The sequence below is a fragment of the Bradyrhizobium arachidis genome (genome assembly GCF_015291705.1).
Classification (GTDB): Bacteria; Pseudomonadota; Alphaproteobacteria; order Rhizobiales; family Xanthobacteraceae; genus Bradyrhizobium; species Bradyrhizobium arachidis.
The window spans coordinates 5218358-5276028 of sequence record NZ_CP030050.1 but is presented as its reverse complement, the minus strand read 5'-3'; the positions used below and the strand labels follow the sequence as shown (position 1 = coordinate 5276028).

The 57671-nt window shown below is 64.7% G+C and carries 47 protein-coding genes, 2 tRNA genes and 1 pseudogene (2 of these 50 running past the window's edge); 11 read left to right on the top strand and 39 right to left on the bottom strand.

Going from position 1 to position 57671, the window contains the following annotated elements; genetic code table 11:
• The 6 genes in view from WN72_RS24645 to WN72_RS24620 are tightly spaced (at most 19 nt apart) and all read left to right on the top strand, a layout consistent with a single transcriptional unit that may run on beyond the window.
• Window positions 1–628 carry the 3' portion of a c-type cytochrome gene (locus tag WN72_RS24645; protein ID WP_092217245.1) on the top strand. 80 nt of this gene lie to the left of the window's left edge, so 628 of the gene's 708 nt are visible here — the last part of the coding sequence; its start codon lies beyond the left edge, outside the window; its stop codon occupies window positions 626–628.
• Window positions 629–639: 11 nt separating this feature from the next.
• Window positions 640–1878, top strand: coding sequence for a cytochrome c (locus WN72_RS24640; protein WP_084334183.1), 1239 nt, complete (start codon window positions 640–642; stop codon window positions 1876–1878).
• A gap of 19 nt (window positions 1879–1897) precedes the next feature.
• The gene (locus WN72_RS24635) at window positions 1898–2074 is read left to right on the top strand and encodes a hypothetical protein (RefSeq protein WP_018641890.1); all 177 of its coding nucleotides are present in this window, start codon (window positions 1898–1900) and stop codon (window positions 2072–2074) included.
• Complete coding sequence (locus WN72_RS24630) at window positions 2071–2646, top strand: cupredoxin domain-containing protein (RefSeq protein ID WP_027558035.1); 576 nt, start codon at window positions 2071–2073, stop codon at window positions 2644–2646. The genes WN72_RS24635 and WN72_RS24630 overlap by 4 nt, the downstream gene beginning before the upstream one ends.
• On the top strand, window positions 2633–4255 hold the full coding sequence (locus WN72_RS24625; RefSeq protein ID WP_092217244.1) for a b(o/a)3-type cytochrome-c oxidase subunit 1: 1623 nt from the start codon (window positions 2633–2635) through the stop codon (window positions 4253–4255). Before WN72_RS24630 ends, WN72_RS24625 begins: the two co-directional genes overlap by 14 nt.
• Window positions 4255–5070 (top strand): c-type cytochrome, encoded by an 816-nt coding sequence (locus WN72_RS24620; protein WP_167380923.1) that lies wholly within the window; start codon window positions 4255–4257, stop codon window positions 5068–5070. Before WN72_RS24625 ends, WN72_RS24620 begins: the two co-directional genes overlap by 1 nt.
• Here the strand turns inward: WN72_RS24620 and WN72_RS24615 are convergent, their stop codons facing one another.
• Both WN72_RS24615 and lipA read right to left on the bottom strand, forming a co-directional pair.
• On the bottom strand, window positions 5071–5553 hold the full coding sequence (locus WN72_RS24615) for a type II toxin-antitoxin system RatA family toxin (RefSeq protein ID WP_027558032.1): 483 nt from the start codon (window positions 5551–5553) through the stop codon (window positions 5071–5073).
• A 6-nt stretch (window positions 5554–5559) separates the two neighbouring features.
• On the bottom strand, window positions 5560–6516 hold the full coding sequence (gene lipA / locus WN72_RS24610) for a lipoyl synthase (RefSeq protein WP_027558031.1): 957 nt from the start codon (window positions 6514–6516) through the stop codon (window positions 5560–5562).
• 130 nt (window positions 6517–6646) lie between these two features.
• Between lipA and WN72_RS24605 the strand changes: the two genes are divergently transcribed.
• The gene (locus WN72_RS24605) at window positions 6647–7249 is read left to right on the top strand and encodes a DNA-3-methyladenine glycosylase (protein ID WP_092217242.1); all 603 of its coding nucleotides are present in this window, start codon (window positions 6647–6649) and stop codon (window positions 7247–7249) included.
• A 57-nt stretch (window positions 7250–7306) separates the two neighbouring features.
• On the opposite strand, the gene WN72_RS24600 is transcribed toward WN72_RS24605, so the two are convergent.
• The 19 genes and pseudogenes from WN72_RS24600 to WN72_RS24510 all read right to left on the bottom strand — a co-directional run bounded on the left by WN72_RS24600 (window position 7307) and on the right by WN72_RS24510 (window position 32037).
• Window positions 7307–10183 carry a valine--tRNA ligase gene (locus WN72_RS24600; protein WP_092217241.1) on the bottom strand — a complete coding sequence of 959 codons (2877 nt, stop codon included), beginning with the start codon at window positions 10181–10183 and terminating at the stop codon, window positions 7307–7309.
• Window positions 10184–10355: 172 nt separating this feature from the next.
• Window positions 10356–11126 carry a PopZ family protein gene (locus WN72_RS24595; protein WP_167380922.1) on the bottom strand — a complete coding sequence of 257 codons (771 nt, stop codon included), beginning with the start codon at window positions 11124–11126 and terminating at the stop codon, window positions 10356–10358.
• Between the two features lie 303 nt (window positions 11127–11429).
• A complete protein-coding gene (locus WN72_RS24590; RefSeq protein WP_027558027.1) occupies window positions 11430–12821 on the bottom strand; it encodes a TolC family outer membrane protein in 1392 nt (463 codons plus the stop codon).
• Window positions 12822–13026: 205 nt separating this feature from the next.
• Window positions 13027–13683: a protein-L-isoaspartate O-methyltransferase family protein gene (locus tag WN72_RS24585; protein WP_027558026.1), complete on the bottom strand. Its 657-nt coding sequence runs from the start codon at window positions 13681–13683 to the stop codon at window positions 13027–13029.
• A 138-nt stretch (window positions 13684–13821) separates the two neighbouring features.
• A complete protein-coding gene (locus WN72_RS24580) occupies window positions 13822–14001 on the bottom strand; it encodes a hypothetical protein (RefSeq protein WP_027558025.1) in 180 nt (59 codons plus the stop codon).
• Window positions 14002–14210: 209 nt separating this feature from the next.
• Window positions 14211–14285, bottom strand: a tRNA-Asn gene (locus tag WN72_RS24575).
• 133 nt (window positions 14286–14418) lie between these two features.
• Window positions 14419–14787, bottom strand: coding sequence for a hypothetical protein (locus WN72_RS24570; RefSeq protein WP_027558024.1), 369 nt, complete (start codon window positions 14785–14787; stop codon window positions 14419–14421).
• A gap of 207 nt (window positions 14788–14994) precedes the next feature.
• Window positions 14995–16695 (bottom strand): flotillin family protein, encoded by a 1701-nt coding sequence (locus tag WN72_RS24565; RefSeq protein ID WP_027558023.1) that lies wholly within the window; start codon window positions 16693–16695, stop codon window positions 14995–14997.
• A gap of 30 nt (window positions 16696–16725) precedes the next feature.
• On the bottom strand, window positions 16726–17391 hold the full coding sequence (locus WN72_RS24560; RefSeq protein ID WP_092217238.1) for an OB-fold-containig protein: 666 nt from the start codon (window positions 17389–17391) through the stop codon (window positions 16726–16728).
• Window positions 17392–17401: 10 nt separating this feature from the next.
• Complete coding sequence (locus WN72_RS24555; protein ID WP_092217237.1) at window positions 17402–18565, bottom strand: PspA/IM30 family protein; 1164 nt, start codon at window positions 18563–18565, stop codon at window positions 17402–17404.
• Window positions 18566–18904: 339 nt separating this feature from the next.
• A complete protein-coding gene (locus tag WN72_RS24550) occupies window positions 18905–20560 on the bottom strand; it encodes an OFA family MFS transporter (RefSeq protein WP_027558020.1) in 1656 nt (551 codons plus the stop codon).
• Window positions 20561–21164: 604 nt separating this feature from the next.
• Complete coding sequence (locus WN72_RS24545; protein ID WP_244553797.1) at window positions 21165–22766, bottom strand: ABC transporter substrate-binding protein; 1602 nt, start codon at window positions 22764–22766, stop codon at window positions 21165–21167.
• A gap of 29 nt (window positions 22767–22795) precedes the next feature.
• Window positions 22796–23083 carry a hypothetical protein gene (locus tag WN72_RS24540; RefSeq protein WP_143130646.1) on the bottom strand — a complete coding sequence of 96 codons (288 nt, stop codon included), beginning with the start codon at window positions 23081–23083 and terminating at the stop codon, window positions 22796–22798.
• 1577 nt (window positions 23084–24660) lie between these two features.
• On the bottom strand, window positions 24661–25044 hold the full coding sequence (locus WN72_RS24535; protein ID WP_092217235.1) for a RidA family protein: 384 nt from the start codon (window positions 25042–25044) through the stop codon (window positions 24661–24663).
• 14 nt (window positions 25045–25058) lie between these two features.
• A complete protein-coding gene (locus WN72_RS24530; protein WP_167380932.1) occupies window positions 25059–27389 on the bottom strand; it encodes an acetamidase/formamidase family protein in 2331 nt (776 codons plus the stop codon).
• A 134-nt stretch (window positions 27390–27523) separates the two neighbouring features.
• Window positions 27524–28765 (bottom strand): acetamidase/formamidase family protein, encoded by a 1242-nt coding sequence (locus WN72_RS24525; protein WP_092217233.1) that lies wholly within the window; start codon window positions 28763–28765, stop codon window positions 27524–27526.
• A gap of 43 nt (window positions 28766–28808) precedes the next feature.
• Window positions 28809–30431 (bottom strand): amino acid ABC transporter permease/ATP-binding protein, encoded by a 1623-nt coding sequence (locus tag WN72_RS24520; protein WP_092217232.1) that lies wholly within the window; start codon window positions 30429–30431, stop codon window positions 28809–28811.
• Window positions 30431–31347 (bottom strand): annotated as a pseudogene (locus tag WN72_RS24515) (ABC transporter substrate-binding protein). The gene WN72_RS24520 and the pseudogene WN72_RS24515 overlap by 1 nt, the downstream one beginning before the upstream one ends.
• A gap of 429 nt (window positions 31348–31776) precedes the next feature.
• Window positions 31777–32037, bottom strand: a complete 261-nt coding sequence (locus WN72_RS24510) for a hypothetical protein (RefSeq protein WP_027558013.1) — start codon at window positions 32035–32037, stop codon at window positions 31777–31779.
• 252 nt (window positions 32038–32289) lie between these two features.
• On the opposite strand from WN72_RS24510, the gene WN72_RS24505 reads away from it, so the two are divergent.
• On the top strand, window positions 32290–32484 hold the full coding sequence (locus tag WN72_RS24505) for a hypothetical protein (RefSeq protein ID WP_027558012.1): 195 nt from the start codon (window positions 32290–32292) through the stop codon (window positions 32482–32484).
• An 84-nt stretch (window positions 32485–32568) separates the two neighbouring features.
• Here the strand turns inward: WN72_RS24505 and WN72_RS24500 are convergent, their stop codons facing one another.
• From WN72_RS24500 to WN72_RS24460, 10 genes are all read right to left on the bottom strand, one after another.
• Window positions 32569–32715, bottom strand: a complete 147-nt coding sequence (locus WN72_RS24500) for a hypothetical protein (protein WP_167336504.1) — start codon at window positions 32713–32715, stop codon at window positions 32569–32571.
• A gap of 278 nt (window positions 32716–32993) precedes the next feature.
• The gene (locus WN72_RS47985; RefSeq protein WP_488226272.1) at window positions 32994–33236 is read right to left on the bottom strand and encodes a BstA C-terminal domain-containing protein; all 243 of its coding nucleotides are present in this window, start codon (window positions 33234–33236) and stop codon (window positions 32994–32996) included.
• Between the two features lie 790 nt (window positions 33237–34026).
• A tRNA-Cys gene (locus WN72_RS24495) sits at window positions 34027–34100 on the bottom strand.
• A 56-nt stretch (window positions 34101–34156) separates the two neighbouring features.
• The gene (locus WN72_RS24490) at window positions 34157–34909 is read right to left on the bottom strand and encodes an ABC transporter ATP-binding protein (protein WP_092217231.1); all 753 of its coding nucleotides are present in this window, start codon (window positions 34907–34909) and stop codon (window positions 34157–34159) included.
• A 7-nt stretch (window positions 34910–34916) separates the two neighbouring features.
• Complete coding sequence (locus WN72_RS24485) at window positions 34917–35633, bottom strand: ABC transporter permease (protein WP_092217230.1); 717 nt, start codon at window positions 35631–35633, stop codon at window positions 34917–34919.
• Between the two features lie 200 nt (window positions 35634–35833).
• Entirely contained in the window at window positions 35834–36568 is a 735-nt protein-coding gene (locus WN72_RS24480) for a tRNA-uridine aminocarboxypropyltransferase (RefSeq protein ID WP_092217229.1), read from the bottom strand.
• A gap of 37 nt (window positions 36569–36605) precedes the next feature.
• Complete coding sequence (locus WN72_RS24475; protein WP_092217228.1) at window positions 36606–39710, bottom strand: efflux RND transporter permease subunit; 3105 nt, start codon at window positions 39708–39710, stop codon at window positions 36606–36608.
• Window positions 39710–42859: an efflux RND transporter permease subunit gene (locus WN72_RS24470; RefSeq protein ID WP_092217227.1), complete on the bottom strand. Its 3150-nt coding sequence runs from the start codon at window positions 42857–42859 to the stop codon at window positions 39710–39712. The genes WN72_RS24475 and WN72_RS24470 overlap by 1 nt, the downstream gene beginning before the upstream one ends.
• A gap of 37 nt (window positions 42860–42896) precedes the next feature.
• On the bottom strand, window positions 42897–44312 hold the full coding sequence (locus WN72_RS24465) for an efflux RND transporter periplasmic adaptor subunit (protein WP_092217226.1): 1416 nt from the start codon (window positions 44310–44312) through the stop codon (window positions 42897–42899).
• Window positions 44302–45786, bottom strand: coding sequence for an efflux transporter outer membrane subunit (locus WN72_RS24460; RefSeq protein ID WP_027558005.1), 1485 nt, complete (start codon window positions 45784–45786; stop codon window positions 44302–44304). The genes WN72_RS24465 and WN72_RS24460 overlap by 11 nt, the downstream gene beginning before the upstream one ends.
• A gap of 650 nt (window positions 45787–46436) precedes the next feature.
• Between WN72_RS24460 and WN72_RS24455 the strand changes: the two genes are divergently transcribed.
• Window positions 46437–47471, top strand: coding sequence for a cysteine synthase A (locus tag WN72_RS24455; protein ID WP_092217225.1), 1035 nt, complete (start codon window positions 46437–46439; stop codon window positions 47469–47471).
• Window positions 47472–47496: 25 nt separating this feature from the next.
• On the opposite strand, the gene WN72_RS24450 is transcribed toward WN72_RS24455, so the two are convergent.
• The 5 genes from WN72_RS24450 to WN72_RS24430 form a co-directional block, all read right to left on the bottom strand.
• On the bottom strand, window positions 47497–47925 hold the full coding sequence (locus WN72_RS24450) for a DUF805 domain-containing protein (RefSeq protein ID WP_051377898.1): 429 nt from the start codon (window positions 47923–47925) through the stop codon (window positions 47497–47499).
• A 169-nt stretch (window positions 47926–48094) separates the two neighbouring features.
• A complete protein-coding gene (locus WN72_RS24445; protein ID WP_027558003.1) occupies window positions 48095–48832 on the bottom strand; it encodes an amino acid ABC transporter ATP-binding protein in 738 nt (245 codons plus the stop codon).
• 11 nt (window positions 48833–48843) lie between these two features.
• Window positions 48844–50364, bottom strand: a complete 1521-nt coding sequence (locus WN72_RS24440; protein WP_092217303.1) for an amino acid ABC transporter permease — start codon at window positions 50362–50364, stop codon at window positions 48844–48846.
• The gene (locus WN72_RS24435) at window positions 50361–51566 is read right to left on the bottom strand and encodes an amino acid ABC transporter permease (protein ID WP_092217224.1); all 1206 of its coding nucleotides are present in this window, start codon (window positions 51564–51566) and stop codon (window positions 50361–50363) included. Before WN72_RS24435 ends, WN72_RS24440 begins: the two co-directional genes overlap by 4 nt.
• A 19-nt stretch (window positions 51567–51585) precedes the next feature.
• On the bottom strand, window positions 51586–52602 hold the full coding sequence (locus WN72_RS24430) for an amino acid ABC transporter substrate-binding protein (protein ID WP_092217223.1): 1017 nt from the start codon (window positions 52600–52602) through the stop codon (window positions 51586–51588).
• Window positions 52603–52991: 389 nt separating this feature from the next.
• Between WN72_RS24430 and metC the strand changes: the two genes are divergently transcribed.
• Window positions 52992–54176 carry a cystathionine beta-lyase gene (gene metC / locus WN72_RS24425; protein WP_092217222.1) on the top strand — a complete coding sequence of 395 codons (1185 nt, stop codon included), beginning with the start codon at window positions 52992–52994 and terminating at the stop codon, window positions 54174–54176.
• A gap of 158 nt (window positions 54177–54334) precedes the next feature.
• Window positions 54335–56026 (top strand): Na/Pi cotransporter family protein, encoded by a 1692-nt coding sequence (locus WN72_RS24420; RefSeq protein ID WP_092217221.1) that lies wholly within the window; start codon window positions 54335–54337, stop codon window positions 56024–56026.
• A gap of 22 nt (window positions 56027–56048) precedes the next feature.
• Here WN72_RS24420 and WN72_RS24415 read toward each other — a convergent pair whose 3' ends face one another.
• From WN72_RS24415 to WN72_RS24405, 3 genes are all read right to left on the bottom strand, one after another.
• Window positions 56049–56387, bottom strand: coding sequence for a lipid-A-disaccharide synthase N-terminal domain-containing protein (locus WN72_RS24415; RefSeq protein ID WP_092217220.1), 339 nt, complete (start codon window positions 56385–56387; stop codon window positions 56049–56051).
• Window positions 56384–57118 carry a glycosyltransferase family 2 protein gene (locus WN72_RS24410; protein WP_027557996.1) on the bottom strand — a complete coding sequence of 245 codons (735 nt, stop codon included), beginning with the start codon at window positions 57116–57118 and terminating at the stop codon, window positions 56384–56386. The genes WN72_RS24415 and WN72_RS24410 overlap by 4 nt, the downstream gene beginning before the upstream one ends.
• 64 nt (window positions 57119–57182) lie before the next feature.
• A protein-coding gene (locus WN72_RS24405) for a phosphatase PAP2 family protein (RefSeq protein WP_092217219.1) crosses the window boundary here: on the bottom strand, window positions 57183–57671 show its 3' portion. The gene runs 357 nt beyond the window's last position; only the last 489 of its 846 coding nucleotides appear in the window; its start codon lies off the right edge, out of view; its stop codon occupies window positions 57183–57185.

Here is a 57671-nt window from a genome sequence, read left to right as displayed (position 1 = left end):
CCAGCCGCCGGATACAATGGCGGCGCGGGTGGAGGCTTGCACGCCCTGTCACGGCAACAAGGGCGAAGGCACCAGCGACGTCTATTTTCCGCGCCTTGCCGGCAAGCCGGCCGGTTATCTCTACAACCAGCTGCTCGCCTTCCGCAGCGGCCGGCGCAAATACCCGCCGATGAACTATCTCTTGGAATTCCTGCCCGATCCGTATCTGGAAGCGATGGCGGAATATTTTGCCAGCGAGCATCCGCCGCTGCCGCCGCCTGCGCCGAGCGAAGTCAGCAAGGACGTCTTGGCGCAGGGCGAGCTGCTGGCTACCAGCGGCGATGCCGGTCGTAACATACCGGCGTGCGTGAGCTGTCATGGCCCGGGCCTCACCGGCATGCAGCCTGGCATCCCCGGCTTGCTCGGCTTGCGCGCCGCCTATATCAGCGCGCAGCTCGGCGCCTGGCGCTACGGCACGCGCACGGCGAAGTCGCCCGACTGCATGCAGCTCGTCGCCGGACACCTGACGGAAGCAGATGTTACCGCCGTCGCAGCCTGGCTCGCGACGCGTTCCGCGCCCGCCAACCCGGCTCCCGTGCCGAAAGGCACCTACGCGCTGCCGTTCGGCTGCGGCAGCCAGCCCAACTGACGAGGCGGATGATGGGCTCGAAACTGTCGATCGCATTCCTCGCCCTCGCTGCGCTCACGACTGTCGCGCAGGCGCAGGACAAGAGCAGCGACATCATCGCGCGCGGCGAATATCTCGCCCGTGCCGGCGACTGCACCGCCTGCCACACTGCGCCTGAAGGACGCCTGTTCGCCGGCGGCCGCGCCATGCCGACGCCGTTCGGCACACTCTACACCTCCAACATCACGCCGGACCCCGATACCGGGATCGGCAAATGGAGCGCCGACGATTTCTACAAGACCATGCACAGTGGCCGCTTCCCGGACGGCGGGCTGATCTACCCGGCAATGCCGTTTCCCTCCTACACAAAGGTCACGCGCGCCGACAGCGACGCGATCTTCGCCTACCTGAAGTCGGTCCCGCCGGTGAACCAGAAGAACAAGCCGCACGATTTGCGTTTTCCCTACGACAACCGCCAACTCATCCTCGGCTGGCGCACGCTGTTCTTCCGTGAGGGCGAATTCAAGCCCGACCCGACCAAATCGGCGGAATGGAATCGCGGCGCGTACCTCGTCGAAGGCCTCGGCCATTGCGGTATGTGCCATTCGCCGATCAACGCGCTCGGCGGCACCTCGCAATCGGACGCCTTCAAGGGCGGCCTGATCCCGATGCAGAACTGGTACGCGCCCTCGCTCACCTCCAACCGAGAGGCCGGCCTCGGCGACTGGAGCATCAAGGACATCACCGACCTGCTCCAGACCGGCGTCTCCGCGCGCGGCGTGGTCTACGGGCCGATGGCCGAGGTCGTGCACAACAGCCTGCAGTATCTTGACGACGCCGACACCCGGGCGATGGCGGTCTACCTCAAGGGCATCGCGGAAGGCTCCTCGTCGCCGCCGGCAAGCTCGGCGCTGCCGACGACCGAGAGCAGCCTGCTGATCAGCCTCGGCAAGACCGTCTACGACAAGAATTGCGCGAGCTGTCACGGCACGCAGGGCGAAGGCAAGCCGCCGCACTGGCCGCCACTCGCCAACAACCAATCGATCGAGATGCAGTCCGCGGTCAATCCGATCCGCATGGTGCTCAATGGCGGCTATCCGCCGGGCACCAAGGGCAACCCGATGCCCTACGGCATGCCGCCCTTCGCGGGCCTCCTCTCCGACAACGAGGTCGCCGCCGTCGTCTCCTACATCCGCACCGCCTGGGGCAATCGCGGCACGCCGGTCTCGGCACGCGAGGCCAACGAGCTGCGCTCCGCACCGCTGAACTGAGAGGCGCCAGAGATCCGTCATGATCAACTCCGATCCGCCGACCAGCCCAGCCGCCGCCGACCAGGCCGTCGAGGAGGTCGTTGCCCAGGGCCCATCAGGTGCGATCGTGCTCGCCGGCATTGCCACGGCCTGCGTGGTCGCGATGTGGCTCGCCTTCTATCTGTTCGTGTTCCTGCCGCGCGGGCCACTGCAATGAGTGCCGAGGAAACCCACGGTAACGGTAGCGCCAGCGCCGAGGTTGCGGCCCGCGTCGAGCGGCGCTGGGCCACCATTGCGGTGATCATCATCGTGGCGATGGCGCTGCTCGCGGCCTTCGCCGGCATCCATCGCGCGACCATGCCACAGCCGCGCGTCGAGACCACCGATCCCTCACGGATCCATCTGTCCGGAGAATTCGTCGAGAGCAATCTCGGCAGCGTGCTGGAAGCCAATGGCAATGTCACCGTGCGCGCGATCGGCCAGCAATATTCCTTCACGCCGGCCTGCATCGTGGTGCCCGTGGACACGCCGATCACCCTGCGCGCCACCAGCGCCGACGTCGTCCACGGCATCCTGGTCCAGGGCACCAACATCAACACCATGCTGGTGCCGGGCTACGTCTCCGAGCAGCTGATGCGTTTTACGAGGACCGGCGACTATCTGATGCCCTGCCAGGAGTTTTGCTCCTTCGGTCACGAGGGCATGTGGGGCAAGGTCAGGGTAATCGACAAGACCGAATTCGCTGATCGTGCGAAGGGTGGCGGGAGGCTGAGCTGTGTTGGCCAATAGGAAGCTCATTCTCGCCCATTTCTGGCTGGCCTTCGGCGTGTTCGGCATAGCGCTCACGCTCGGCGCCTGGCAGATGTTCATCCGCAGCCCGATCGGCACCTGGCTGTCCAATCCCGAGCTCTATTACCGCTCGCTGACCGCGCATGGCACGGTGATGGGCTATGTGTTCCCCACGCTGGTCGCGATGGGCTTTGGCTATGCCATCAGCGAATCCGCGCTGGAGCAGCGCCTTGTCGGCGTGCGCTGGGCCTGGACCGGCTTCTGGCTGATCGTCATCGGCAGCATCATGGCGGTGATCCCGATCGCAATGGGGCGCGCCTCGGTGCTCTACACGTTTTATCCACCGCTGATCGGCAACGTCTTCTACTATTTCGGCGTCGTACTGGTCGTGGTCGGCTCCTGGATCTGGGTCGCGCTGATGTCGATCAACTTGCGCGTCTGGCGCAAGGCCCATCCCGGTGCGCCGGTGCCGCTGGCGATGTTCGCAAACGTCGCAGGCTCCTATTTGTGGGCCTGGACCGCGGTCGGCGCCGCGCTCGAGCTGCTGCTCCAGATCATTCCGGTCGCGGCGGGGCTGAAGAACACCATCGATGCAGGCCTTGCCCGCGTCTTCTTCTCCTGGACGCTGCACGCCATCGTCTATTTCTGGCTGGTGCCGACCTACATCGCCTATTACACCCTCGTGCCGCGCGCGATCGGCGGCCGGATCTATTCCGACACCATGGCGCGGATCTCGTTCATCCTGTTCCTGGTGGTGGCAATGCCGATCGGCATGCACCACACCTTCGCCGATCCGCAAGTCGGCGCCGGCTTCAAGTTCATCCATTCGGCCTTCACCGCGCTGGTCGCGCTGCCGACGCTGCTGACGGTGTTCACGATCTGCGCCTCGGTCGAGATCGCAGCACGCCTGCGCGGCGGCCGCGGGATGTTCGGCTGGATCAGGGCCCTGCCCTGGGACAATCCAATGCTGCTGGCACTGGCCTTCTCCTTCGTCATGCTCGGCTTCGGCGGCGCCGGCGGGCTCATCAACATGAGCTATCAGCTCGATGCCTCCATCCACAACACGCAGTGGATCACCGGCCATTTCCACCTGATCTTCGGCGGCGCCATCGTGATCATGTATTTCGCGATCGCCTATGATCTGTGGCCGCATCTGACCGGGCGCGAGCTGTTCGATGTCCGCCTGATCCGCACCCAGCTCTGGCTGTGGTTCATCGGCATGATCGTCACCACCTTCCCGTGGCACTGGGTCGGCATTTTGGGCATGCCGCGGCGCATGGCCTATTTCGACTTCGGCGATCCCGCGATTGCGCCGCAGGCGCTCTCGGTGACGTTCTCCGCGATCGGCGGCTTCATCCTGCTCACGTCAGGAATCCTGTTCCTGGTGGTCCTGGCGCGCGGCATGCGCGCACCGCAGGCCGATGCGGGTCCCTATCGCTTCGCCATTGCCGTGCACCAGCCGGCGACCGTGCCGATCGCGCTCAACACGCATGCGCTCTGGGTGGCGCTGATGATCGGCCTCACGCTCACCAATTACGGCTATCCGATCCTGACGCTGGCGCTGACCGAGGGCACGTCAGTGCCGGCCGTCTATGTGGGAGCGCAGTGATGAGCGCGCGCGACCTCTTCACCTTCAGCAACTGGCATTTCACAAGAAGCGTCGGCATCACCGCCGCAATTCTCGTCGTGACGGTGATTGTGGGCTTCATCGTGCTGCCTTTCGCGCAACCCTGGGTCCAGTTCGCCAATGTCTGGGACGCGATCTGCAGCGCCGCCGGCGTGCCGCAACGCGCGGCGAACGTCGCAGCGCCCGAGCAGACAAAGCGCCTGTCGGAGGTCGTGCTCACCTCGCACACGCTGGCGCGTCCGAGCCAGGAGGCGATCGGTCGCGGCGCGACGCTGGCGCAGCGCTGCGCGATCTGCCATGGCCCGACCGGCATCAGCCGCGCGGACTCCCCGAACCTCGCCGGCCAGTATGCCGCCGTGATCTACAAGGAGTTGCATGATTTCCGCTCGGGCGCGCGCACCAATGCAGTGATGTCGCCGTTCGCCGTCAACCTGACGGACCAGGAGATCGCCGATCTCTCCAACTATTACGCCTATCTGCCGCGGCTGCCGGCCTATCACCCGACGCCGCAACTGCCAAAGCCGAACATCGTTATCTATGGCGCGCCGATGCGCGGCATCGCGCCCTGCGGCTCGTGTCATGGCAGCCTCGACAACAAGACCGGCAGCCCGTGGCTCGAGGGCCAGTCCGAGGCCTACATGAAGGCGCAGCTGCAGGCCTTCGCCTCCGGCGAGCGCCGCAACGACATCAGCCAGCAGATGCGCAACATCGCCCGCGCGATGACGCCGCAGGAGATCGAGCAGGCCGCGGCGTATTACGCCTCGCAGCCGCCGGATGTGGTGAAGGCGGTGGATTGATCAGGACGGAGCCAGCTTCGGCCGGCCGTAGATCGCATCGGCGCGCTTTTCGAACGCCATCGAGAACCGTGCAAACGCCGCGTCGAACATCGAGCCCATCAGCATCGCCAGCATGCGACTCCTGAACTCGTAGGACAGGAAGAAGCCGACGTCGCAGACGTCTTTGCCGTCCTGCTGGCCCTTCGGCTCGAACGTCCAGCGGTTTTCAAGGTTGCTGAACGGCCCTTGCAGATATTCGACCAGGATTTTCAAGTTCGCGCGGTCGAGCGTGACGCGGCTGGTGAAGGACTCCTTCACCAGCTTGAACGACACCGTCATGTCCGCAATCAGCACCTCGGTGCCATCGGGCTTGGCCATGCGCTGGCGCACCTTCAGCGCGCTGCACAGCGGCACGAATTCCGGGTAGCGCTCGACGTCGGCGACCAGATCGAACATCTCGGACGCGCTGTGATTGACACGGCGCTTGCTCGAAAATTTAGGCATGGCGGTTCAGCGGGCGCTAGCTGCCCGTGCGGCCTTCAGTTTCGCAAAGTCCTCGCCGGCATGATGGGACGAGCGGGTGAGCGGGCTCGCCGACACCATCAGGAAGCCTTTGGTGTAGGCGACCTTCTCGTAGGACGCGAACTCATCCGGCGGCACGTAGCGCATCACGGCATGGTGCTTGCGGGTCGGCTGAAGATATTGCCCGATGGTCAGGAAGTCGACGTCGGCGGAACGCAGATCGTCCATCACCTGCTGCACCTCGTGGCGCTCCTCGCCGAGGCCGACCATGATGCCTGATTTGGTGAAGATGGTGGGATCGAGCTCCTTGACCCGCTGCAGCAGCCGGATCGAGTGGAAATAGCGCGCGCCCGGGCGCACCGTGAGATAGCGCGACGGCACGGTCTCGAGATTGTGGTTGAACACGTCGGGCTTCGCCGCGACGACCACCTCCAGCGCGCCCTCCTTGCGCAGGAAATCCGGCGTCAGGATCTCGATCGTGGTCGAGGGGCACGCGGCGCGAATCGCGCCGATGGTCTGGGCGAAGTGCTCGGCGCCGCCGTCCGCGAGATCATCGCGGTCGACCGAGGTGATGACGACGTGGGCGAGGCCCAGCTTGGCGACGGCCTCGGCAACGTTCTGCGGCTCGGCCGCATCCAGCGCGTTGGGCAGGCCGGTCTTGACGTTGCAGAAGGCGCAGGCCCGGGTGCAGGTGTCACCCATGATCATGAAGGTCGCGTGCTTCTTGTCCCAGCACTCGCCGATGTTCGGGCAGCCCGCCTCCTCGCACACCGTGTGCAGGCCGTTCGCCCGCACGATGTTGCGGGTGTCGGCATAGCCGCGGGTGTTGGGCGCGCGCACGCGGATCCAGTCCGGCTTCGGCGGCGAAGCAGAATCAGGGCGATTCACCTTTTCGGGGTGACGTGGGCGCAACGGGTTCGAGATAGTGTCGACAATAACGACCATGGGCTGTCCGGTCTGTTCAGGTCCTACCTAGTCGGTCTGGCTGCCTGCCGCAACCCGGCTCGCCCTGCTTCAGGGAACATGGCAGATATGGGCAATATCCTGCTCTGTTCTCTGGCGATTCTCACCTCGAATGGCTCCAGTCTCGAAGACCTCTACCCCACGGCTCGGCAAAGCCCTGAAGCGGACCTTTTTCGACCGCGACGTGCGCGAGGTCGCGCCCGACCTGATCGGCGCGACCATGCTGGTCGACGGCGTCGGCGGCATCATCGTCGAGGTCGAGGCCTATCATCATACCGAGCCGGCGGCGCATTCCTACAACGGCCCAACGCCGCGGAACCAAATCATGTTCGGCCCGCCCGGCTTTGCCTATGTCTACCGCTCCTACGGCATCCATTGGTGCGTCAATTTCGTCTGCGAGAAGGAAGGCTCGGCCAGCGCCGTGCTGATCCGCGCGCTGGAGCCGACCCATGGCCTCGCCGCGATGCGCCGCCGCCGCCATCTCCAGGACGTCCACGCGCTGTGCTCGGGCCCCGGCAAGCTGACCGAGGCGCTCGGCATCACCATCGCGCACAACACCCTGCCGCTGGACCGCCCGCCGATCGCGCTGCATGCGCGGACGGAGGACGTGGAGGTCGCCGCCGGCATCCGGATCGGCATCACCAAGGCGGTCGAGCTGCCCTGGCGCTATGGCATCAGGGGCTCGAAGTTCTTGAGCAAGCCGTTTCCGAAGTGAAGGTCATTCTGGGATTCCGGGTTCGGCTCTTCGAGCCGCCCCGGAATGACGTACGTCTCACGTCGCCTGCTTCAGCCGCTCCAGCGCCTCGAGCAGCTTGGCCTTGCGGGCCAGCGCCGCCTCGCGCTTTTCGCGCTCCTCCTCGACGACCTCCTCGGCCGCGTTGGCGACGAACTTCTCGTTCGCCAGCTTCGACTCGGCGCGCTTGATGTCGGCGTCGGCCTTGCCGATCTCCTTGTCGAGGCGCGTGCGCTCGGCGGCGACATCGATGACGCCCTTCAGAGGCAGGGCGGCCACTTCGCCGCGGACGAGGAGCTGAACCGCGCCATCAGGCGCGCGGTCGGCGAAGGAGATGTCCGACAGGCGTGCCATGCGCTTGATGACGTCGGTCCAGCGCGGCGCGCGTTCCCTGGTCTCGGCCGAGGCGCCCGCGAGCACGAGCGCAGTCAGCGTTGCCGGCGGGATGTTCATCTCGGCACGCACCGAGCGGATCTGCGTGACGAGATCGATCACCCAGCCGATCTCCGCTTCCGCCTTGGGATCGGTGAAGTCGGCATGGTCGAAGATCGGCATGACCAGGGCCGGCGAGATCAGTGGATCGGTAGGACCTGCCGCAGCCGCAAGCATCGCGAGCTGCTCAGGCGTCGGTCCGGTCGGCTGCAGTGGCCATGCCGCCAGCGCCAGCAGGCTCTCGCGCTTGGCCGTCACCTCCCACAGCTCTTCGGTAATGAAGGGCATGAAGGGATGCAGCAGCTTCAGGATCTCGTCGCGCGCCCAGGCGACCATGGCGCGGGTCTCGTCCTTGGCGGGGCTGTCGGGGCCGAGCAACACGGGCTTGGCGAGCTCGACATACCAGTCGCAATAGACGTTCCAGACGAAGCGATAGATGCTGCCTGCGGCATCGTTGAAGCGGTAGGCTTCGATCGCCTCGGTCACCTCGCGCGTGGTGTGCGCGCTCTCATGCGCGATCCAGCGGTTCAGCGTCTCCTTGGCCTTGGCTGGCTCGAAACCTTCGGGCACGGCGCAATGGTTCATCTCCGCGAAGCGGGATGCATTCCAGAGCTTGGTCGCGAAATTTCGGTAGCCCTCGACACGGCTGGTGGCGAGCTTGATGTCGCGTCCCTGTGCCGCCATCGCGGCCAGCGTGAAGCGCAGCGCGTCGGCGCCGTATTCGTCGATCAGGTTGAGCGGATCGATGACGTTGCCCTTCGACTTCGACATCTTGGCGCCCTTCTCGTCGCGGACGAGGGCGTGGATGTAGATCGTCGAGAACGGCACCTCCTTCATGAAGTGCAGGCCCATCATCATCATGCGGGCGACCCAGAAGAAGATGATGTCGAAGCCGGTGACGAGCGCATTGGTCGGGTAGTAGCGCTTCACCTCCGGCGCATCGTCGGGCCAGCCGAGCGTCGAGAACGGCCACAGCGCCGAGGAGAACCAGGTGTCGAGCACGTCCTCGTCGCGCGTGATGAATCCCTCGCGCTTGTTGCGATCGAGCGCCATCTCGCGGCCCTGCTCGGCCGTGATGACCTCCTGCTCGACGTAATAGCCGAGCGCGTGGCTGACTGCCTCCTCCTCGGTCTCGGCGACGAACACCTTGCCGTCGGGACCGTACCAGGCCGGGATCTGATGGCCCCACCAGAGCTGGCGCGAGATGCACCAGGGCTGGATGTTCTCCATCCACTCGAAATAGGTCTTTTCCCAGTTCTTCGGCACGAAGGTCGTCTCGCCCGAGCGGACAGCCGCCATCGCGGGCTTCGCCAACGTCTTGGCGTCGACGTACCACTGGTCGGTCAGATACGGCTCGATCACGCTGTTCGAGCGGTCGCCATGTGGCACCATGTGGGTGTGCGGCTCGATTCGCTCGACGAAGCCGAACGATTCCAGTCGCTCGACGATGCGCTTGCGCGCGGCAAAACGGTCGACCTTGTTGAACTCCTCGGCGAATTGCGTGGCGCCTTCCGGCAGGCCCTTCAGATAATCCTCGTTGTCGAGGAGATCGAGGCAGCCTTCCTTGTCGAGCACGCTGATGCGGCGCAGGCCGTGGCGATTGCCGACCTCGAAGTCGTTGAAGTCGTGCGCCGGTGTCACCTTCACCGCGCCCGAGCCCTTTTCCGGATCGGAATACTCGTCGGCGACGATCTTGATCTTGCGCCCGACCAGCGGCAGGACGACGTTCTTGCCGACCAGCTTCTGGTAGCGCTCATCCTCGGGATGCACGGCCACGCCGGTGTCGCCGAGCATGGTCTCGGGCCGCGTGGTGGCGACGACGATGAAGCTCGAGGGATCCTCCGGGCTGAACGTCTTGCCCTCGATCGGATAGCGCAGATACCAGAGGTGGCCCTTCACCTCGGTCTGCTGCACTTCGAGATCGGAGATCGCGGTCAGCAGCTTGGTGTCCCAGTTCACCAGCCGCTTGTCCTTGTAGATCAGGCCCTCGCGGTGCAGCTCGACGAACACCTTGATGACGGCCTTCGACAGGCCCTCGTCCATGGTGAAGCGCTCGCGCGACCAGTCGCAGGAGGCACCGAGCCGCTTGAGCTGGTTGATGATGGTATCGCCGCTCTCGGCCTTCCATTGCCAGACCCGCTCCAGGAACTTCTCGCGGCCCATCTCCCGGCGGCCGGGCTGCTGACGCTCCATCAGCTGCCGCTCGACCACCATCTGGGTGGCGATGCCGGCATGGTCGGTGCCGGGCTGCCACAGCACGTCGCGGCCACGCATGCGCTCGAACCGGCACAGGATGTCCTGGAGCGTGTTGTTGAGGGCGTGGCCCATATGCAGCGAGCCCGTCACGTTCGGTGGCGGGATCACGATGGTAAAGGGCACGGCGTCGCGGCGGTCGGGCCGGCCGGCCTTGAAGGCACGGCTGTCCTCCCACACCACGGACATGCGGGCTTCGATATCGGCGGGCTGGTAATTTTTCTCGATCATGGGGCTGCTAGAAAGCCGCGCGCGGGGGCCAAGTCAACGAAAACAAGGCCAACGAAAACAAGGTCAACGAAAACAAGTCCAGGGAAGGCCGGGCGGCAACGGGGCTTCCCGCCCCCTCGGCAGGCCGAACATGGCGCACAAGCGGGGCTTTATGAGGGCTGCGGGCCGGCTGCTAGCGGCCGCCGCGCGAGACCCGCTCGATTTCGGCCTTCACGATGCGTTCCACCAGGCCCGGCAAATTGTCATCGAGCCAGGATTTCAGCATCGGACGCAGCATCTCCTTGACCAGATCCTCCAGCGTCCGCGCATTGCTGCTCAGCACCGTGTGGGCCAGGGAGTTGAAGGCGGATTCGACCGCTGAGACCGTCGATTGCGCCAGGATCGGCTGCTGCGGCGGCAACGGCGGCGCGTCGAAGCCCACCGCCGCATAGGACGGCGCCGGCGTCGGGCGCGGCGGCGGCGATTCGGCGAATTCGAGATCGTCGCGTGGCTCGACCTTGCGGAAGCTCGGCGGCGGTGGAGGCGGCGTCGGCTCAACCGCCATCTCGTCGGTCAATTCGAGCACGTCGGGCTCAGGCTCGGGCTCCGGAGCACGAACCTCGGGCGCAGGCGTTGCCGCATCGAGCCCCGCGAGCAGCGCGTCGATATCGTCCTGGCTGTTCGGTCCGGCATCCGCAGCGGGTGGCGGCGGCACCGGAGCCGGAGCCGGCTTCGCAACCGGCGGCGGCGCGGGTTTCTCGGCGGCAGGTTTTGCAGGTGCGACCTTCGATGGCGGAATGTCGTTCATCGCCTGCGGCTTCGGCGGCGCGGCGGGCGCTGCGGCCTTCTCGGGCTTTGCAGCTTCTGCGGGCGGCGGCTTCGCCTCATCGTCGGCAATGATGCGCCGGATCGAGGCCAGAATCTCCTCCATCGAGGGTTCTGTGACCTTTGCAGGCTGCGTCATCTCCGACTCCACATCATCAACGCCCTCGCATGCGTTGTTTTACACCAAGCACGACAGGATTGGCCGGTTCCGGACGGACGCCCCGACATTTTCGTCGCGAGAGCCCGACTTGTCCCCAGTTCACGGCTCAACGTGCGACGGTGCGCCCCTGCCCTCGGCACTCAAGCTTTACGCACACGACATCGGTGCGGGGCGAATCGACCCGCATCTTCTTGGCAAGGCTATGTCAGGGATTTTGATGATTGCAAGCAAAGCGCCGGTCGGCCTCAACTGTTTGCGAGGCCGATCGGATGCTTACGGGACTTAGCGTCCGTCAGGCGTGCGCACACCGGCCCAGCTGTCGCGGACCTGCTGGTAGTGAACGCTCGCATCATAGACCGTGGTCGAAAGGCCGAGAACCTGCGGCGCCAGACGGCCGACGGAATTGAGCACCGAATAGGACGCCACGACGCGGTCGTGCTGAGCCGTGACGAGCGCAACGCGCGCGTTCACCAGCGCTTGTTGCGCGTTCAGCACGTCGAGCGTGGTGCGCTGTCCCGCCTTTGCTTCTTCGCGCACACCGTTCAGCGCGATCTCGGAGGCCGTGACCTGCGCCTGCGCGGACTTCACCTGCGCCTTGCCGGCTTCCAGCTGGCCCCAGGCCTGCACGACGTTGGCGCGGGTCTGATCGCGGGTGGTCTCGAGATTCAGGCGCTGCTGCGCCAGATTTTCTTTCGACTGGCGGATCAGCGAATATTCCGCGCCGCCCTGGTAGATCGGCACGGAGGCGGTCGCGATGGCGGAAGCCGTATTGGTCCGGAAGACGGTCAGGCTCTGCTGGTAGGCCGTGCTGACGGCGGCCTGGAGCGTGACCGTGGGCAGCAGCGCGCCTTCGTTGATCTTGACCTGGAGATAGTTGACGTCGATGCCGTACATCGCGGCCGTGACGTTGGGGTTCTCCACCAGGCTGAGATTGACCGCCGAGGCGATCGTCGACGGCAGGAAACGATCGACCGGGGAGCCCGGGGCAAGGTTCGTCGGTTCGTTTCCGATGATGCGGCGGAAGTTCGCGCGCGTCGTCGTGAGATTCGATTCGGCGGTCAGGGCCTGGGTCCTGCCGGCTGCCAGCTGCGCTTCGGATTGCGCGACGTCGGTGCGCGTGACCTCGCCGACGTTGAAGCGATCGCGCGTTTGCTTGAGCGTCTGTTCGAGCACGCGCACGTTGCTGCGCTGAACCTCGAGCGTTGCCGCATCACGCAGATAGTCCATGTAGGTCGTGGCGGCCTGCAGCAGGACCGACTGCTCGAGCACGCGCAATGCCTCGCGCGATCCCGAGACCTGGCTCTCCGCCGCGCGCGTCCTGTTGGCGGTCTGATTGCCGTTGTAGAGCGTCTGGTTGACGGTCAGGCTGGCGCTGTTCGGTTGAAGGGGCGGATCGCTGTGGATCCCCGGGCCCCTCTGCACTTGTTGGATATCCTGATACTGATAACCGGTGCTGAGGCTGACCCCGACCCTGGGGCGATAACCCGACAAGGCCTGCGGCACGTTTTCGTCGGTCGAGCGCACCTGGGCGCGTTGTGCGTTGAGCTGCGGATTGTTCTGATAGGCGCGCACCAAGGCGGCCTCGATCGTGTCCGCCAAGGCAGGCGCCGGCCCTGCAAGCGCCAGCAGCAGGACCGAAACCGCAGCTCCGGTGAAGAGCTTCACCCCATGCATCCCAAAAATTCCGTTCATCTTAACGCCCGACTCGTGCCCGCGAGCTGGGTGACGTCTACCGAGTGGAGTCGTTGCCCCGTCGCAACATAGGACGCGGATTTGCGCAACGGAACTACCTGAAGGCAGTTCCCGGTGGAAACTCTTCACGTGCAGCATCCCGGCCACACTTCTGATTCAGAATGGTATTTTAATGGGCTTTGGGCGGTCAGAAGACGAAGCTGGCGGCCCGTTCCAGCCCGGGAAGCACCGGGGCTGCGGCATCGAACAGCGCCCGATGGCCGAATTCGCCGTGGGTATGGGTCACGATCATGGCCCGCGGCGGCCTGGACTGGGCCGAAACGCCGAGTAGACGCCCGCCCTCCTTCAGCTGCCCGAGCAGCCCTTCCGGGATCACTTCGGTGGCGCCATTGAGGATGATGACGTCATAGGGAGCGGCAGACGCATCACCTTCGGTGCAGGCCGCAGCCTTGCAGGTGACATTGGCCATGCCGGCCAGGGCGTCCTTGGCCTTCGCGGCCAGGGCCGAATCGCATTCCGTCGCAGTGACCTGGCGGGCAAGCTTTGCGGCCAGCGCGGCGAGGTATCCCGTGGCGCAGCCGACGACCAGCACGTTGTCGTCCTCGCCGATCTCGGCGGCCTGGAGCAGCTTGCCGGTCAGCGCCGGCTTGATCAGGAAGCGCTTGGCGCCACCCTCGCTCACGTCGAGATCGAGGTCGAGATAGGCCAACGCCTGCCGCACCGCCGGCACGAACGCCTCGCGCGGAACCGTGAGCATGGCGTCGAGGACGCGGCGATCGGTGACGTCATTGGTGCGCACCTGGCCATCGACCATTTTGAGGCGCGCGGTCGAGAAACCGGACATTTGCGGACCCTGCAATGCGGACGATGCCGCGGACGGAAGTTGGCGGCATCTTTGGAACAGGCTCCGCGAAAACGCAACACGTCCGTGGGCCCGGGCAAAGCCGGAGCTGCGCCAGTCACGGCATGAGCAGACGCTGGACTACTCGATCGTGACCGCGAGCCGGCCGATCAGCGCTGCGACCTCGTCGAGCCGGGTCGAATCGGGCGTCTCGACCGCTCGCGCCAGGCGGGCGAGGCATTCATCGTCGCTGAGCTCTGGAAGGTCGGCCGGCAGAATCGAGGGAGCCATGTGGGCACGGTCGATCTGGATGTCGGGCATGGGAATCAGCTCCGTATGAGTCCGGCCCTAGGAAATTCAATTTGAATTAAGTCGATTTGGCGCCGCCCCCGTGGCGCGACGGCGAGCGCCCACACAAAAGCTTGAGCGATTCTACGCTGGATCGAGGCGATCGCTGCTGGACAGCACTTGAGCAATGTTGCTCACCGCATCAGGATGCGGATGTAAATCATTGCAAATGCGATGAAATTTGGCTCCCCGGGCTGGATTCGAACCAGCGACCATCCGATTAACAGTCGGATGCTCTACCGCTGAGCTACCGAGGAAAAGGGCGAACCAGTCGTTCGCGCGGGGTGCGTATAACAAAGCCGCTTGCGCTTGCAAAGGACGAATTCGTCATCATCCGCAACGCGCCTGAGGAAGGGCCGCCGGGCGGCCCCTCCTCCGCGGCATGTCAGATTACTCGGCGACGAACGAGGTCGTCTTGGTGCCGGGGTCGTAGCGCAGCCGCAGCGCGGTGAACTTGCAGAGGTTGACGTTCTTCCACAGCACCGACTCGTCATAATTCTGCCAGTCGACGCGGATGTTCCAGACACATCCCTCGTCATCGTCGTCGAACTCGACATAGGTGCTCGCCTGGTTCTGCAAAACCTTGTCGAGCTCGTTGTCCCATTCGTCGAGGCCATCGTCCGGCGCATTGAAGCCCAGGAATTTGATGGCATAGCCGGTCTCGTTGACGACAGTGACGTTGCGGGCGTCGGCCGCGAAGGCCGTCGTGGTGGCAAGCATAAGGCCGGCGGCGATCAGTCCAGACAGAAAATACTTCATATGAAATCCCCCGATCGAAAAAGGCTCCAGTGCCTACGTCGATCGGCGCAGGCGCCGCGGCAACCAACGGCGTTGCCTCAAGAAATCGTCCGGAGTGCGATCGAAAGGTTCAACACGCGATCGATCAGCACTCCGGCACGTTGCGCGACGCGAGACGCGCGGGGGAGTTCATATCTTTTCGAATTCTCCGCAGCAATGAATGGGCATTCATAGATCGGCGTTGTTTGTTTGCTCCGGTGCGGGCGCCGGCACCGCGGCGCCGTTGCTCTTTCCGGTGACCGCGCCGACCAGCGCTTTCACGGGATCATCGCCCGGCGCAAAGCCGCTCTGGCGCAGGATCTCGTCGATCATCGGACGCAGCGCGTGCACCTTGAGCAGCTCGCCGGCAAGCCCTTCGCCGAAGCCGACGCTGCCGCCGCCTACGCCGCTACCATTGCCGCCGAAGGCGCCGCCGGTATGCAGGATGCGGACGTCCTTGAGGTTGGCGATCGGCTTCACCATCTCGGCCAGCGCCGACGGCATGGTCTCGATCCGCTTCTTGGCGATCTCGAAATCGATGACATTGCTGCCGAGCTTGTTCTGCGCCTCGTTCTTCATGGTGATGACGGCGGCCTCGGCCTCGCCGATGTTGCGAACACCGACCGCCTTGATCTTGTTGGACTCGGCTTCCGCCGTCGCCAGCGTCTTGACGGCCTCGGCGCGGTCGAGCGAGGCCTTCTTCTCGGCTTCAGCCGCGACGATCAGTTCGGTCGACTTGCGCTCGGCCTCGGTGCGGGCGGCCAGCACCTGCGTCAGACGGGCGCGATCGGCGACCTCGACGGCGCGCGCGGTCACGACTTTTTCCTCAGCCGAGACGGCCAACGCTTCGGCCGCCTTGGCTTCGGCCACGGCCTCCGAGGTCTGCTTGCTCTTGGACGCGATCTGGATCTCGTTCTCCTGCGTTGCGATCTGGATCTCGCGCTGGGCATCGGTCTTGCGCTTGTTGATGGCGAGATCGGACTCGATCACGGCGGTTTCCTTGACCTGCTTGGCGCCCGCCTCCTTCTCGGCAACCGCCCTGTCGGTATCGATGCGGGCATTCTCCTCGGTCAGGCGCGCGGTCTGAGTTGCGGTCGCGACCTCGGCGCGGGTGCTCGCGGTCTTGTTGGCGATGTCGCGCTCCTGGGATAGCTCGGCCTCCTTCTTGGTCCGCTCTATCCCCAGCGTCTGCTGGCGCGCTTCGAGATCCTTCTGCGCGATCGCCACCTCGTTGTCGCGGACGATGGCGTTACGGTCGCGGCGGCGGGTCTCGGTGATGGTCTTGAGTTGGGTCAGGCCTTCGGCGTCGAAGAAGTTTTCCGGGTTGAAGAACTTGACGTCGGTCTGGTCGAGCTTGGTCAGTGAGACCGACTCCAGCTCGAGGCCGTTCGATTTCACGTCGGACTCCACGGTCGCCTGCACGTGCTTGACGAAATCCGAGCGCTTTTCCTGGAGCTCAAGGATGGTCATGGTCGCTGCCACCGACCTCAGACCGTCGACGAATTTTGCCTCGACCTGGTTGCGCAGCGCCTCGGCGTCGTTGGTCAGTGCGCCCAACGTCTGGCTCGCGAGCGCAATGCTCTCGTCGTCGGGACGGACGCGGACGTAGAATTCGGCAACGATGTCGACGCGCAGGCGGTCCTTGGTGATCAGGGACTCCCGCTCCTTGCGTTCGACGGTGAGCCGCAGCGTCTTGAGATTGACGCTGGCATAGGAGTGGAAGATCGGCAGGATCATGGCGCCGCCGTCGAGCACGACCTTCTTGCCCCCGAGGCCGGTGCGCACGAACGCCTCGTCGCGGGTGGCGCGCTTGTAGAGGATGGTGAAGACGATCCCGAGGACGACGATCAGCGCGACGCCGATCATGGCCGGGACTGCGATGTCGAACATGACTTGCTCCAATAATGACTTGCTGGGTGCTTAGAGATGGCTTGTTAGAGTCGGCTTGGACGGCTTGAGTTCATCGTCGGCCTTCACCGCCACGAAGCGGGTGCCGTCGCGATCAACCAGCAGGACCATGGTTCCCTGCGGCAATGGTCCCGATGCGGGCGCCGCAACCGCCCAGACGAAGTGCCTGTTGCCGTGGATGTCGGCGACGCTGACGCGGCCGGGCGGTCCCTGGTCGAGCGGACCGATGACGACCTCGCCGACGCGGCCGACGAGATCGCCGAGGCCGACGGCATAGCTTTCATCCTTGGGAATGAGGCGCGCGATGGCACCGCTGGCGGCGCGGACCAGCGGCACCGACACCACAACGGCCCCGGCTGACGCGACCGTCGCCGGCAAGGGACCGGCGACCATCCGCGCGATGTCCTGGATCAGGAATCCAGTGATGGAGAAGGCGCCGAGGGCCAGCAGCAGGAAGATCAGCAGCGGCACGCCACCGACATTGACCCAGGAGATGGCGTTGATGACGCCATTATCGCTGGGGTGACTGAAATCGATGCTGGTGCCGAGCATCTCGCTCAGCGAGGCTCCGACCAGCATCGAGACCACTTCGATCGAGCCGACGATGAGGATCATGGCCGCCGCAACCGCGAACGGCCTGACCTCCGGCGCCATGACGTGTTCGAGCAGTGCGCTCATGACACGGCACTCAGGAGCGCGACTTCAGCCGCGCCAGCCTCGCTGCAATCTCCTTGTCGCGATGGAGCGCACTGAGCTCGTCGATGTCGCTCGAATAGGGGATGCTGGCGGGCACGCCGGTGGCCCGCGCCACCGCCCTGCCCGCGCGCAGCGCCTTCGCCGCCGCGGAGCTGCCGCCCTGTTTCCGGGGTGACGTGGCAGCCTGATGGCTCGCGTGAGCCTCGCTCTTTTCCAGATCGGCGCGGCGCTGCTCGGCATCCTGGAGCGCCGAGAGCACGGCGCGCAGCGAGGTCACGCATTGCTCGATCTTCTCGTTGTTCTCGTCGATGGCGCGGGAGAGCACCTCGAACTGCGCCTCCAGATCCATCTGCCGCGCGATGCCGGCACGGGCGAGATCGTCGCGATTATCGGCGATCGCGCCCTCGATCTTGGCGGCGAGATCGGTCATCTCGCGCTCGATCTCGGTGCGGCGCGCGTTGAGGCGATATTCCTCGGCGCGTGCGGAGGCGAGCGCATCGCGCGCCTCGCTCTCGGCGCGCTCGATTTCGCGGATGGCCTGTCCGACCACCTTGATCTTGTTCTTGCCTTCCGCCTGCTCGATCGCGTCGTAAGCGATCCCGGCGATCAAGCGCCCGACCCGGGACAGGAAGTTGTCGGGGGCGGCAGCGATGGTATCCATAGCGTTCTCCTCCTCTGGCAGACTGTTCGGCGTGACGCCGTAGTGAACTTCGAAACCGTCGTCGGTGCGGATCAGGTGCGCGGGCACGCTCTGCCCCCAACCCTCGGCATAGCCGGCATAGTCGAAGGGCACGCTGAAGCGTCCCTGCACGGTCGCAATCGAGATGGTCGCCGGGCCCTTGATCTTGGCGAGCTTGTCGTCGAGCGGCAGGCGGCGGCCGGCCGCGGCGCGATAATCGGCGCGGTCGCGCAGGCCGAGCGTCACCAGCCGCGAGGGCAGCGCGGTCTCTTTGCGGATCGGCTCATAGGCATGGGCGTGCAGCAGGACGACGTTGGAGCCGACATTATGGGTCCGGGCGACCTCGTCCAGGATCTCCATCATGCGGTCGTAGGCCTGGAATGTCGCCTCCATGGCGGCCCTGGCGGCCGGGTCAGGGGCAAGCCTGTAACGAAGCGCAGACGGCGCGTTTCGGGGCGACGGGCTCATGGAAAGCACTAAAGCACCATTTTGGTGCTTTAGGAAGAGGAAGGTCAATCACGTTCCGCTGATCCTGATGCACTCTACCGTTAGTCGCGGTGGCTAGGGCCGACGTTCAAGGCCGCTCTCTGTTTGCAAAGGTCCCGTGTCCCGGCTTAGCGCGGCAACGCTTGTTGCGTTGCTGCGCTAAGCCGGGACCCACGCCGCGGCCACCGCTCTGAGACGTGTGGACTCCGGTAAGTCTGTCGATCGGGGTGGGCTTGGGGCACCTGGCAAGCGAGTTACCCTCGGTGGTGGTGGCCGGAAAAGGCCGTGCGGCTTTCCAATGAGTATGGCCGCACGGCCTGGAAGCGGTGATCAGAAGATCTTAGCCGCGCTCTGTAGCGTGACCCAGACGCCCCAGACTAGCGGGATGCCGACAAAAGCCCAGAACAGGACCGCCTTCAGGTCTAGTCCGCCAAGCCCGATTCCAAACGAGCCGGAAGGTCCCGATGCGCTCGCGCTTGCTGCGGCCGCCTGCACGTTTGCGACGCCCGTCTCGCGCATGTGCCACTTTGGGTTGACCGGCCTGATCAGGTAATTGCAGATCAAACCTGCGAACAGCATCGCACACAGAATATACATCGTGGTGTTGTAGAGCTGGTCGGACTTGACGCCAGCCGCCAGCTGGAATTCGCGGATATAGTTCACCACGACCGGGCCGATAATTCCCGCCGTCGACCATGCAGTCAGCAGACGGCCGTGGATTGCACCGACGTATTGGGTACCAAACATGTCGGCAAGATAGGCCGGAACGGTCGCAAATCCACCGCCATACATCGACAGGATGATGCCGAAGCCGAGGACGAACAGCAGCTTCGAACCCATCGCCGCGAACGTCGGCGCCAGCGCATAGAGAACGATACCGAGGATGAAGAACGTGTAATAGGTGTTCTTGCGGCCGATCTTGTCGGACAGGGACGCCCAGAAGAAGCGACCGCCGATGTTGAAGAGCGACAGCAGACCAGTGAAGCCGGCCGCGATACCCGCGATCGTCGCTTTCTGGGCGACGGTCAGTTGATTGAAGCCGACATCCGGCAATCCAATCAGCTTGCCCGCGAAGATTTCCTGGAGCATCGGCGAAGCCATCCCGATCACGCCAATACCCGCCGAAACGTTCAGGCAGAGCACCCACCAGATCAGCCAGAACTGGGGAGTCTTGTGCGCGTCCTTGAGGTGTACGTTATACTTCGAGATCATCGTGTTGGTCTCGGCCGGCGGCGCCCACCCCTCCGGACGCCAACCCGCCGGCGGCAAACGATAGCGAAAGGCGCCGATCAACATGAACACGAAATAGATGACGCCCATCGCAACGAAGGTCTCCCACACGCCGACCGAGGTCGGCGACCTGAAATAGTTCATCAGAAGGCTTGCCAGCGGCGCGCCGATCATGGCGCCACCACCGAAGCCCATGATCGCCATGCCGGTCGCCATGCCGCGTCGATCGGGAAACCATTTCACCAGCGTCGACACCGGCGAGATATAGCCGATGCCGAGACCAATGCCGCCGATGACACCCGAGCCCAGCCACAACAGCCAAAGCTGGTGCGTGTAGACGCCGATCGCCCCAAGGAAGAGGCCGCCGCACCAGCACAAGGCGGAGACGAGCCCGGCCTTGCGCGGCCCAACCCGCTCCAACCAGCCACCCCACACCGCTGCGGCGATGCCGAGAAGCACGAAGAACAGCGTGTACATCCAGCCGAGGCTCGCAACCCTCCAGTCACAGGTCGTTGTGAACAATTCCTGGACGAGCGTCATGTCGGGACAGGCCTTCGGTGCCGTCAGTCCAAGCGCGCGCGACAGCGGCAGCCAGAACACGCTGAAGCCGTAAGCCATGCCGATGCAAAGGTGAACACACAGCGCGGCTGGCGGGACCAGCCACCGATTGAAGCCCGCTCTCGCAATCGTGCGCTCCCTGTCGAGAATGCCGCCTCCGGAGCGAGGCATGGCTCCAGCGCTACTGATCGTCGTCATCGAGATTATTCCCCTGTAATTTCCAAATACCGGGCGGGTCTGCCGCCCACGATCCCCGCATTCAACTCGCAGTGCGAGCTTGATTGCAGCCGGCACACCATCGAGACGCGCAGGATCGTTAAGCGCATTCGACAGACCGCAACGGATATGCCCGGATGTGCAGGCTGCGGGTGCTTGGTCCTTCGAGTTCGCAGCGGGCGCCGCGAGGCACGACAGAACTCCGCAATTGCTTGCGGAGAAACCGATCGGCACTGGAATTCAATGTGTGTCGATACGATGGCGAATTTCGTTGGGGGCGGACAGGATCGAGGAGGAAATGAGACTCCCCTTCTGGTGTCATCGCCCCCGCGCGGCGCAAACCGGAGGAATCAGTCTGCTTTGTCCCGAGTCGCTCAAGTTGCGATCGGACACCGGTGCGAGGGTCGATGAGAAATCAATGCCACCGGCGAACGCAAGCGAGGTTGGTCTGATCGACGATCATGACTGGTGAGTGCTCGCCGTCGAACTGATCTCGTGGTTGAAGAGGGAATATGCCGAAGCCGTCGATTTGTCTCTGTGAGGCGGAGCATCGGACGGGTTGCAGCTGCATCCGGTGCTCCGATACTCACTCAAGCTCGAGGGACTTGTAGCGGCCGTTTTCGTCAATCGCCGTTCCCCAGATCTTGTGCGACGCCTGGTGTTCGGCACGGCTGAAATTGAGAGAAGTGCCGAGGCCCAGATCGAGATTGTGCGTATTCTCAAGAACGTCGATCAGTCTTTCAGTATCGAGCTGCGCGCCTGTCCGTTTGAGTGCCTGGATCAAGACGTTGGCGGCGATATAACCTTCAAGCGACACGTAGTCCGGCGCCTCTCCCGGAAAATATTTGGCGAGCGCATTTTTGTATTCGAGGACAGCGCTGGAATAGCCGCCAACCGCAGGCACCACCTGTGTCACGATGACGCCATTGGCGAAGCGCGGCCCAAGCAGCATCAATTCATCGGCAAGTGCGGTGCTGCCCACGAACGAGACGTTGGTGTAAATCATTGCAGGAAAAGCATCGCGCGTCTTCTCGATGAACTTGGCGGCGGCCCGGTAGGTTGCAACCATGACCACGGCTTTGATCGTGCCCTTTTGCGCCTTCAACTGATTGACCGCGTCGTCGACGTCCACCGTATTCCGCTTGTAGTTGAGCCGGAGAATGGAGCTGTCGTTCAGGCCGAGCGAACGAAACGCCTTTGAGACGCCCGTAAATCCGGCATCACCATAGGAATCTTGCTGGGCGAATACGGCGATTTGTCGGGGCTGCAGCCGGCGCAGCTTTATCAAGTAGCGGACGGCGGCGTCGGTCTCCTCCGCGTAGCCCGCGCGATAGTTAAACACATACCGATCGGGAGGGTCGTTGCGCAGAACATTCGCCCCCGTGAACGCGCCGAAGAACAATGCCCGCCGCTCGAGCGCGTAGGGTACTGCGACGGCAGCGGTTGGCGTTCCCACATTTCCTATGAAGCCGAAGATCTGATCCTTTTCGTAGAGTTGCTTCATGGCATCCACAGTCCGCGTCGGCTCGTAGCCATCATCCGCCGAGACCAGCCGGAGCGACCGGCCCTCCACGCCGCCGGCATCGTTGGCCTGATTGAAAGCGGTATCGATCCCGAGTTTCATCTGCCGCCCGAGTTCCTTCGCCGGACCGGAGAACGGTGCCACCATCCCGAACCGGATTTCGTTCGCGGTCACTCCGCGCGCGGTGGAGGCGAGAGCCGTTCGCGGCAACGACGCCGTGGGCGCCGTCGCGGCAGTGACTGGCGCCGTCCCGATCGCGTCGATCAGTGATGCCGACTTCCCGGCAAGCGACTGTTCGAGATCGGCAAGCTGACGTTCCGCCGTTCTGCAATTGGTCCGGCCTGCGGTCAGAGCATTGCGGCCATCCGCGACATTGCGATCGAACAGCTGCGAGAGACCGTCGCGGTCGGTCTCGTTGGACGCGTTTGCCTTGATCACCGCCTGGAATTTGTCGACGATGAACTGGATCCGAGGGCGCGCGACGTCCGGGCACGCCAGCGCCGAACCAACGATCGGCCCCACGCGGCCCGCCAAGTCGCGCACGACATTCAAATTGTCGCCAGGCGCGGCGCCCGCGGCGGTCGTGAACAAAGCGCCAAGTGCAACCGCTATCCAGCGCAATCGCGAGTTCTGCACGATCGTCAAGCCATATCCGATATCGCGCATCGTCGCTGTCTCCGTATATGCCATTTCAATCATTGCGACGTCTCGGCGGAACCGGTCTTTTGGCGCCATTCCATGAATTGCTGAAGTAGCTGTTCGGACTGCTCGGGCGTAACGGTTTGGCCGGCGCTTTGCTGTGGCCGCGCGGTTTTCATCGACTGCACGGCCGCGGCGAAGGACGCGGCGATGGCGGACTCCTGTTGAGCCTCAACCTTCAGGGCAAAGAACAGCGCCGCGACCGCCGAGACGCCAACGGCCGCCACCACGAACAACGTCTTGCGCCCATTCCGAACGCGCCGCGGCGTCGAAGGCTTCTCCATGACCTCAGGCTCGAGTGGCCGACGCAACGATTGGTAGACTGCATTCTCGAGCGCCTCGACTGAAGCGCGCCGCTCAGCGGGGGCCTCGTCTGGTTCGAAGTGCAGGTCGTCAAGAGCGGATAGTGGCGACCGTGACATCTCGCGAATTCGGCGGGGCGCATAGTAAAGTGGATCATGGGGGGTAGTTCGGTCTTGCTCACTCAAGGGACTCATACGCTAATCCTGTGATGCTCTGTTGTTGTGAATTGGCGCTTTTGCTGCCCTCGGAAAAGCTGAAAGCAAAGAGGGCGGCACACAGAAAATCTCTGTCGTCCCGGTCGAACCGCAACCATCGATTGGCAGAGAACTCAAGATGTCGGATGCCGATCCAACATCGCGGGATGCGATACGCATCTGACCGCGAGAATAACCCCGAACCTTCACCGCCCCGCCGGTCTCCGTTGCCTCACTTTCGACATCTATCCGCTTGCCGGCGCAAATGGTGTGGAACCTCACTCCGACGTGATGCAGCTAGCGCGCGATTAAGTTCGAAACGAGGCCGCAAGTTGGCTGCAATGGTCCTTGGAACTTTTGACGGACGCATCGGCATCTCCGAAATCCTGGTTTCCGCTCCCCACTCGTGATTCAATCGAAGTGACCCAGATCGGTCCCATATGATCGCCAGAGAGGTCTGGAGCTGTCGAGCGCACCACTCGTGGATGCGCCGCGTCCGGGGCACGAGACGGAGGTCGTGAGGCTCCCTCTACATCATCATTGCGACGAAGCTCTTGCGACGAAGCAATCCAGAGTCATTCCGCGGAAAGATTCTGGATTGCTTCGCTTCGCTCGCAATGACGGCTGGACGCCTCACCTCTCGCCCTAACTTGCATCTCAACACGCAGACATAGATCCGCACCCTCGCGGCTTGGTTCGCCCGAGCGTTGCTTCATCTCGACACCCTCTTCTGTCAGAGGGCGCAGGGAAGACCGGGTGCCGGCTGGCACCCACGGTCCACTGTGCGAAGGATGCGCTACGAAATTTGCACAGCGGCATACAGGTGACGCCGGAAACAACCCGGCCTTCCCTGCGCAGTGGCTTTACGGCTTATGCCGAGCTCTCCCCGGGGAGCGATGCACTATTGCCCCCGTCGCCTTGCAGATGGCTGATGTGCCCACCCGGTCGGGCAGCACACATCACGGCAAGACTTGGCGCACAGACCCCGGGCGCCAGGACGACACGGTTTTACCGTACGCTGACCGCACCGGTCGTATGCGCGAGATCGTCGCTCACGGTTTCCCGCCCTGCGATCCTCATCGCGCCGACGCGGCCTGCGTCCACCGCCATTCATCCCGCGTTTCGTGACGATCGCGATACGCCCCTCTGACAGGGATGAGGTGAAACAGGACTACGACAAAGCCGAATTTCGGTAAAGTAGAATCTTTTTGGGTGAACTGATTGACCCGCAAATTGGGTGTTTTGCCCATCGGGTGCCGCAAGGGCTTGTAGTCTTGTAGCCCGGATGAGCGAAGCGACATCCGGGATTCGTGCGAGCGGCGGTCCCGGGGATCGCTTCGCTCACTGGGCTACGAAAGCCGAGCTCACGGCCGACGGCACACCAGGTCGATCTCGATCAGCGCGTCATAGGCAAGTCCGGTGACGCCGACGCAGGTGCGGGCCGGCAGCCGATCTGACGGAAAGAACGTGAGGTAGGTCTCGTTCATCGCGGCGTAGTCCTCCTTGAAGCGCGTCAGATAGATGCGCGTCATCACGACGTGCTCGAGGCCGAGATCGAGGCCGGCGAGAACCACCTTCAGGTTCTCCATCACCGCACGGGTCTGGGCGACGATGCCGTCGGGCAGCATGCCCGGCGTCTGCGGCGTGTCCGGCATCTGGCCGGTGACGAAGACAAAGCCATCGGCCTCCACCGCGTGGCTGAACGGCGCGACCGGCTTCGGTCCGCCGCTGATCATGTGGAATTTCACCTGAGATGTCCTTGTTAAGTCGCCTCCTGAAACAGGCGCTTGCTGAGGATGGCGTGCACGCCCCAATTACCGTCGACGACTTGCGTGACGCCGAAATCGACGGCCGCCGACATCAGCGCGATCGCCTCGTCCTCGCTGAGGCCTTTGACGTTCATCAGGAAGCGCCGCATCTTGCGGAAGGCATCCTTCATGGCGAGGTCGAGAGAGGATTTTGCGTAAACCTCGCTCTGGCCCTGCGCGCCGAACTCGGCGAGGTAGTTGGGGTGGCTGAAGCCGGTCAGCACCCAGTCGGTCGCGGTCTCGATCAGGGGATAAGAGAGATCGGCATAGGGCTGACCGGCGAGATCGGCCTTCTTGTGCAGGATCACCTCGAATGTGCCGGTCATCGAGCATTCGATCGCGGTGCCGCTGAGTTCGCCGTCGCCTTGAGCTGCGTGGGGATCGCCGACGGACAGCAGCGCGCCGGGCACGGAGACCGGAAGATAGACGGTCGCCCCCTTCCCCAGCCGCCAATTGTCGAGATTGCCGCCGAAATAGGACGGCGGCACTGAATCGACGAAATCGACCTCGCGCGGCGCCACCGCGATGACGCCAAAATGCGGCCGCAGCGGAATGCGGATGCCGTCGAGCACGGCATGTCGGCGCTTGATCGTGCCCGATACGACGGGGACGCCGGGATAGTCGTAGGTGGTGTGGACGACGCCGAACGGATCGGTCTGCGGCTCCCAGCGGTAAGAATAGAGCGCGCGAGCGTGCGGAGCTTTCTCGTCGTCGAAAATCTCGTAGATCGTGACGGCCTCGCGCGGCTTGGGGCCCCCGAGAAACTCGTTGTAGTGATAGCCCCACCATGCCGCGACGGAGGAGCCGAACACACGGCCGGCGTAGTCGGGATTGCGGCTCGCGCGCGGTACGATGTCCAGGATACGGACCTCCAGCACATCGCCGGGCTGGGCATCCTTCACCGCAACGGGCCCGGTGCAGATGTGCACGCCAAACCCCTCGCCGGCACCGCGGCCGAACACGCTGGCATCCATTGGCCCGGCGCCGCGGCGATCGACGTTCTTCCTGTCGCGCGTCCAGCCGAACACGCTTTCGGCGCCGGCATCGCCCGCGATCATCATGTCGGGAGCATCAGAGGCGTGCTGCGTCAGCGTCTCGATGGTGATGGTATCGCCGGAAGCAATCTCGATCTGCGGCGGCAGCGAGCGGCTGAAATAGCCCCAATGAACGCGGCTGGCCTCGACCGGGAGGTGGTGGTGCCTGCGCTCGGCCGTCGTCCGTTCTTCGGCGCCGGGACGCGCAATGCTGCTTCGGGCCTCCACGCTCTGATGCGCGCGCAATTGTGCCAGCGCCTCCTGCGGCCAGCCGCGCTGTCCCGCTGCGCCATGCTGTGAGGTCGCCCGCTCCGCCTCCTGCTGGCGGAACTCGCGCGGCGGAAGGCCGAAGCGATGGCGAAAGGCGCGGCTGAAATGCGCGGAATCGCCAAAGCCGTATGCGTAGGCGATCTCCGAGATCGAGCGATGTGCCTCAGTCGGATTGGACAGGTCAGCCCAGGCCCGCTGAAGCCTGCGCTCGCGGACATAGTGGGTAAAGTTATCGCCGACCGTCTCGAACAGTTTCTGCAAGTACCGCTCGGAAATGCCCTCGGCCTGCGCCACGCGCGCCGGCACCAGATCTGGATCGTCGAGCCGGCGCTCGATGGTCTGGCAGATCCGGTGCAGCAGCGCAGCCTGGGTCGCGCTCGATCCGGGGTCCGAGGTCGAGGCCGCAAGTTGATGCGCGAGTGTCAGCAGGAGGTCGACGAGAGACTGCGCGACCCAATTCCATTCGGCATCGCTCAATGTGTCGAGCGTGCGCGCGGTGGCGTCCAACAGGCGTGAGAACACATCGGCAAAGCCGCTGGGCGGGACGACGCGGGGCTCGCCGAGCCGCGGCTTGCCCGAGAGCCGTCCGTGCAGTGCTTTTGAGGTCACCGACAGCACGACTGCGCGCATGTCACGCTGGAACACGATACTCCAGTCGCCGTTGCGCGGCAGCAGCAGGAGATGGCCGACGGGAACGATGCGATGGCCGCCAGCGCTCTTCAGCACCATGCCGTCCTCGACCGGCATCAGCGCGATCGGAAGGTCTTCATGCGTTTGCGCGAGCGGCGCGATGCTCTGCGCGCCGGCGGCCATGCGCGTCAGCGCAACACCCGCGGCGTGGCGATGCGATGCCGTCGCGTGCCCGTCGAAGAAGCTGTGGGCGCCCGCGGGTTGCAGGCCGACCGCGGCCAGCACGTCCCGCCAGGCTTCGGGGCGGTCGTCTTGCGCGTAGGACTCGCTCGTGAACGGACGGAAGCTCATCGGATCGACCCAGATTGCGGTCGATCGAAGCAACCTCCGTGCCAGCCGCACGCGATCATCCGTCGCCGCGACGGGCCACAGGCGGGGCTTGTCCTTCACGCGTTCATCCCAAAAACGGAATGTCTGTCAATGCATTAGTCGCATCGGAAAATGCTCTTGCGGATCGTGCCGTGGACGCCCCAATTGGCGTCGACGACCTGGGTGACGCCGAAATCGGCGCCGACCGACAGCAGCGAGATCGCCTCGTCCTCGCTCAGGCGATGCACCGTCATCAGGAATCTCCGGAGTTTGCGGAACGCATCGCGCATCGCACGGTCGAGGCTCGAATGATTGGCAATCTCGGTTTGCGCATCGGCGCCGAGCGCGGCGAGATAGTTCGGATAGGTGAAGCCGTAGAACGACCAGGCATGGTCGGTCTCGAGCATGGGATGGTCGAGGCCTTCGAGATGGGTGCCGGCCAGATCAGCTTTCTTGTGCAGGATGAACTCGAAATCGCCGGTGAGTGAGGTCTCGATCGCGGTGCCGCCGAGCTCGCTGTCACCTTGGGCCGCATGGGGATCGCCGACCGAGAAATAGGCGCCGGGGACTGCGACCGGATAGAACATCCGCGCGCCCTTGCCGATGCGCCAGTCATCGATGTTGCCGCCGGTGTAGCTCGGCGGGATCGAGCTGACGAAATCGGCTTCCGACGGCGCGAGGCCCATGGTGCCGAAATGCAGTCGCGCAGGCACCTTCACGCTGGAGAGGATGTTCTCGCGCTTTTTGATGGTGCCGTGGTCAACGCGCACGCCGGGATAGTCGATGGTCGGATGCACGATGCCGTCGGGGTCCGTCTGCGGCGTCCAGACGTAGTTGTAGACGGCCTTTGCGTGGGGCTCGCCCGCGGTGTCGAGCTCGAAGATGGTCACGACCTCGCGCGGCTTCGGCTCTTCGATCAGGTCGTGATAGTGAAAGCCCCAGTTCGCCGCGACATTGGAGCCGAAGCAGCGGCCGGCGTGGCAGGCGCTGCAGCTCGGCCGCGGCCGGACATCGAGGATCCGCACCTCCAGAATGTCGCCGGGCTCGGCCCCTTCGATCGCGACCGGGCCGGTGAGCAGATGCACGCCGATCCCCTCGCCCGCGCCGCGGATGAACGGGCCCTCGACCGGGCCCGAGCCGCGGCGCGCGACTGCCTTGTGCTCACGCGTCCAGTGGAACACGCTCTCGGCGCCGGGATCGCCCTGGATCATGCGTTCATAATCGTCGTTGGCATGATGCGTCAGCGTCTCGATAGTGGCGCGGTCTCCCGAGCGTAGCGTCAGAGCCGGCGCGACCTTCTTGGAGAAATAGCCCCAGTGAACGGTCTTGGGCGAAACCGGCAGCGTCACATGCTTCATGAGGTGGCCTCTTCGGGGGTCTTGAACGTGATGGAGAGAGCGCTCATCGCACCGCCTCTGGAGTCTTGTCGGTTTCCATCACGCTGAGGAAACGCGCGGTCAGCGGATTGCGGGGATTGGAGAGCACCTCGTGCGCCGGTCCCTCCTCGATGATCGCGCCGCCGCTCAAGAACGCGACACGGTCGGCGACCTCGTCGGCAAAGCGGATCTGGTGTGTCGAGATGATCATGGTGAGGCCGTCATCGATGGCCAGGCGGCGGATCACCTCCAGCACCTCGTTGACGAGTTCGGGATCGAGCGCCGAGGTCGGCTCGTCCAGCAGCAGCACGCTCGGGTTCGGCGCCAGCGCGCGCGCAATGGCGACGCGTTGCTGCTGGCCGCCGGACAGATGCCGCGGCAACGCATCGGCGCGATGCGAGAGCCCGACCCGGTCGAGCAGCTCGGCGGCGCGGCGTTCGGCATCAATGCGGGTCATGCCGTGGACCCAGCGCAAGGGACCGGCGATGTTCTCCTTGGCCGAGAGATGGGCGAACAGATTGAACTGCTGGAACACCATGCCGACGCCGACGCTGGCGCGCTCATTGGCAATGGCGCGCGGCGACAGCGGCTTGCCATCTTCGCCAAAGCCGAGGCGGCGGCCGCCGACGCGGATGGTGCCAGCGTCCCAGTTCTCGAGATGGTTGATACAGCGGAGCAGCGTGCTCTTGCCGGAGCCGCTGGGGCCGAGCAGCGCCACCACCTCGCCCACGCGTACGGTGAGATCGAGGCCGTCGAGCACCTTTTGCGGGCCGTAGCTCTTGGTGAGGTCCTTGGCTTCGACCGCGATATTGTTGCGCGCAATCGTCGCGGCGCGGCGGGCGCGTTCCTCGCGGGTCAGGGCCAGCGGCGGGGTGTCGGTCAGCTCAGCCGGTGCGGGCTCGGGATCGGCGCCAGCCGCATCGGCAAGGTCGAGCTTGGTGGCAAGTTCAACGCGGCGCCAGGGGAGATAGTCGGCGAGCTTCCGCTCGCGGCGCGTGGTGCGATCGAGGTCGAGCAGCCATTCGGCGAAGAGCTGGATGCCGCTGATGGTGGCGGTCAGCACGAGATACAGCAGTCCCGAGGCGAAGAAGATCGAGAAGAAGTCGAAGGTCGAGGACGCCAGCTGGGTCGATCGCAGGGTCAGCTCCTGCACCGCGACGACGGAAGCGAGCGAGGAGTTTTTCAGCGCGCTGACTGCCTCGTTGCCGAAGGCCGGGATCATGGTGCGGATCGCCTGCGGAGCGATCACCCGGCGCATCAGGATGGATGGCGTCATGCCGAGGGCCTGGCCGGCCGTCAGCTGTCCGCGATCGACGCCGAGTACGCCGGCACGCAGCATTTCCGCGATGAACGGCGCCTCGTTGCAGGCGAGCGCCAGGCCCGCGGCCAGCACCGCCGGCAGCTTGATGCCGATATGCGGCAGCGCGTCGTAGGCGAACACCATCTGGAGGATCAGGGGCGTGCCGCGGAAGATCACGGTGTAGCCCCGGGCGATCGCCGCCAGAGGCCAGAAGCGCGAGAGCTGCATGCCGGCGAGGATCAATCCGAGGATCAATCCGCCGCCGAGCCCGAGGGCAGTCACCTCGAGGGTGAGCTCGATGCCCTCGAGCAGATACGGCATGCTCAGGTAATGGAGGAACAGCGACATCAGTCAGCCGTCAGAATGTCCGGCTCCTTGAAGTTGTTCACGTCTAACCCATGCTTCTTCAGAAGCTCCATATGCGTGCCGGCCTTCTGCACCTCGATCAGCGCGGCGAGCACGGCGTCGCGGAATTTCGGCTTGTCCTTGGGAACGGCGATGCCGACCGAATACGGGATCGTCACCGCGATCGCCTTCTCCAGCTTGTCCGGATAGGCCTTCACCGCGCTGTCGACGGTGTTGACGTCGTTGATGTAGGTATCGGCGCGGCCGGCGAGGATCGCCTGGATGCAGTTGGCGTTGTTGTCGTAGAGCTGGATGGTCGGCTCGGGCTTGCCGGCCTTCTTGCACTCCGGGATCAGCGCCTGGATCAGGGGCACCTCGACATAGCCGGTGTTCTCGGCGGCCGCCGTGCCGCACATCGACATGTTGATGCCGTTGATGCCCTTCGGATTGCCCTTGGCGACCAGCACGCCGTCGAACACCTTCGATAGGTGATGAAGTCGGCGGCCTTGGCGCGCTCCTTGGTCGCGTAGATGTCGGAGATCACGATGTCGGCCTGGCCGGCGGCGAGCGTGGTTAGGAGCGCTGCGAAAGTCACCGGCTTGTAGGTCAGCTTGAAGCCGAGGCACTCGCCGATAGCCTCGCCGAGATCGATGTCGAAGCCGATATACTTGCTGGGATACTTGGGATCGATCGTCTCATAGCCCGGCGTATGCGGGTTGATGGCGTTGACGAGCGTCTTGCCTTTCCAGTCCGGATATTTCTCCTGGAGTGCGGCGCAGGCGGCCGGTGCGGCGGCGTGCGCGCTCAGCGGTGCTGCGGCGACCAGGCCGACAGCGAGCACGGCACCAAGCGCGGCCTTGCGCCACGGCTGCGATGCGCGCGCGATCCCCCGCGCATGGGGCAATAGCCGTCTCTCCATCTCCTGCTCCTTCGAATTGTCATGGCGCTGGCCATGTTCCAAATCCCGGAAGGAAGCCTAGGTGGAGCGGCCCGCGAAAAGCTTGTCCGCGGGCGTACAAAAAATTGGACGGACGAGCCCGCGATTTGGGCACGGGGCTGCACAAAAACTGTTCGTGCGCGATGCACGCTACCGCGCGCAATTCCGAATTCGGGTGAACCACATTATCCTGAATGGCGCATCGATTGGCGCGACAGGAGAATCAGATGATGAAGTTATTTGACAGAGATATGACGACAGACGACGGGAATGCGGCGCGCGGCCGACACATCTGCGTCCGGTATCCACAGCACTCCACAGGCTGTCCGCAGCATATCCACAGGCTGATCATGCCGGATTCGCGAGCCCGCGCAGGCCACTTGCTGCGCACAAAACCACAGGTCAGCTATGTCAGCCGCCGGCCTGATCGAACACGGTGCGGCAAGCCTCGCTCAAGCTTGACCGGTTACGGCGCAGGCAGGCCGTGATCGCGCGGACATTGGGGATTTCGCCGGCGCAGAGCCGGTAGACGTCGGGGGTGCAGGCCCGGCGCTGCTCGGGCGTCCCCTGCGCCTGGGCGGCGGAGGCAAACAGCGCCAGGAATAGTCCGACCGTCGAGGCGCGACGCGCCCGGCTCTTCACACCCGCAAACCGCAAGAACCTCGCCTTCATGACCAGTCTCCCGCTCTGCCCGACCGGCCACCATTGGCCGGTGTGTGAAGGCGTAGGAGAAATAAACCGCCGAGAATGTGATCTCTTTCACACTGGCGTTGCGCCCGGGCTGCCTAGATTTGCGCGGGGATTTTTCAGGAATCGCTAACCAATCGGGCCGCGATCGTCGGATCGTTAGAATTCGAACGATCGGCTCAATTTGGAAACAAACCGGCTTTGCGACATTCGCGCTCCGAATTGCCGGAGGGTGTGATGAGCGAAGCCGAATTCAACTTGCTGCTGGATGCCGTCCGGGACGCCATGGTCCATCAGGATTTTGAGCCCGCGGCGGAGGAGGAATTCGTGCCCCGCTCGTGGAGCTTCAACGCGACGCCCAAGGCTGCGAATGACAATGAGGGCGCCTGGCCCCTGCTGCCGTTTCCGGACGGCTGGTACGCGGCCGGCTGAGGCCACTTTCATGATGAGCCGATGCGCCCGCGAGTCGCGGGCGTTTTGCTTTTTGGCCAAGCGCCGAGCCCGGCGCGGCCGCGATCAGGTCTTGACGCGCTCCTCGCCGTCCTGCGGCACCCTGTCGGGGATGGCCGGCGGAAAGATGCTGTCATAGATCGCGCGGGCCTCGCGAATGAGACGGGCCCGCTCCAGCTCGGATTTCGGGACAAATCGGACGATGTCGCCCACGGCTGCTCCAGCGCTCGGGTGATGGGGAATGCATCGCTTCGCAGATGCGAAGTCTATGCCATCGGGCCTGAATCGCCGGGTTCCGCCAAGCCCCGGGCAAATCCGGTGACGCCGCCCTGTCTCTCCTCGGCCAGCCCCAGGCAAAACTGCTCGAACTCCCGAAGCTCGTCGATAATGCGCTGATCCTGCCTCGTGGGCGCCGATCAGACTCCGACGCCCATGCTCTCGCCAAGGCTGCCGAGCCCCCTGGTTCAGCTTCTTCGGTTTGCTGTCGGCGATCAGCTTCGGGAGGTACTGAAGAGCCTCGCTGTCGCGCCCACGGAAATATTCAATCGCGCGATTCGGCAGCACTCCTCGCGGAAGTGCCTCCTGAAATTCGGCAATAGGGCTTCAGGGTAGGCTTTCGCCGCAACCCTCCGACCGTCCTCGTAGACGAGGGCGTAAGTTGGCGCGGTGTCTATACCGTGACTATCCCTCAACCATTTGCAGTATATTCGGCCGTGCGAGATGTCGGGCACCATGTGCTCCGGCAGCGTGTAGCAGCGTACCACAATTGTCGGCCTGATAGTTCTCGTACCCACTGCGGGTCTCGCCATCACTTATGCGCCAGAGCCTTTCAGAACCAGAGTTCACGACTCGCTTGTAAACACGTCATTGGTTGGCGCTGCGATCGTCGCACTCGAACGCGTGAAAAACGTAGCCCGCAAGTGGTGAGACTGGCGGCCCGCCAGCGTGAACCGGCGGCCTCGTGCCAGTCTCCCTCAGGGAAGCGGCGGCGCAGCACGTGCTTGATCGATCTCGGGCTGATCTGCGGCGCATTGACGGCTGCGATCTCTGGGTGTTCATCTATCCTTTGACGTTGTGGTCCTGCGGAGTGGCAGCCATGGCACAGAACATCGTAGCCGGATGCGTCGCAGTAGCTTTGATTATCTTGGCGTTGATTGGCTACGCCCAAAAGCACCATCAATGTTGGAACGGGCACGTGGTCAAAAATTGGCGGCAAGGGCACGTGCTTATAACCCGTGAGCGCTGCGGATACCCTAGCCCTTCAATCTAACGGACCAAGGCGAACCGCGTCGTCAAATGAAAGCGCGGAACCGAAGCCCCGCGCCCTTGTCGTTTTATCGTCTGAGCCGGCGGGCATGCGCCGCCAGCCGCTGGCGGTCGCGCTTCCCAGTCCGCGGCGATGGTCGATGCCGCTCTGAAGGCAGCCGCGCGGACGCCGGAACCGAATGGTAGCAATCCGGTAGCAGTCCGCATCAGCGGAACGGATAGGGAATTATTTTTGCAAGTAATTTCAGAAGCTTGTGATGGAGGCCACGACCAGAATTGAACTGGTGTACACGGTTTTGCAGACCGTTGCGTAACCACTCCGCCACGTGGCCCCATAAGGGCGGACCAATATAGGGGATCAATGGCTTAGGCAACCCCGACCGGGTGCCTACGTCCTGGCGCCGCCGAGATAGCGGCCGAGAATTTCCTCGGTCGTGCCGCAAGCCGCGATCCGCCCCTCGTCCAGCAGGATTGCGCGGTTGCAGGTCGCCTTGATGAGATCGACGTCGTGCGAGGCGAGTACCAGGATGCCCGCGCGCGCCACGATCTCGTCGAGCCGCTGCCGCGCCTTTTTCCGGAATTGCTGGTCGCCGACGCCGATCCATTCGTCGAGCAACACGATCTCGCCCTCGACCGCGGTTGCGACCGCGAAGGTCAGGCGCAGCATCATGCCGCTGGAATAGGTGCGCAGCGGCAGGTCGAGCCGGTCGCCGAGCTCGGTGAACTCGGCGATCTCCGCGCGGCGAGCGTCGATCTCGGCGCGGCGGGCCCCGATCACGAGCCCGCGCCGCATGATGTTCTCGTAGCCGGTGGCCTCCTCGTCGAAGCCGGCCGACAGGTCGAACAGCGACAGGCACCGGCCGTTGACGTCCACACTGCCCGCGGTCGGATGGTAGATGCCGGCGAGGACCCGCAGCAGCGTGGTCTTGCCGGCGCCATTGGCGCCGACGATGGCGAGACGATCGCCGGCGCGGATGTCGAGATTGACGCCGCTCAAGGCCGAGACGATGTGCGGGACCGCCGCATTCCGCCGCAGCGTCACGGCGCTGACGAAGCGGCTGCGCAGCGAGCGGTCGCGGAACGACAGCACCGGAAACGTCACCGAGACGTCGCGCAGGGAAATGTGGGCGGCAGTCGTCATGCGCGCCTCACAGCCAATACGCCACGCGATGACGGTATCGGGCGTAGCAGGACAGGCCGATGATTGCGACGACGCCGGCATAGAGCGCCCCGAGCAACCATTGCTCGGGATCGGTCGGCTGCGACAATAGCGGCCTGCGCACGAGATCGAGCAGCGTGGCGAAAGGATTGACGCGGACCAGCCAATGGAACGTCGTGCCGCGCACGGTCTCCTCGGTCCAGATGATCGGCGTGAGAAAGAAGACGAACTGCAATCCGCTCACGATGGCCGAGCCGATGTCGCGAAAGCGCGCGCAGAGCATGCCGAGCGCGACCGAGCCGCCGAGCAGCACGATGAGCAGGATCGCAAATCCGGGCACGACGAGCAGCATGCTCCAATGCAGCGGCCACGGCATCACCAGATAGAGCAGGACGACGATCACCAGATGATGGGCGAAGATGAGGACGTTGCGCGCGATCATCTGGAGCACATGCACGATCAGCGGCGCCGGCACCGCCTTGATCAGATGACCGGAGGCGACGAAGATGTTGGAACCCTCCTGCAGCGTGGTCGCGATCAGCGTCCACACGATCAGGCCAACGGCGAAGGGTGGCAGGAAAGCGGTGATATCCTGCTTGAACAGCGCCGCGTAAACCGTCCCGACGCTTGCGATCGTGGCGGCAAGCGTCAGCGTGATCCAGAGCGGGCCGATGACGGTGCGCCGGTAGCGCAGCGAAATGTCCATCAGCGCGAGCGTGCCCCAGCAATCGGGCCGCGCCGCCTGTGCCAGGATCTCCTTCGCTACGCGCTGAATTCGACGGCCCCTTCCGCTTCCGACTTTCCGATGCTGCAAACAGGATAGCAGAGCGCGGCCTGTCTGGCCGATGCTCTCTATCCGCCCGCCTGGCGCGGTGCAATCAATCGTACGGAGGATGTGGGCTGGAGTCAGGCTCGTTTGCGACGCCTGAAGTCGCGCCGGCGGCCCTTCGGCGCAGGTTTCGGCGCCAGTTCGGGCATCTCGGCCTGGACCTCGCGGTAGCGCGTTAACAGCCGTTCAAAACTCGCGTGCAGGATCTCGGCGATATCGGGGCGCCGCTCGACGCCGGCCAGGATCGTCGCCGCGGCCTCGATGGTCGACAGGCCATCGCTGCGCGGCTCCTTGCGCAGGCGCCCGTAGCGCGAGGGATGCGCGGGGTTGAGGATGACGCGCTGGCATTTCAGCATCCAGGGATTGCGCCACCACAGCGCCTTGGCCTGGCTCCAGGTGCCGTCGAGCAGCACCACGCCTTCGAGCTTGCCGAGGATGGCGCGCTGCTTCTCGGCGATCTCGCCCTTGCGGTTGAGCGCGACAATCTCGCCCTCGGCCTCGAGATCGGCGGCGCGGGCCGAGCCGAGATAGAGCACGGCCCAGCGCGCGGCGTTCTCGACCGGCCGGCCAAGCGCCTTGGACAGGCTCGGCCATGACAGGCCGACGCGCACGGTGGCATCGGCAAAATGCTTCGCCAGCAAGCGCGCGGTGCCGAGCGCCCTGTCCTGCTCCTGCGGATGTTGGAGGATCAGCAGCGAGAGACGGTTCTCAATCGGCGTGACGCTGTCGCAGATGCACAGCGGCATTGGCTTCTGGCAATGCGGGCATTCGGGGATCGGCTCGGCCGGGGCTGGGTCTGTAAGGTTCGACATGACCGCCGCTATACGCTCAGCGCGGCACTTCAACAACCTATTCCGCCGGCGCAGGCAGCGGGCGTGGCTCGGAGCGGCGCCGCAGGCGGTCGATCAAGAGATAGATCACCGGCGTGGTGTACAGCGTCAGGATCTGCGAGACGAACAGGCCGCCGATGATGGTGATGCCGAGCGGACGGCGCAGCTCCGTGCCGGGACCGGTCGCGACAACAAGCGGAATGCCGGCAAACAGCGCCGCCATGGTCGTCATCAGGATCGGACGGAAGCGCGCCTGGCAGGCCTCGAAGATCGCCTCCGCCGACGACAGGCCGCGCTGACGCTCGGCATCGAGCGCGAAATCGACCATCATGATGCCGTTCTTCTTGACGATGCCGATCAAGAGGATGATGCCGACGAAGGCGATCACCGTCAGCGGCGTGTTGGTGATCTGCAAGGCCAGCAGCGCGCCGAGGCCGGCCGACGGCAGCGTCGAGATGATCGTCAGCGGATGGGCGAGACTCTCGTAGAGCACCCCCAGCACGATATACATCGCGACCAGCGCGCCGAGGATCAGGAGCGGCTGGCGGCCGCTGGTCCTGGCGAAGTCGCCGGCATTGCCGTCAAAGCTGCCGCGGATGCCCTCGGGCATATGCAGCTCCTCGACGGCGCGCTGGATGTTCTGCGTCGCGGCCTGGAGCGGCACGTTGGGCAAGAGGTTGAACGACACCGTCGTCGAGGGGAACGACTGCGAATGGTAGACCGCGAGCGCGGCGAGCCCGCGCGTTGCATGCACCACGGCCGAGAGCGGCACCTGCGCGTCATTGGCGCCGGCGACGTAGATGCGGTCGAGGTTGGACGGGTCGACCTGGAATTTCGGATCGATCTCCAGCACGACCATGTACTGGTTGCGCTGGGTGTAGATGATCGAGATCTGCCGCTGCGAGAACGCGTTGTTCAGGGCGTTGTCGATGTCCTGGACGCGGACGCCGAGTGCCGAGGCCTTTTGCCGGTCGATCGACAAGGTCAGCTGAAGTCCGCCGGGATCGCGGTCGCTGGAGATGTCGGTGATGCCTTCGACCGTTTCCATGCGCTTGGCCACGATCGGCGCCCATTTTTGCAGCAGGCCGAGATCGGTACTGCTCAGCGTGTACTGGTAGTCGGAATCGCTCTGCCGTCCGCCGGCGCGTACGTCCTGGGCGGCGAACATGAAGAGGCGGATGCCGGGCACGGGAAACAGAGCGCGCCTGAGGCGATCGATCACGACCTCGGTCGAGACGTGGTTGCGTTCCTCCGGCGGCTTCAGGCTGATGAACATGGTGCCGCGGTTCGAGGTCGCGGCGCCCGGGCCCCCTCCGCTGCCAACGGTCGAACCGATGCCGGCGACGGCCGGATCCTGCATCACGATGTCGGCGAGCCGCTGCTGCAGGCTGAGCATGGATTGGAACGAGATGTCGGCGGAGGCGCGCGTCGCGCCGATGACGAAGCCGGAATCATCGGTCGGGAAATAGCCCTTGGGCACCTTGATGTAGAGCGTCACCGTCAGCGCGATGGTGGCGAAGAACACCAGCAGCGTCAGCAGCGGAAACTCCAGCACGGTGCGCAAGGTGCGGGCGTAGAAGGCGACGATGCGCGACAGCGAGCCCTCGATCAGTCGGTCGAACAGCGTCGCGGTGCCGGAGGTGGTCTGCCGGATATAGTGGGCGCAGATCATCGGCGTCACCGTCAGCGACACCAGCGTCGAAACCAGGATCGCGAAGGTCAGAGTCAGCGAGAATTCGCGCAGGAGACGGCCGACGATGCCGTCCATGAAGATCAGCGGCGTGAACGCCGCGATCAGCGACAGGCTGATCGAAACGACCGTGAATCCGATCTGCTTTGCGCCCTCCAGCGCCGCCTGCATCGGCCGCATGCCGTGCTCGAGGTTGCGGAACATATTCTCGATCATGACGATGGCGTCGTCGACGACGAAGCCGACCGAGATCGCCAGCGCCATCAGCGACAGATTGTCGATCGAGAAGCCCGCCACCCACATGCCGGCGCAGGTGCCGGCCAGCGCCAGCGGCACCGAGATGCCGGCGGCGATCGTCGGCGTCAGCCGGCGCAGGAACACGAACACCACGACCATCACGAGGATGGCGGTCGCGAGCAGCGTCCACTGCATGTCGAGCACGCTGGCGCGGATCGTGCTGGTGCGGTCGACCAGGGTGGAGATATCGACGCCGGCCGGGATCCATTGCTTCAGCTCGGGGATCAGCGCCTTCACCCGGTCGACGGTGTCGATGACGTTGGCATCGCCCTGCTTGGTGATCTGGATCAGGACCGCCGGTTGCTTGTTGAACCAGGCGATGGAGCGGGCGTTGCGGACGGAATCCTCGATGTCGGCGACGTCGGAGAGCCGGACGAAATTTCCGTTGGAGCTCTTGATGACGATGTCGCGGAACTCCTTCGCCGTGCGCATCTGCTTGTTCAGCGACAGCGTCTCGCTCTGGCGCTCGCCGTTGAAGATGCCGACCGGGCCGAGCGGATTGGCGTTGATGATCGCGGTGCGCACGTCGTCAGTGGCGATGCCGGCGTTCGACAGCGCGACGGGATTGAGCTGCACCCGTACCGCCGGCTGGTCGGCGCCCGATACGGTCACATCGCCGACGCCGGGCACCTGCGAGATGCGCTGCGCCAGCACCGTGTCGGCGACGTCGTAGATGGCGCTGGCCGACAGCGTCTTCGAGGTCAGCGCCAGCACGAAGACGGGCGCACCGGCCGTGTTGGCTTTGCGGAAGCGCGGCAGCGTCGGCAGGTCGCTCGGCAGGTCGACCAGCGCGGCGTTGATCGCTGCCTGCACGTCGCGGGCGGCCTTGTCGATGTTGCGGCCGATGTCGAACTGGAGCTGGATGTTGGTGGTGCCGAGCGAAGAGGTCGAGGTGATCTGGTTGATGCCGGCGATCTCGCCCAGCCGCCGCTCCAGCGGCGAGGCCACCGTCGCCGCCATCACCGACGGATCGGCGCCGGGACGGCTGGCCGAGACGAAGATGGCGGGGAAATCGACGTTCGGGACCGAAGCGACCGGCAGGAACTCGTAGGCGACGACACCCAGCAGGAACAACCCGATCGAGAGCAGCGTGGTCGCGACCGGTCGGCGGATGAAGGGCTCCGAGATCGATGCCATCACTGCATCCCCTCGGTCGCGCCTGCGACCGGCGGGCCGCCGGATTCGGCCGGCGGCATCGCCTGCTCCAGGCGGCGGTTGATGCGGTCGAGCGCGAGGTAGATCACCGGCGTGGTGTAGAGCGTCAGCAGCTGGCTCAGCAGCAGGCCGCCGATGATGGAGATGCCGAGCGGGAAGCGTAGCTCGGCGCCGGTGCCGCTCTCGATCGCGAGTGGCAGCGCGCCGAACAATGCCGCCAGTGTCGTCATCATGATCGGCCGGAAGCGCAACAGGCAGGCCTGCACGATCGCTTCATTGGGCGACATCCCCTGCCCGCGCTCGGCCTCGAGCGCGAAGTCGATCATCATGATCGCGTTCTTCTTGACGATGCCCATCAACAGGATGATGCCGATCAGGCCGATCACCGAGAGGTCCTGTCCGCACAAGACCAGCGCCAGGATCGCGCCGACGCCGGCCGAGGGCAGCGTCGACAGGATCGTGATCGGATGGATGTAGCTCTCATAGAGCACGCCCAGCACGATGTAGATCGTGATGACGGCGGCGAGCAGCAGCCAGGGCTGTCCCGCGAGCGCCTTGGCGAATTCGGCGGCATCGCCGGCATAGACGCCGACGATGCTGTTGGGCATGCCGATCCGGGTCTCGATCGTCTTCACGGCTTCGACGGCATCGCCGAGCGCAGCGCCTGGCGCGAGGTTGAAGCTGAGCGACACCGCCGGGAATTGCGCCTGGTGCGAGATCGCGAGTGGCGCCGTGGTGCGCTTCAGCGTCGCCACCGCCGACAGCGGCACCTGCGCGTTGGGCGCGCCGGCGATCGCGCTCGCCGCGCCCGGCAGATACAGTTTTGACAGGATCGAGGGATCGCGCTGGTACATCGGCAGCGCCTCCAGCACCACGCGGTACTGGTTGGCCTGGCCGTAGATGGTCGAGATCTGCCTTTGTGCAAAGGCATCATTGAGCGTGTCGGTGATCGCTTGCAGGCTCACCCCAAGCTGGCCGGCACGGGTGCGGTCGACATCGAGCTGCGCCCGCAGCCCGCCCTCCTGCGCCTCCGACGAGACGTCGCGGAACAAGGGATCGCGCCGCATCTCCGTAACCAGCTTGCGCGCCCATTCCGACACCAGAGCCGCATCGGTGCCGGTCAGCGTGTACTGGTATTGCGAGCGGCTCGACTGGGTCGATATCTGCACGTCCTGCACCGGCTGGAAATAGACCGTCATGCCGGGAATGCCCGCCACCCGCTGCTTCAGCCGGTTCACGACCACGCTGACATCGTCGCGCCGCTCGCCGCGCGGCTTCAAGGTCATGACGAGCCGTCCGACATTGGTGGTCGGGTTGACCGAGCCCGCGCCGATCACCGAGACCACGCCGACCACATCAGGGTCGGCCTTGATGGCATCGGCGGCCTCGGCCTGCCGCTTCTGCATCTCCCCGAACGACACGTCCGGCCCCGCCTCCGTCACTGCCGTGATCGAGGCGGTGTCCTGGAGCGGCAAAAAGCCTTTCGGCGCGACGACATAGAGGACCAGGGTTGCGACCAGCGTCGCGAAGGTCACGACCAGCGTGGCGCGTTGGCGCTCCAGCACCCAGAGCAGCGTGCGGTGATAGAACTCGACCGTGCGGTCGATGAAGCGGCTGATCGCGGCGAGGCCTGGCACCGCGAGCTCCTCATGCGCATGCCGCAGCAGCCGCGAGCACATCATCGGCGTCAGCGTCAGCGAGACCACGGCCGAGGTCACGACCGCGATGGTCAGCGTCAGCGCGAACTCGCGGAACATGCGTCCCACCAGGCCCGACATGAACAGCAGCGGGATGAACACCGCGATCAGCGACACCGTCAGCGAAATCACGGTGAAGCCGATCTCGCTGGCGCCCTTCAGCGAGGCCTCCATCGCGCTCTCGCCGTTCTCCATGTGGCGAACGATGTTCTCGATCATGACGATGGCGTCGTCGACGACGAAGCCGGTGCCGATCGTCAGCGCCATCAGCGACAGATTGTCGAGGCTGAAGCCGGCAAAATACATGATGCCGAAGCTGGTGATCAACGACAGCGGCAGCGCGACGCCGGCGATCAGCGTCGCCCGCGGCGAGCGCAGGAACAGCAGCACCACCAGCGTCACCAGCACGACGCTGAGGATCAGCGTGAACTGCACGTCGCGCACCGAGGCGCGGATGGTGACGGTACGGTCGGAGACGATGGTGAGGTTGACGCCGGCCGGGATCGCGCGCTGCACCTTGGGGATCTCGGCGCGGATCTGGCTGACGACGTCGATGACGTTGGCGCCGGGCTGGCGCTGGATGTCGATGATGACGGCCGGGGAGCCCTGGTACCAGCCGCCGGTGCGGTCGTTCTCGAGCCCGTCGACGATCTGGGCGACGTCGGCGATCGTGACCGGCGAGCCGTTGCGGTAGGCGATGATGACGGGCTTGTAGGCGTCGGCGGCGGCGATCTGGTCGTTGGCGGCGATGATGTAGGATTGCTGCGCGCCGTCGAGCGAGCCCTTCGGGCCCGAGACGTTGGCATTTGCGATCGCGGTGCGCAGGTCTTCCATGGCGATGCCATAGGCGGCAAGCCGCGCGAGGTCGGCCTGGATGCGCACGGCCGGCTTCAGCCCGCCGAGCACGGAGACGCGCCCGACGCCGGAGATCTGGCTCAGCCGCTGCGCCAGCAGCGTGTCGGCGATGTCGCTCATCGCCCGCAGCGAGATCGTGTCCGAGCGCAGCGCCAGGGTCATCACCGGCGCATCCGCCGGGTTCACCTTGGCGTAGGTCGGCGGATAGGGCAGCGTCTTCGGCAGCACGCCGGCAGCCGCGTTGATCGCGGCCTGCACGTCCTGGGTGGCGCCGTCGATGTCGCGGTTGAGATCGAACTGGAGCGAGATCTGGCTGACGCCGAACGAGCTCGTCGAGTTCATCGCCGACAGCGACGGGATCTGGCCGAGCTGCCGCTCCAGCGGCGCCGTGATCAGCGAGGCGATCACGTCGGGACTCGCGCCCGGCAGCTGCGTCGTCACCTGCACGGTCGGGAAGTCGACCTGCGGCAAAGCCGAGACCGGCAACGCGAAATAGCCGAGTGCGCCGCCGATCAGCAGCGCGATGCCGAGCAGCGAGGTCGCGATCGGGCGGCGGATGAAGGGTTCGGAGACACCCATGGTTTATGCCTGCCGCTTCACGCGGCTGTTGTCGGGATCATGGCTGCTTGGCTCCAGCTCCGGATGAGCCCCCCGGCCCCGGCGCAGGTCCGGTCTGACCCTTCTGATCGCCTTCGCTGCTCTTGCGCTTGGCGCGGAACTCGCTGTCCTTGGCCTGTCCGTCCTTTTGACCTTCGTTCTGGCCGTTCTTGGCGCCATCCTTCTTCTGCGCCTCGCCCTGCGGCCCGCGCGAGCGCTTGCGCGGGGCGAGATCGGCTGAAGGGGTCTGGTCGTCGCGGCCGACGATGACCTTGGAGCCGTCGGACAGATTGGCGAAGCCCGTTGTGACGACCTTGTCGGTCGGCGACAGGCCGCTGGCAATCACGGCGTCATGCTCGTTCTGCTGCGTCACCGTCACCGGCTTGGCCGAGACCACATTGTCCTCGCCGATGACGTAGCTGAAGGTGCCGATCGGGCCGCGCTGCACCGCCGAGGTCGGCACCACCAGCGCCTGCATCAAGGTCTCGACCTTGAGGCGGACATTGACGAACTGGCCCGGCCAGAGCTGGTAATTGGCGTTGGGGAACTCGGCCTTGAGCCTGAGCGTGCCGGTGGTCTGGTCGACCTGATTGTCGATGCCGGTGAGCTTGCCGGTGTCGATCACGGTGACGCCGTCATTGCCGAACACGTCGACGGCGAGCGTGCCCTTTGCGGCGGCCGCATTGACGCGCATGATCTGCTGCTGCGGCAGGCTGAACCACACCGCGATCGGCTGCAACTGCGTGATCACCACGAGGCCCGTGGTGTCGGCGGCGTGGATGATGTTGCCCTGGTCGACCTGGCGCAGGCCGGCGCGGCCCGAGAGCGGCGCCACGATCTTGGTGTAGCTCAGAGTCGCCGCCGCGTTGTCGATCGCGGCCTGGTCGGCCTTGACCAGCGCCTCGGTCTGCGCGACCAGCGCGCGCTGGGTGTCGGCCTGCTGCTTGGAGCCGGCATTGGAGGCGGCGAGCTGCTCGTAGCGCGTCAGGTCGATGCGCTGGTTGGCGAGCTGGGCCTGGTCCTGCGCCTTCTTGGCGACGGCCTGGTCGTAGGTCGCCTGATAGAGCGCCGGATCGATCTCGCCGAGCACGTCACCCTTCTTGACGTCCTGGCCTTCGGTGAAGTTGACCGCGATCAGCTTGCCGTCGACCTGCGAGCGCACGGTCACGGTGTTGAGGGCACGGATCGCGCCGACGCCGTCGAGATAGACGGGCACGTCCTGGATGCGCGGGGTCGCCGCCAGCACCGGTACCGGCAAATCGGGCCGCTGGTTACGGTTGTTGGCCTGCTGCTGCTGGTGCGTGACGATCCAGCCGACATAACCGAGGCCGCCGAGGATCGCGAGCGTGATCAGGGTCATGACGAAGCCGCGGCCGCGCGACCTCTTCGCCGTGCCCTCCTTCGCGCCTTGCTTGCTATCCGGCTTAAAGAGCATTGACCGGTTTCTCCATGCGCGGCTCCCAGCCGCCGCCGAGCGCCTGATACAGGCTGACGATGGCAAGAAGCCGTGCGAGCTGGGCCTGCCACAACGCATCTTCCGCCTGAAATAGTGTCTGCTGGACATTCAGCACGGTGACGATGTCGGCAGTGCCGGCGCGCAATTGCTGCTCGGCGAGATCGAAGGCGCGCTTCGAGGAGGCAACGACATCGCGCTGCAATTGCAACTTGATCGTGGTCTGCTTGATCGAATACAGCGCGTTATCGACGTCGGTGAAGGCCTGGACGATGGTCTTGCGGTAGGTCTGGAGCAGCTCGTCCTGCCGCGCCTTGGCGAACTCGAAATTGCCGAGGATCTTGCCGCCGTCGAAGATCGGCTGCGTCGCGCTGCCGACGAGCTGGAAGAAGGCCGCATGCGGCTGGAACAGCGAGGCCAGCGCCGAGCTCTGATAGCCGCCATTGCCGGTCAATTGGATGGTTGGAAAGAATTGTGCGCGGGCATTGCCGATATTGGCGGTCGCTGAAGCGAGCTGCGCCTCCTGCCGGCGGATGTCGGGCCGCTGCGTCAGGATCTCCGATGGCAGGCCGGGCGTGACGCGCGGGATCGCGATGCTGTTCAGCGAGCCGCCGGCGATGCGCACACTCTCCGGCGGCCGCGACACCAGCACGGCGAGCGCATTTCGGTTCTGGTCCAGCGTCTGCCGCAGCGGCGGCACCAGCGCCTTCTGGTTGGCGAGAACGCTCTCCTGCTGGGCGACATCGAGGTCGGTCCCGGTGCCGGCCTTGCGGCGCTCGCGGATGGCATCGAGGATGCGCTGCGCGCTGGCGATGTTGCTCTGGGCGGTGCGTAGTCGGTCCTGCGAGGCCAGCACCTGGAAATAGGCGTTGGCGACGCTCGCCAGCGTCGTCAGCGCGACCGTGTCGCGATCGAAGCGGTTGGCGTTCGCAGTCTCTTCCGCCGTCTGCAGCGCATCGCGGTTCTGGCCCCAGAAATCGAGCTGATAGCTGGCGCTGAGCGAGGCCTGGTAGTTGACGACCTCGCGGCCGCCGATGGAGAGGCCCGAGGCGCTCGAGCCCGAGGTGCGCGAATAGGCCTCCTGCCCGGTGCCGGACAGGCTCGGCAGCAGCGCCGCACCCGCCTGCCGCGCCTGCGCATCCGCCTGGACGATGCGGGCGACGGCGGCGGCGATGTCGAGGTTGACGGTCTGCGCCTCCTCCATCAGTTGCGTGAGCTCGGCGGAGCGAAAGCCGCGCCACCAATCCAGTGACGGCGGCACATCGCCCTTGCCCGCATATTTGTACTGCGTGGGCACGTCGAGCGCGGGATCCGGGAGGTCCTGCGTCAGCACGCAAGCGCCGGAACCGGCCGCGAGGCACAGCACCGCAAGCCAGCGTGCGGCGTGCCGCATCCGGGATGCAGAGTCCGGGGACCGCCGCACGGCGATCGCAGAAACATCCTGTGTCACATCCACCCCCCGCCGGGCAGACCGAGCCGCCACCGCCGAGCCGGATTAACCGATTCGCGGCGGAACAGTCGGGGGGCGTTGGATAACTCGCTCACAGGTGATGCTTTCTCGGAACCGTGGAATTCATACTAGCCGGGTGCGGAACAGCGGGACAGTCCCGCAGGTGCGAGATGGTCGGCCAAGCCCATCGATACCGGAGCTACGAAAATGCGAGATACGCCTGTCTGGCAGAGACTTTTTGCATTTTCGAGCCACCGCAAAGCGTGCTCAAGCTTACTAAGATTTCATGTGATATTGGCGCCACACCTGCGCGGAAGCCGTTCGATCCGGCTGCACCAGCAGCAATCTGCAACATGCTGCTTTGGCTCCGTCTCAAGCGGGCATCGGCGGTTCTCGCAAGGCCATCGATGACCGCGACTGAACGCGCCGCTGCCCGCACATGTAGGTCCTCCGTCCGCCGCGCGCCATTCACTTTCCTAGGCCGCTCGTGACTTGCGTTATTTTCCATGGCCAGGCGGTGATCGAAGATATCATTTCGCCGATCTCCGGCATTGCTTTCGCGAATTTCGCCGCAGCGCAAAAGCCTTCCCCTTTGGCCTCCCAAGCACTAGGTTCTGGCCAACCAGATCAACCCCTTGCCAGTGATTTCCCCCGATATGACCACTCGAAACGACGTTGTCGAAGCCATCGGCAACACCCCGCTGATCAAGCTCAAGCGCGCCTCGGAATTGACCGGCTGCACCGTCCTCGGCAAGGCCGAGTTCATGAATCCCGGGCAGTCGGTGAAGGACCGCGCCGGCAAATGGATGATTCTGGAGGCCGAGAAGCGCGGCGAGCTCAAACCGGGCGGTCTCGTGGTGGAAGCGACCGCCGGCAACACCGGCATCGGCCTTGCGGTCGTGGCGAGCGCGCGCGGCTACCGCACGCTGATCGTGATCCCGGAAACGCAGAGCCAGGAGAAGAAGGATTTTCTGAAGCTCTGCGGCGCCGAGCTGATCGAGGTGCCGGCCCTGCCCTACGCCAATCCCAACAACTACCAGCATGTCGGCCGCAGGCTGGCCGACGAGCTGCGCAAGACCGAACCCAATGGCGTGCTGTTCGCCGACCAGTGGAACAATCTCGACAATGCCAAGGCGCATTACGAGTCCACCGGACCGGAGATCTGGGAGCAGACGAGCGGCAAGGTCGACGGCTTCGTCTGCTCGGTCGGCAGCGGCGGCACGCTCGCCGGCGTCAGCCGCTATCTGAAAGAGAAGAACAAGGATATCCGCATCGCCTGCGCCGATCCGCACGGCGCCGGCATGTACGAATACTTCAGGACCGGCGATGCCAAAGCGACGCCCGGCGGCTCGATCACCGAGGGCATCGGCCTCAACCGCGCGACCGCGATCGTCGAGACGGCGAAGGTCGATGACGCCTATCTCATTCCCGATACCGAGGCCGTCACCGTCATCTACGAGCTGCTCCAGCACGAGGGCCTCTGCCTCGGCGGCTCGACCGGCATCAACATCGCCGGCGCGGTGCGGCTCGCAAAACAGCTCGGACCCGGCAAGACCATCGTGACCGTGCTGTGCGATTCCGGCAGCCGCTATCAGTCCAAGCTGTTCAACGCGGACTTCATGCGCGCCAAGAACCTGCCCGTGCCGGAGTGGCTCGAGCAGCGCAGCAACATCAAGCCGCCGTTCGTTTAGGCCGAACCGGTTGCAGCCGCGTGTGCTAAGTGTAGCGGTCGCTGCCCGGCCAGAACAACAGCGCCAGCGTCAGCACGAGATAGACGATGCTGCCGACCACCGTGCCGGTATGCTCCTGGCCCATCGCAAGGTGCGGAAACTTCATCGCGACGACGTAGTCAACGATCATCAGCGCGATCCAGGCCGGGACCACGCAGACCGGATCCCAGCCGATATCGCGGAAGCGCATCGAGTACAGCGTGATGGTTGCCAGCGCGAAGAACACCATCGCCGCGATCATTCCCGAGCTCTTCAGGAGATCGTCGGGGCGAACATTGGCCGGGTTGACGTTGCGCAGCGCCGACGTCGCGACCGCAAAGCAGATCGCGGTCATCACGACCGCGAGCGCGAGCGTGGCGAGGAAGAACTTTAGGCGTCCCAGGCGGGTATTGAAGCCAAATACGAGGTCGAGCACAGGCGCCCCCTTTTTGCGCCATAGGCGCAGAAAGAGCTTTCGAACGGGTGAAGCGGCGGGGGCACAACCCTGAATATGGTTGCGAAGAGATTACGGACCGCAGATCAAGTTGAGCTGCTGTAGGGTGGGCAAAGCGTAGCGTGCCCACCCTACGGCAGCACGGTTTGGATCACCGCAAAATCTGGCTCAAAAACAGCTTCGTCCGCGCATGCTGCGGGGCCGCAAAAAACTCGTTCGGCGTGTTGGCCTCGATGATCTGGCCGGCGTCCATGAACACGACGCGGTTGGCGACCTCGCGGGCAAAGCCCATCTCGTGGGTGACGACCAGCATGGTCATGCCCTCCTCGGCGAGATCGACCATGGTGTCGAGCACCTCCTTGACCATCTCGGGGTCGAGCGCCGATGTCGGCTCGTCGAACAGCATCACTTTCGGATTCATGGTCAGCGCGCGGGCGATGGCGACGCGCTGCTGCTGGCCGCCGGACATCTGGCCTGGAAACTTGTTGGCCTGGTGCGGGATCTTGACCCGCTCCAGGAATTTCATCGCGGTCGCCTCGGCGTCCCTCTTAGGAATGTTGCGCACCCAGATCGGCGCCAGCGTGCAATTGTCCAGAACCGTCAGATGCGGGAACAGATTGAAGCTCTGGAACACCATGCCGACCTCACGGCGCACCGCATCGATGTGCTTGAGGTTCGGCCCGAGCTCGATGCCGTCGACGACGATCTCGCCTTCCTGGAATTCCTCCAGCGCATTGATGCAGCGGATCAGGGTCGACTTGCCCGAGCCCGAGGGCCCGCAGATCACGATGCGCTCGCCCTTTTTGACCTCGAGGTCGATGTCACGCAGCACGTGGAAGTCGCCGTACCATTTGTTCAGGCCGGAAATCTTGACGATGGGCTCGGACATGGTGACCTCGATCAGTTGCGACGGTGGGCGTTGAGACGGTGCTCGACGAAGAGCGAGTAGCGCGACATTCCAAAGCAGAACAGGAAATAGATGATACCGGCAAAGGCAAAGCCGGTGAACAAGGTCGACGGCGTCGACCACTTCGGGTCCGCGAACGAGGCGCGCAGCGACCCCAGCAAATCGAACAGCGCGACGATGGAGACCAGCGAGGTATCCTTGAACAGCGAGATGAAGCTGTTGACGAGGTTCGGGATGACGTGGCGCAGCGCCTGCGGCAGCACGATCAGCGACGTCGTCTTCCACCAGGACAGCCCGAGCGCCGCCGCCGCCTCGCCCTGCCCGCGCGGGATCGCGGCGAGGCCCCCGCGGACGTTCTCGGCCTGATAGGCGCCCGTGAACAGCGCAATCCCGATCAGCGCGCGGACGAGCCCGTCGACCGTGAAATTGCCCGGCAGGAACAGCGGCAGCATGTAGGTTGCGAAGAACAGCACCGTGATCAGCGGCACGCCGCGCCAGAATTCGATGAAGGCGATCGAGAATATCCGGATCAGCGGAATGCTGGAGCGGCGGCCGAGCGCCAGCGCAATGCCGATCGGCAATGACGTGACGATGCCGGCGACGGAGACCACCAGCGTCACGAGAAGACCGCCCCAGAGTCGCGTCTGCACGACCGCCAGTCCGCCGTGATCAAGCCCCATCAGCTTGATCACGATGGCGATGGCGATGAAAGTCGCGATGCTCCATGCCAGGGGGCGCCATCCCGTGCGCACGCCGCCGCCGAGGACAAAGGCGATCAGCGCGACGACGGCCGTGGTGATCGCAAAATCGGTCCAGACCGATTGGCCCGAGCCCTCGAGCTGGTCGCGCAGCCAGGTCAGGGGAAAGATCAGCCAGAAGATTGCCTTGCCGACCAGCAGGATGAGGTTGCCGACGACCCACAACAGCGGGGCGATGGCCGAGGTCTTGCTGAGACTGAGCAGGACCTGCCCGGCGCCGATGATGCTGTCGTCGAACAATTGCAGCAGGCCCGCCGTCCAGCTCACGCCGAAGCCCGAGATGCCGCCGCCATGCAGCAGGAAGAACGCGACGACGGGAAAGGCGAAGAAGAACAGGCTGGCGTTCACCCCCTTCGCGGGCAGGCGCGGAACGAGCATTGGCACCAGCAGGACCGCCGCCAGGGCGAATGTGAGGTTGACGCGCCAGCGCTCGGCCTCGGGATAGAAGCCATAGATTAATTGCGGCAGCTTGGCCTGGATGTAGGGCCAGCAGGCGCCGACCGCGAACCCCGCGTTCTCGGTCAGGCACGCCGCACGGTCACTGCCGGTCCAGACCGCGTCGACGAACAGGAACCGGACTGACGGAACGATGGTGAACCAGAGCAGCAAGGCGCTGACGATGGTGATCAGGATGTTGGTCGGCGAGTTGAGCAGGCGCGTGCGCACGAGGCCAATGAAGCCCGTCGTCTTCACCGGCGCAGGACGCTCGGTGAGCAGATCCTGCCGGACATAGGCGGATGAGGTGATGTCGGTCATGCGCCGAGGCTCCGGCTGACGCGCCAACCGTAGACGCTCATGATCGCGCTGGTGAGCAGCGAGATCAGAAGATAGACGCCCATCGTCATGGCGATGATCTCGATCGCCTGCCCGGTCTGGCTCAGCGACGTGCCGGCCCATACCGAGACGAGATCAGGATAGCCGATCGCCACCGCAAGCGAGGAATTTTTGGTGAGATTGAGATACTGGTTGGTCAGGGGCGGCACTATGACGCGCATCGCCTGCGGCACGACGATCAGCCGCAGCGTGGCGCCGCGGCTGAGGCCGAGCGAGGACCCCGCCTCCATCTGCCCCTTGTGCACGGACAGGATTCCGGCACGCACGATCTCGGCAATGAAGGCGGCGGTATAGGTCGACAGCGCCAGCGTCAGTGCCACGAACTCCGGAATGATGCGCGAGCCGCCGGCGAAATTGAAGCCCTTGAGCTGCGGCAGCTCGACGGTGAAAGGCAAACCGAACACCAGTATGGTGGCGAGCGGCAGGCCGAACAGCAGGACCAGCACAGAGGGCCAGATGCGGATGACCTGCCCGCGCTGGAACAGCGCGCTCCGCGCATGGATGCGCAAGGCCAGCGACGCCACGATGCCGAGGGCCAATACCGCCAGGAACGGCACCAGGCCGCTTCCGCCGATAGGTGATGGAATGACGAGGCCACGATTGCTAATGAAGGCGATGCCGAGCAGCGAAATGCTTTGCCTGGGATTGGGCAGCGCGGCGAGCACCGCCAGGTACCAGAACAGGATCTGGAACAGCAGCGGCAGGTTCCGGATGATCTCGACGTAGATCTCGCCGACGCGCGACAAGAGCCAGTTCGGCGACAGCCGGCACAGTGCGACGATGAAGCCGATCACGGTGGAGAAGAAAATGCCGACCACCGAGACCACGAGCGTGTTCAGGAGCCCGACCACGAACACGCGCAGGAACGTGTCCGAGCCGGTGTAGGAGATCAGGGTCTGGTTGACGTCGAAGCCGGCATTGTTGCGCAGGAAGCCGAAGCCGGCGGCGATGTGCTGGTTCTCGAGGTTGGCGCGGGTGTTGGAGACGATCTCGTAGCCAATCCAGCCCAGGATCGCCGCGAAGGCAAACTGGACGGCGACGCCGTTCCAGCCTGCCTTGCCGCCCAGAATGCGCCTGATCTTCAGCGCGATCTGGGCCGGCGGTTTTCGAGCCTCGGTGCTCATCGCCGCGGATCAGGCGGGATCAGCGGATCGGCGGCGCGTACTGGAGACCCCCCTTGTTCCAGAGATTGTTGAGACCGCGATTGATGGCGAGCGGCGAGCCCGAGCCGACATTGCGGTCGAACACCTCGCCGTAATTGCCGACCGCCTTCACGATCCGGACCACCCAGTCCTTGGTGAGGCCGAGCTGTTCGCCGAAATTGCCGTCGGTGCCGAGCACGCGCTTCAGCTCCGGATTTTCCATCTTGGCCTTCTCGTCGACGTTCTTCGAGGTGATGCCGAGCTCTTCGGCGGTGACCATCGCGAACAGCGTCCACTTCACGATGTCAAACCACTGGTCGTCGCCGTGGCGCACCATCGGGCCGAGCGGCTCCTTCGAGATGATCTCGGGGAGCACCATGTGGTCGTTGGGATTGGCGAGCTTGAGGCGGTTGGCGTAGAGGCCCGACTGGTCGGTGGTGAAGACGTCGCAGCGGCCGGCCTCATAGGCCTTGACCGTCTCGTCATTGGTGCCGAACGCGATCACCTCGTACTTCATGTTGTTGGCCTTGAAGTAGTCGGCCAAATTCTGTTCGGTGGTGGTGCCGGTCTGCACGCAGACCGAGGCGCTGTTCAGTTCCAACGCGGAATTCACTTTGAGCGACTTCTTCACCATGAAGCCCTGCCCGTCATAATAGGTCACGCCGGTGAAGTTGGCGCCGAGCGAGGTGTCGCGCGAGATGGTCCAGGTGGTGTTGCGCGAGAGCACGTCGATCTCGCCGGATTGCAGTGCCGTGAAGCGATCCTTGGCGGACAGCGGCACGTACTTGACCTTGGTCGGATCGTTGAAGATGGCGGCGGCGACGGCGCGGCAGAGGTCGACGTCGAGCCCGGTCCAGTTGCCCTTGTCGTCGGGCGAGGAGAAGCCCGGCAGGCCCTGGCTGACGCCGCAGGACAGCGTGCCCCGGTCCTTGACGGTCTTGAGCGTTTGCGCACCGGCAGTCTGGGCAGTCAGGCCGGCGGCGAGAGCGAGAGTGAGAGCCAGGGTTACGCGTTTCATGGGCTGAAGGCCTTTCAAGGTCGTCTCAATGAACGTTGTCTCAGGATCGTCTCTGCCAGGACTAGGCGTCGCAGCACTAGCCTTGCAAGAGTCATGCTGGAAAACCTTGCCGAACACCCGCCGATCCCGAGAGGCCATAACCTAATCCCCGCCGCTTGCGCCCGCCTTTGTGGCTGTGGCGCAAGGTCCGGTCAGACGATGGATCGAAGGTCGCGGCTGCCCCTCAACATGCGGCGACTGAATAGCACCTGCGCATAGGAGAGCGGCTGACGGGCCGGGTCAAGGGGTTGACGGGACTCTTCTGTGTTCTGTTATTAACGACAGCGGCCTTTCGGCCAGCCTGCGGGCGCGACGCGCGCCAGCGGAAACGCTTTTTTGAAAGCAGACGCATGGATTCCTCGCATCCCCTTCAGCAGCAGGCCGAGACCCGCCTGGTGACCTCCGGCCGCGACACCAAGGCGCAGAAGGGCTTCGTCAATCCGCCGGTGTTCCACGGCTCGACCGTGCTCTATCCGACCGCCGAGGACCTGCACGCCCATCGCGGCGAGTTCACCTATGGCCGCCACGGCTCCCCCACCACCAAGGCGTTCCAGGAGACGCTGATGGCGCTGGAGGGGCCGCAATGTGCCGGCGTCGGCATCGTGCCGTCAGGACTGTCGGCAATCTCCACCACCCTGCTCTCGGTGCTGAAGGCCGGCGACCACATCCTGGTCTGCGACAACGTCTATCGACCCTCGCGCAATTTCTGCAACGGCATGCTCACCCGCTATGGCATCGAGACCACCTATTTCGATCCGCTGATCGGCGCCGGCATCGAAAAGCTGTTCAAGCCGAACACGCGCGCGGTGCTGGTCGAGGCGCCTGGTTCGCAATCGTTCGAGATGCCGGACATCCGCACCATCGCCGAGGTCGCGCATGCCAAGGGCGCGCTTGTCATCGACGACAACACCTGGGCGACGCCGCTCTATCACCGCTCGCTCGAACAGGGCGTCGACATCAGCATGCAGGCGGCCACCAAATATATCGGCGGCCATTCCGACATCATGTTCGGCACCATCTCGGCCAATGCCAAGGCCTGGCCGATAGTAGCGGAAGGAATCCGCCTGCTCGGCGTCTGCGCCGGTCCTGATGACGTCTTCCTCGCGCTGCGCGGCCTGCGCACGCTGTCGGTGCGGCTGGCGCAGCATCATCGTTCAGGCCTCGAGATGGCGCGCTGGCTCGCTGATCGGCCTGAAGTCGCGCGCGTGCTACATCCGGGGCTGGAGACCGATCCCGGTCACGCGATCTGGAAGCGCGACTTCACCGGCGCCTCGGGCCTGTTCAGCATCGTCTTGAAGCCGGCGCCGCAGAAGGCCGTCGACACCATGCTCAACACGCTCAAGCTGTTCGGCATGGGTTTTTCGTGGGGCGGCTTCGAGAGCCTCGCGATTCCGTTCGACTGCAACGACTATCGCACCGCGACCAAGTGGGCGCCGGGCGGCCCGACTCTCCGTCTGCATATCGGGCTCGAAAGCACCGACGACCTCAAGGCCGATCTCGATCGCGGCTTTGCTGCCCTCAAAGCGGCAATGTGAGTCTGAGCAAAAGGCAGCGCGCCGCGGACGCGCCAAGGCGCGCCGCGACGGGAACGAGCAACCCACGCAGGCGTTAACGCCGATGAGCCAACAAATGGTTTGAACCTCAAGCATTTGGCGCTAGCCTCACCAATCGACTCTCAATCCGGACAGGGAGAATGGGAACGTTGGTTCTGCTCGATCTGATGGGCGGCGTTGCTCTGCTGCTGTGGGGCCTGCACATGGTCCACAGCGGCATTTTGCGCGCGTTCGGCCCGGACCTGCGGCGGCTGCTCGGCAAGGCGCTTGGCAACCGCTTCAAGGCGTTTGCGGCCGGCCTCGGCCTCACCGCGCTGCTCCAGAGCAGCACGGCGACTGCGCTGATCACCAGTTCATTCGCCGCCGAAGGCCTCGTCAGCCTCGCGGCCGCGCTCGCCATCATGCTCGGAGCCAATGTCGGCACGACGCTGATCGTGCAGGTGCTCTCGTTCAATATCGCGGCGGCCGCACCGGTGTTGTTCGTGCTGGGGCTCGTCGCCTTTCGCTCGGGCCCGCGCTCGCGGATCAAGGACATCGGCCGCGTCTGCATCGGCCTCGGCTTGATGCTGCTGTCGCTGCATATCCTGCTCGATACGCTGGCGCCGGCGGAGAACGCGCCCGGCATGCGCATCATGATGTCGGCCATCACGGGCGATCCCGTCCTCTGCATCGTCATCGCCGCACTCATCACCTGGGCGGTGCATTCGAGCGTCGCCAGCGTGCTCTTGATCATGTCGCTCGCCTATTCGCAGTTCATCACGCCTGACGCGGCGCTCGCGCTGGTGCTCGGAGCCAATCTCGGCAGTGCCATCAATCCCGTGTTCGAAGGGGCAAGGCGCGACGATCCCGCGAGTTACCGCCTGCCGGTCGGCAATCTCGTCAATCGCATCGCCGGAATCGCACTCGTCCTGCCGTTCCTGAACGTGATCGCCGGCTACATGCACGCCTGGCAGCCTGATCTCGCCAAAATGACGGCAGCGTTCCATATCGCCTTCAACGCGGGTACGGCCGTCATCTTCATCGGGCTGCTCGACACCATGTCGCGCGCCCTGACCCGGCTCTTGCCCGATCGCATCCAGGAGGCCGACCCGGCCCGGCCGCGCTATCTGGACGAGAGCGCGCTGGAGACGCCGTCACTGGCCCTCGCCGACGCCGCCCGCGAAACCCTGCGCATGGGCGACCTCGTCGAGGTCATGCTGCGCAAGGTGATGACGGCGATGATGACGGGCGACCGGGCGCTGGTCGACCAGGTGACGAAGACCGACAATGCCGTCGACGGCCTCGACGAGGCGATCAAGCTCTACGTGACGAAACTGACGCGGGGCAGCCTCGACGAGAGCGAGGGCCGGCGCGCGATGGAGATCATCTCCTTCGCCATCAACCTCGAGCATATCGGCGACATCATCGACAAGAATTTGAGCGAGCTTGCCACCAAGAAGATCAAGCGACGCCTGCAATTCTCGGCCGAGGGCGCCGAGGAGCTCGCCGCCTTCCACAAGCGCACGATGGACTCGCTGCGGATCGCCTTCGGCGTGTTCATGTCGGGTGACGCCAACGAGGCGCGCAAGCTGCTGGTGGAGAAGACCACGCTCAGGAACACCGAGCTCGCCGCCGTCGAGCGCCATCTCGACCGCCTGCGCGAAGGGCGCCCCGAGACCATCGAGACCACCTCGCTGCATCTGGACGTTCTGCGCGATCTGCGCCGCATCCATTCGCATATCTGCTCGGTCGCCTATCCCGTGCTGGAGGCGGCCGGCGAGCCCTATCGCCGGACCGAGACAGAGGCCACCGCCCTGCCCGCCTCAGGCGCGGCTTCGGCGTTGCCGCGCTAGGACCTTGGACCAGACACCGGGATCAGCGATCCAGCGTCTTGGACGCGCGACCGCGGTTCTTGATGATCAGCATGATGTTGCGGATATAGATGATGGTCGCCAGCGCCTGGCCGAGGATGATCACCGGCTCGCGCTTCACGACGCCATAGACCAGCGTCATCAAGCCGCCGCCCATGGAGCAGAACCAGAACGCCATCGGCACCACGCTGTTGCCGGCGCGCTCGCTCGCGATCCACTGCACCAGGAAGCGCGCGGTGAAGAACAGCTGCGCGACGAGGCCGAACGCCAGCCAGAAGTCGAACTTGGCGACGAAGACGTCGTAGAGATAATTGCTCAGCGCCTGACCGTATTGAATGATCATGCGTTCACCTCAGTCACATCTGGTGTCGGCTTCTTGCGGCGGATCAGCCACCACACGCCGGCGAGATCCATGATGCCGATCCACAGCCGGTCGAAGAAACCATAGTTTGACACGCCGGAATGGCGCGGCCGGTCGATCACGTCGACATAGGCAATATCAAAGCCCTCGCGGCGGACCAGCGCCGGCAGGAAGCGATGCAGCCCGTCGAAATAGGGCATCATCAGGAAGATATCGCGCCGGAACGCCTTCAGCCCGCAGCCGGTATCGCGCGTGCCGTCCTTGAGGATCGAATTGCGGACGCCATTGGCGACGCGCGACTGGAGTTTCTTGAAACCGGTGTCCTTGCGGCCGACGCGTTGTCCCGCGGCGAGCCCGACCTTGCTGTCCTTCTCGACCGCGGCGATCAGGTCCGGCAGGAACGCCGGGTTGTTCTGGCCGTCGCCGTCGAGCGTCGCCACGATCTGCCCGCGCGCCGCGCGCACGCCGCTGCGCACCGCCGCCGACTGGCCGCCCGACCTGGCGTGGCGGAGCTGCCGCAGATTGTCCCGCTGCTTCATCATCGCCATCAGGCGCTCGCCGGTGGCGTCCGTCGAGCCGTCGTTGACGTAGATGATCTCGTAGGCCCAGCGGCCATCGAGCGCCGCACCGATCTCGGCGATCAGCGGCGCGATGTTGTCGGCTTCGTTGCGCACGGGAACGACGATGGAAACCGAAGGCTGGGACGTCGACAAAGGAGGCTCGTGGTTGGAATGGGCCTGCCCTCAAGGAACCGGCGGTCCCAGGAAGCAGCCGCTTTTATGGGGCGGATGCCCCGCGGGCAACCCTTTTGAGACGGCCCGAATCTGCCCCCGGAAGAGGCACAATGGTGCCGTCGGCCCGGATGGCAAAGGCGAGCCTGCGGGCTGCGAACCAGTAGCGGACCGCCATGGCGCCGACCATGCCCAGCAGGGCGCCCGCCGTGACGTCGCTCGGGTGGTGCGCGAGCAGCACGAGACGCGTCAGCAGGATCACGATTGCGTAAGTGAACATGAACACGCGCAACCGCGGCCACAGCGCCGAGACCGCGAACGCCAGCGCAAATGCCGTGATCGCATGCCCGGACGGCAGGCTGGCATGAGCCCCCGTTCCCTCGAACGGGACGAAATTGAACGGATTGGCCGCGCCACCGACGAACGGGCGCCCCCGGCCGATGATGTATTTCAGAATCTCGCCGGCGAACACGGACAGAGCTACAGACAGAAACAGGTACTGGAGCCGCGTGCCAAAGCCGAGCAGCAGCGCGCG

Coding starts and splice junctions, on each gene's coding strand:
- WN72_RS24595 (WP_167380922.1), bottom strand. CDS start 11,126: ATGACGCAGCCTGCAAAGGTCACAGAACCCTCGATGGAGGAGATTCTG.
- WN72_RS24505 (WP_027558012.1), top strand. CDS start 32,290: ATGAGCGAAGCCGAATTCAACTTGCTGCTGGATGCCGTCCGGGACGCC.
- WN72_RS24560 (WP_092217238.1), bottom strand. CDS start 17,391: ATGAGCGCACTGCTCGAACACGTCATGGCGCCGGAGGTCAGGCCGTTC.
- WN72_RS24455 (WP_092217225.1), top strand. CDS start 46,437: ATGACCACTCGAAACGACGTTGTCGAAGCCATCGGCAACACCCCGCTG.
- WN72_RS47985 (WP_488226272.1), bottom strand. CDS start 33,236: ATGGTGCCCGACATCTCGCACGGCCGAATATACTGCAAATGGTTGAGG.
- WN72_RS24580 (WP_027558025.1), bottom strand. CDS start 14,001: ATGCCCGACATCCAGATCGACCGTGCCCACATGGCTCCCTCGATTCTG.
- WN72_RS24530 (WP_167380932.1), bottom strand. CDS start 27,389: ATGAGCTTCCGTCCGTTCACGAGCGAGTCCTACGCGCAAGACGACCGC.
- WN72_RS24480 (WP_092217229.1), bottom strand. CDS start 36,568: ATGTCGAACCTTACAGACCCAGCCCCGGCCGAGCCGATCCCCGAATGC.
- WN72_RS24585 (WP_027558026.1), bottom strand. CDS start 13,683: ATGTCCGGTTTCTCGACCGCGCGCCTCAAAATGGTCGATGGCCAGGTG.
- WN72_RS24620 (WP_167380923.1), top strand. CDS start 4,255: ATGAGCGCGCGCGACCTCTTCACCTTCAGCAACTGGCATTTCACAAGA.
- WN72_RS24430 (WP_092217223.1), bottom strand. CDS start 52,602: ATGAAACGCGTAACCCTGGCTCTCACTCTCGCTCTCGCCGCCGGCCTG.
- WN72_RS24520 (WP_092217232.1), bottom strand. CDS start 30,431: ATGTCGCTGTTCCTCCATTACCTGAGCATGCCGTATCTGCTCGAGGGC.
- WN72_RS24635 (WP_018641890.1), top strand. CDS start 1,898: ATGATCAACTCCGATCCGCCGACCAGCCCAGCCGCCGCCGACCAGGCC.
- WN72_RS24470 (WP_092217227.1), bottom strand. CDS start 42,859: ATGGGTGTCTCCGAACCCTTCATCCGCCGCCCGATCGCGACCTCGCTG.
- WN72_RS24475 (WP_092217228.1), bottom strand. CDS start 39,710: ATGGCATCGATCTCGGAGCCCTTCATCCGCCGACCGGTCGCGACCACG.
- metC (WP_092217222.1), top strand. CDS start 52,992: ATGGATTCCTCGCATCCCCTTCAGCAGCAGGCCGAGACCCGCCTGGTG.
- WN72_RS24640 (WP_084334183.1), top strand. CDS start 640: ATGGGCTCGAAACTGTCGATCGCATTCCTCGCCCTCGCTGCGCTCACG.
- WN72_RS24615 (WP_027558032.1), bottom strand. CDS start 5,553: ATGCCTAAATTTTCGAGCAAGCGCCGTGTCAATCACAGCGCGTCCGAG.
- WN72_RS24415 (WP_092217220.1), bottom strand. CDS start 56,387: ATGATCATTCAATACGGTCAGGCGCTGAGCAATTATCTCTACGACGTC.
- WN72_RS24590 (WP_027558027.1), bottom strand. CDS start 12,821: ATGCATGGGGTGAAGCTCTTCACCGGAGCTGCGGTTTCGGTCCTGCTG.
- WN72_RS24420 (WP_092217221.1), top strand. CDS start 54,335: ATGGGAACGTTGGTTCTGCTCGATCTGATGGGCGGCGTTGCTCTGCTG.
- WN72_RS24510 (WP_027558013.1), bottom strand. CDS start 32,037: ATGAAGGCGAGGTTCTTGCGGTTTGCGGGTGTGAAGAGCCGGGCGCGT.
- WN72_RS24570 (WP_027558024.1), bottom strand. CDS start 14,787: ATGAAGTATTTTCTGTCTGGACTGATCGCCGCCGGCCTTATGCTTGCC.
- WN72_RS24630 (WP_027558035.1), top strand. CDS start 2,071: ATGAGTGCCGAGGAAACCCACGGTAACGGTAGCGCCAGCGCCGAGGTT.
- WN72_RS24485 (WP_092217230.1), bottom strand. CDS start 35,633: ATGGACATTTCGCTGCGCTACCGGCGCACCGTCATCGGCCCGCTCTGG.
- WN72_RS24565 (WP_027558023.1), bottom strand. CDS start 16,695: ATGTTCGACATCGCAGTCCCGGCCATGATCGGCGTCGCGCTGATCGTC.
- WN72_RS24445 (WP_027558003.1), bottom strand. CDS start 48,832: ATGTCCGAGCCCATCGTCAAGATTTCCGGCCTGAACAAATGGTACGGC.
- WN72_RS24605 (WP_092217242.1), top strand. CDS start 6,647: ATGGCTCCAGTCTCGAAGACCTCTACCCCACGGCTCGGCAAAGCCCTG.
- WN72_RS24465 (WP_092217226.1), bottom strand. CDS start 44,312: ATGCTCTTTAAGCCGGATAGCAAGCAAGGCGCGAAGGAGGGCACGGCG.
- WN72_RS24525 (WP_092217233.1), bottom strand. CDS start 28,765: ATGAAGCATGTGACGCTGCCGGTTTCGCCCAAGACCGTTCACTGGGGC.
- WN72_RS24600 (WP_092217241.1), bottom strand. CDS start 10,183: ATGATCGAGAAAAATTACCAGCCCGCCGATATCGAAGCCCGCATGTCC.
- lipA (WP_027558031.1), bottom strand. CDS start 6,516: ATGGTCGTTATTGTCGACACTATCTCGAACCCGTTGCGCCCACGTCAC.
- WN72_RS24540 (WP_143130646.1), bottom strand. CDS start 23,083: ATGGAGAAGCCTTCGACGCCGCGGCGCGTTCGGAATGGGCGCAAGACG.
- WN72_RS24545 (WP_244553797.1), bottom strand. CDS start 22,766: ATGCGCGATATCGGATATGGCTTGACGATCGTGCAGAACTCGCGATTG.
- WN72_RS24440 (WP_092217303.1), bottom strand. CDS start 50,364: ATGACCGACATCACCTCATCCGCCTATGTCCGGCAGGATCTGCTCACC.
- WN72_RS24490 (WP_092217231.1), bottom strand. CDS start 34,909: ATGACGACTGCCGCCCACATTTCCCTGCGCGACGTCTCGGTGACGTTT.
- WN72_RS24550 (WP_027558020.1), bottom strand. CDS start 20,560: ATGACGACGATCAGTAGCGCTGGAGCCATGCCTCGCTCCGGAGGCGGC.
- WN72_RS24435 (WP_092217224.1), bottom strand. CDS start 51,566: ATGAGCACCGAGGCTCGAAAACCGCCGGCCCAGATCGCGCTGAAGATC.